The organism is Pseudorhizobium banfieldiae (assembly GCF_000967425.1).
GTDB classification, from domain to species: domain Bacteria; phylum Pseudomonadota; class Alphaproteobacteria; order Rhizobiales; family Rhizobiaceae; genus Neorhizobium; species Neorhizobium banfieldiae.
The window spans coordinates 57,672-113,070 of record NZ_FO082821.1 but is presented as its reverse complement, the minus strand read 5'-3'; the positions used below and the strand labels follow the sequence as shown (position 1 = coordinate 113,070).

Sequence of the window (55,399 nt, the reverse complement as noted above, 5' to 3'; positions counted from 1 at the left end):
TCACGCCGGCGGAGAGTTTTGGCGAGAGCTTTCGAGAACTGAAGGAGATCACTGGGAAGACGACGCGCCGCCTCGTCATCCTCCTTGCTGACCAATACGGGATTTCTCGCCAAGCCTGTGTTCTGCGTTTGGAAGAGCTGGGACTTGTGAAGAAGGGAACGTGGTCCTGGTTCGAAGATAACGGAGGTATCACGGATGAGCACGCACGAGAAGTGCTCGGAAGCGCCGCAGACCGGCGCGACGCCGGTAAGGCCGATGCAGATCGGTTGGTCTCACAACGAATGAGTTTGATGGCACATGCGGCTTGGAAGCGCGAGCTGATGTCTGAGGGGCAACTCGCCGAACTCCTGAAAATCACTAGGCTGCAGCTGCGCGAGATCGTCGACGAAATCGAGCTTGAGGAAAAAGAGACGGATGACCTACTCAAATTCCCTGAGTGACAATAACGTCCCCTTGGTTCTCGATACCAGCGTGCTGATCAACCTGCATGCCACCCGGTGCGGTGTAGATATCCTCACTTCGATTCCCAATCCGATCATCGTCGCGAACGTCGTAGCTGGCGAGCTTGAAAACGAGACGAGCCGTCGCAACGGCGAGGAGGCGTTCCTGGGTGCACTTTCTGCGGCTGGACACGTCTCATTGCTTGATCTCACGGATCAGGAATTTGAGATGTTCTTCGAACTCACTTCAGTTTCGCCTTCGCTCGATGACGGAGAAGCGGCGACGATCGCGCTCGCAAGCGCGAGAGGCCTCTTCCCGGTAATAGACGAGAAACGCGGCCGTACTCGTGCCAATGCGATCATGGGTGTCGAACCGGCATGGTCGCTCGATCTCGTTCTTCATCCGGTTACTGCTGATAGCCTGGGAGCTGAGGGTCACAGGGAGGCCCTATTCCGGGCACTGCGCGACGGTCGAATGCGCATTCCTCCAGAAAGCACGTCCCATGTTGTCAGTATCATAGGCATCGAAAATGCCGAATACTGCACCTGTCTGCCGGGTTACAAGCAGCTTTTCGCACGCCGCGATCAGCGGTAACAGCGTGTGGACCCGCTTGCTCCTTTAGCACAGCGCCGCGCGCAATCGCAGACAGGCTGGCTACATTACTCCCCACGCCCGAAACCTCCCCCTCCCGGTCATCTCCCTCAGCCCCAGCTCCAATACAATCCGCCGCGCCCCTTGCGGCGTCACCTCGAGCGTCTTTGCCACCATCCCGGCCGACACCAATGGCTTCGCCATGACGAGTTCCACTAGCTCGGGTAGTTTTGACGAGGCGCGGCGTCCCGCCAGCTTGCGCTCAAAAAGGGTTCGCGCCAGCGCCAGCCGGTCATGCTCCTTGAGTCCGATCTCGGCGGCCGCCAAAAACCCCTGGGCGATGGCCAGCAGCCGGGTTTCCCGGTTGCGATGGCGACGGCGATCGACGGGAATCGTTTTCAGGCCGAGGTTGATGGCGACTAGATGATTTTGCGTGGTCACACCACCCTGGCGCAGGATGGAGGCGGCCAGGAGCCGGCCCATCCAGGCGGCATGCTGCAGCACGCCGATCTCGTTCCAGGCGTCGAGCGCGACGATTGCCTGCAGCACCGCCGGAAAATCCTGCGCCTGGCGCAGCACGGCGCGCCATTCCTCCAGCCGCGCATCCTCATCCCAGTCGAGATCGTAGACGAGAGGGTCGCGTTCCCGGCCGGCGCCCGAGCCGGGAGCGCTTTTGGCGGGACCTGGCTTCCTGGCCTGTTCGATGGCGGCTTCGGAGCGGGCGAGCAGCGCGTCAATGGCGGCGAGCTCGGCATCCAGCACATCTTCGCCGGCCTCGCCGTTTTCCTCCCTGTCCTCCAGCCCCTCCCCTCCCCCGTCAACCACTTCACCCGCGGTGGGCTGGTCGGCCACGCCGGTGCCTCCCTCTCCCAAAGATGCCCCGGCCCACGGCCGGCGCAGGCCGCGCAGGCCTTCTTCCGACAAAGCCCAGGCGGGTGGGTGGTCGGCGATGCGCCGGCGGGTTCGTAAAACGTCGCGGGCGATCGTGAGTTCGTGGGTTGGGGTACGGATGTCTCGGAGAGCGTCGTGGAGGACGAGGTCTTCGAGATGGACGAGTTCGCCGTCGATCCAGAGGGAGGCGCAGGCGTCGGTGAAGTTTTGCCGTTCTAGGAAGCCTGGGCCGACGGGGGAGCGGGCGATGCGTTCGTCGAGACGGGCAAGGGCGCTGCTGGCGTCGGCGACGGGTTTCAGCAGGGTTGAGATGGGCAATTTGGCGAGGTCGTAAGGCATTGTTTTTATGGTAAACGATGTCTTAAACGAAAGCTACTGTGCGACAAGAGTTCTACACATGACATAAAGAAGCCCCACGCGGCTCGCATGCGATAAGTAATGCTTATCGGAAGTGAACAGACCAACCGGTTGACCAACCCCGCGGATGCGCCTATTTTACGGGAACTCACTCCGAAAGGCGCGCGATGACCACGACGGTAAAAATCTCTGAAGCCAAAACCCATCTATCGGATCTGCTTGTTCGCGCGGAAGCTGGCGAAGATATTGTTATCGCGCGCGGCAACGACCCCATCATTCGCCTGGCGCGTATCGCCAAGGAAACCGATATGCAGTTGCTGCTGGCAGAGGTACGCGCCGCCCGTCAGAAAGCTGCCGCCTCCACCCATGAGGAAATCCTCTCCTGGCGTGACGAGGGCCGTCGCTGATGGCGTTTGTTATTGACGCCTCGATGGCGGCTGCCTGGCTGTTGCCGGAGGAATATTCAGACGCCGCCGAAATCGTCATTGCGTCGATCAACGCCCCCTGCCCGGTGCCGTCGCTGTTCTTCTTCGAAATCCGCAACATTCTAACCATGGCCGAACGCCGCGGTCGCGTCTCTGCCGGCGGCGCGCTGGTCAACATGGAACGGGTTCGTCGCCTGCCGCTCGACGATGCCGGCATTGGCGGCGACAGTTTTGTCCTGCTGCTGGCTGCCAATCACGCACTCAGCGCCTATGACGCCGCCTATCTGGCGCTTGCCCTCAATCGAAACGTCCCGCTGGCAACGCTTGATCGCAAGCTTGCCGCTGCCGCGCGCAAGGAAGGCATGACTGTGCTTGGACCCTTCGCCCATGGCGACTGATCGCCCGGGGAGGAGTGCGGTTGATCTCCGGGCAGAAACCCTGGACACCATTGCCGCCGTGCTGCCGATAGAGCGACGCGACGAGTTCGCCGAACTGCTCAGCGACCACGATGTGGAAACGCTCCGCCACCTCGTAAACCAGGGGATGGGCGAGAACACGCTCCGCGCGCTTGCCTCCGATCTGGCCTATCTGCAGGCCTGGGCGCTGGCGGCCAACGGATCCTCCCTGCCCTGGCCGGCGCCGGAAGCCTTGCTGCTCAAATTCGTCGCTCATCATCTTTGGGATCCGGAACGGCGCGTGATCAACCCGCAGCACGGGATGCCGACGGACGTAGAGGACAGGTTACGCATCCAAGGGTTCCTGAGGTCGACCGGGCCGCATGCGCCTGACACGGTGCGCCGTCGGCTCGCTACCTGGTCGACGCTCACGAAATGGCGCGGACTGGATGGGGCCTTCGCCTCGCCTGCCCTCAAGTCGGCGATCAGACTGGCAGTACGGGCAACACCACGCCCTAAACGGCGCAAGAGCGCCAAAGCGGTGACAGGCGATGTCCTGTCCAAGTTGATTGGCACGTGCCGGACCAACAGCCTGCGTGATGTTAGAGACAAGGCCATCCTGATGCTCGCTTTCGCCTCCGGTGGGAGGCGCCGCAGCGAAGTGGCCGGACTGCGCAAGGAGCAATTGTTCATGGAAGCACCCATCCATGTCGAAGGGTCGCTTCCCCTGCCCTCCTTGTCCATCCATCTCGGTCGCACCAAGACCAGTGGCGCTGACAATCAGGAAATCGTCTATCTCACGGGCCGGCCTGTCGAAGCGCTGAATACATGGCTCGCGCTTGCCAGGATTGAAAGCGGCAGTGTGTTCCGGGCGATCGATCGCTGGGGCAATGTCTCCAAGCGTTCGCTGGACCCGAAAGCAATCAACGACATCGTCAAACAGCGTGCAGACATGGCTGGCCTCGATCCTGCTGAGTATTCAGCGCATGGCCTGCGCTCCGGCTACCTAACCGAAGCGGCCAATCGCGGCATTCCCCTCCCCGAAGCTATGGAACAATCCCGGCATCGATCCGTCCAACAGGCATCCGAATACTACAACAGCGCAACGAGACGGAGTGGCAGAGCGGCCAGGCTTCTCTAGGTCGGTAATGGCTCCCTAAGGGACACGCATCGGACATCTTCGTTGGGTATACCTGGTGAGACATTCTCCCTGAGACACTAAACTGTGTATCAATTGGGTTGCTTTTGCCATTATGAGACGCTACCCAATGAACGTCTAGAACCTAATGAGACGTTTCATGGCAATTTACGGGTATGCTCGGGTCAGCACCATCGACCAGGATCTGGCGATACAAGAGGCGGCTCTGAAGACGGCCGGATGCACGGTCATCCGGGCGGAAAAGAAATCCGGTTCGACCAAGCAGGATCGGAAGGAGCTTAACACGCTTCTGGAATTCATGCGCGACGGCGACAGCCTGGTCGTGACGCGGGTCGATCGGCTGGCGCGGTCAGTTGGGGATCTGCAGGACATCGTACGGCTGCTCAAGCAAAAAGGGGTGACGCTGAAGGCCACGGAACAGCCGATCGACACCAGCTCGGCGGCCGGCAAAGCTTTCCTCGATATGCTCGGCGTGTTTGCTGAGTTCGAGACGAACCTTCGCAGAGAGCGACAGATGGAAGGCATCGCCGCGGCCAAGAGCAGAGGGGTCTATAAAGGAAGGAAGCCCCACGTCGATGTTGCCGAGATCTGCCGTCTTAGATCCGAAGGAATCGGGCCGACAGATATTGCAAAGAGGCTGAGCATAGGGCGGGCGAGCGTGTATCGTGCGCTTAGAGAAGTCGCGTCCTCTTAGTCGAGACGGCGACATCGCCCCAGCAAGGCGTCGCGGCTGCACCGCGTCTTTTATGTGTTATGATATAACATCTTACAAAAGCAGAATTATGGAACAGACTGTTATGATGCTGCAGGCTGCTCGAAAGCAGCCTCGCGAACAGAGCCCTTGCTCCTCAGACGCGCCTCCTTTTTTGCCTATGCTCGGTGCAAACAGGACACGTCTGGGCTATCACAAGCCAGCGTATAGTCCCTTCTGAGGAACATTGAATGCCTCCAACTTTGGTGCCTGGATGCGCCAACGTGTTTTGATGATGACATAGATGGCGACAACAACGATCAAGACGACGATGACGGGATGCCCTTGACGAGACAGAAAACATCCAATATTTCAATATTCATTGAATCATCAAACTAAATTGCGGCTTGACGTGTTCGAGCAGGCGTAGGTGCTTTGTCTCTCGCCATACATTGAACGAGGATCGACCTGATGAACGAAAGGCAAGTCTTGGATGCGTTCGGCGCGCTCTCACAGCAGACCCGGCTCCAGGTCATTCGTAAATTGGTTATCGCCGGCCCGGGCGGATTGGCAGCGGGTACGATTGCCGAAGCCGTAAATGTGTCGCCCTCCAATATTTCCTTTCATCTTAAAGAACTAGAACATGCTGGCCTTATCAGTGCTCAGCGAGAGGCACGCTCCATTATCTACAGCGTGAATTTCGAGAGCCTCAACGGCCTCGCTCGTTTTTTGATGGAGAACTGTTGTTCGGAACAATCTGACGCCGGTTGCCCGGCCCCAGACCTTGCCGGGTCAGGTTCTTAGCCGCCCGTGAATTTCGAACGTTTCAATCCCACACGACGGAGTACCCCGATGGCCGATCTGCCAGCAGCCTCGCTTGATCTCATTCCCCAGCCCGACCTTGATGCGCTTAGTCCCGCTTATTCGCAGCACAAGCCGAGGATCCTGATCCTTTACGGATCGCTTCGTAAGATTTCGTTCAGTCGCCTTTTGGCAGAAGAAGCCGCGCGGCTTCTCGAGCACCTCGGATGCGAGGTGAAGATCTTCAATCCCGAGGGTCTGCCCCTTCCAGATGGCGCACCGGATACCGACCCAAAGGTTCAGGAATTGCGCGCGCTTTCCCTCTGGTCGGAAGGCCATGTCTGGGTCAGCCCCGAGCGGCACGGTGCGATGACGGGCATCCTGAAGGCGCAGATCGACTGGATCCCCCTCACCACCGGTTCCGTGCGACCGACGCAGGGCAAGACGCTGGCCGTCATGCAGGTCTCCGGCGGATCGCAATCCTTCAACGCGGTCAATCAGTTGCGCATTCTCGGCCGTTGGATGCGGATGATCACCATTCCGAACCAGTCGTCGGTCGCCAAAGCTTGGCAGGAGTTCGACACGGATGGCCGCATGAAGCCCTCGGCCTATTATGATCGCGTCGTCGATGTCTGCGAGGAACTGGTCAAGTTCACACTGCTGACCCGCGATGCCTCCGATTACCTGACAGACCGCTATAGCGAGCGCAAGGAAGAGGCTGCAAAGCTCGAACAGCGCGTGGATCTGAAGTCGATATGAGCGAGCGCCCGCCGATCGGTACTATCCTTGCGCTGGGCGTCACCCAGATCATCGGCTATGGATCCCTCTATTACAGCTTCAGCATCCTTGCACCCGATATGGCGCGAGACCTGAACTGGTCGACCGAGTGGATTTTCGCCGCACTTTCCGCGGCGCTTCTTCTGGGCGGCTTGACTGCGCCATGGCTCGGCCGGGCCATAGATCATTTTGGCGCAGGACGGGTGATGACCGCCGGCTCCGCGATTGCCGCGGCGGCGCTGATCGCCTGTGCCTATGCTCCGGGCAAGAGCGGCTTCGTCGCCGCCCTTATCGTGATCGAGATTGCTGCAAATCTCGTGCAATATGGCGCCGCCTTCGCGCTGCTGGTGCAGGCAAGCCCCCGCACCGCCCAGCGCAGCATCACCTATCTGACCCTGATCGCCGGCTTCGCCTCAACGATCTTCTGGCCCATCACCACGGCATTGCACGCCCATCTCTCATGGCAGAATGTCTACCTGGTGTTCGCCGCGCTCAATTTGTTCGTCTGCCTGCCTCTTCACGCCTGGCTGTCCTACGGCCTTGCCGAGGGCAGAGCGCAGAAACAGAACGGCACGGCGCAGATCGTCGAGGGAAGTCTCAGCCCAGACGTCCGGCAGTTCGGGTTCAAGCTGATGGTGGTCGGGTTCTCGCTGCAATCTCTCGTCAGTGCGGCGATCCTGGTGCATATGGTGCCGCTGTTGTCGGGTCTTGGCCTTGGGGCCACCGCCGCCATTGTCGGCACGCTATTTGGTCCGTCGCAGGTGCTGAGCCGGTTCGCCAACATGGTGCTCGGCGGCAGTCTTCCGCCGCTCGCTTTGGCAACGATTGCCGCCACATTGATCCCCGGGGGCGTACTGATCCTGACCCTCACCGCTCCGTCGGTGGCAGGAGCCATGGCTTTTGCCGTTGTCTTCGGTTTGGGCAGCGGTCTTTTCAGCATCGTCACCGGCACTTTGCCGCTGATGCTATTTGGCAGCGATGGCTACGGCAGGCTGCAAGGCAAGGTCATGGCCGCACGGTTGATCCTGTCGGCCACCGCGCCCTTTGCGCTGGCGTTTGCCATGGCTCATATCGGCACGCTGTGGTCGCTCACCATCACAACGGCGCTTGGCGCCTGTGCAATTGCGGCCTTCCTCGCGATTGCGCGATTAGAGCGCCGCCACAAGTCTCGGGATCATCTCGCGGGCCGTCCGGCCTGAACCCAGTAGCGTCGCGGAGGCAGCCCCGGTCCAGTTTCCATACCCGGCAAGCCAAAGGCGTGGCTGTTTGATCGAACGCCCGTCATCCACATCAACCCTGCCGTCCTCCGTGAGGACGCCGAGATCTTGGAGATGATGAAGCGCTGGGCGAAACCCGGTGCACCAGATGACGGCGTCGAGATCGCTTGTCGTCCCGTCCTGCCAGACGACGCCATCCCGATCAAAGCGTGAGAATGGCCGCACGGAACCCAACACGCCGCGATCCCGTGCGTCCCTGACCGGGGGAACCATGACAATATCGCCAAGACTGCCAATTTCTGGGCCACTCTCCCCGCCAAGCACCCGTGCGGTGGCGCGCTGAAATAGCACATGTCCGTCGACATCATCGGGAAGGAAAACCGGCGCTTGAGGCGTGACCCAGATGGTTTCGGCGACCTTTGATACTTCCGCCAATATCTGTGCGCCGGAATTCCCCCCACCAACAATGGCGACCCGCTGGCCGGTAAAGGCATCCGCATCCACATAGTGGGCCGAGTGAAGCTGGCGACCTTCAAATATCTCACGGCCCGGATAGTAAGGTACGAACGGATGGCCCCACGTGCCTGTCGTGCTCAAAACGCTACGGGCGCGCCATGTTTTTTCTTCACCGATTACCTCAAGCCCGTCATCGACGTTTCTGACGGACTGGACCACAACCGGTCTCTCAATCGGGAACTGATACCGCTCTTCGTAGCGCGTCAGATAGTCGATCACCTCATCTCTTGACGGGTAGGCCGCCTCGGTCTTCGCCGGCATCATCCATCCCGGCAGCGAACTGAAGGATGCCGGTGAAAACAGATGCAGCGAATTCCACGCATGCCGCCACGCGCCCCCCGGCCCCTCCCCGGCATCGAGCAGCACGAAGCTGACACCCGCCCGGCGCAGATAGTAGGCGGACGCCAGGCCAGCTTGCCCGGCGCCGATCACAACGACATCGTAGGTTTCGAGAGACACCAGTGTTCCTTTGGGATCGCTAGGCTGCCGGGCTTCCTGCCGATTTGGCAAAATACCTGCGGCCCATCCACAGTGCCATCTGCACCAAAAGGATCAACACAGGAACCTCGACGAGCGGGCCGATGACGGCTGCAAACGCGACCGGGGATGCCAGACCGAAGGCGGCAATGGCAACCGCGATGGCCAGCTCGAAATTGTTGCCGGCAGCCGTAAAGGCAACCGCTGTCGTGCGCGGATAATCCGTACCCACTGACCTCGCCATCCAGAAGCTGACAAGAAACATGATGAGGAAGTAGATCGTCAGCGGAATGGCGATCATCACGACATCACCCGGCAGGCGCACCACATCCCCGCCCTTCAGGCTGAACATGGCGACGATCGTGAACAGAAGGGCGGCCAGCGTCATCGGACCGATCTTCGGCAGAAACACGTTCTCGTACCAGTCCCTGCCCTTGCTCGCGGTCAGCAGGCGGCGCGACAAATATCCGGCGAGGAACGGAATACCGAGATAGATCAAAACCGCTTCCGCAATCGTCCAGAACGATACGTCGATAACGCTGCCTTCAAGGCCAAACAGCGGAGGCAGGAAGGACAGGAAGAACCAGGCATAGACGCTGAAAAACAGGATCTGGAAGATCGAATTGAAGGCAACCAGGCCAGCGACATACTGGTTGTCGCCCCGGGCAAGCTGGTTCCAGACGAGAACCATGGCAATGCAGCGGGCAAGACCGATCAGGATAAGACCGGTCATGTATTCCGGATAATCCCGCAGGAAGATCACCGCCAGCGCGAACATCAGCACCGGACCAATTATCCAGTTCTGCAGGAGAGAAATCGCCAGAACCCGCTTGTCGGCAAACACCTGTGGGAGTTCCTCAAAGCGCACTTTCGCCAGAGGCGGATACATCATCAGGATGAGGCCGATGGCGATCGGAATATTGGTGGTGCCGACGGACAGGCTGTCGAGCGCTGCAGGCAGGCCGGTAAAGACAGTACCGAGCAGCACGCCCAAGGCCATGGCGGCAAAAATCCAGACGGTCAGATAGCGGTCGAGGAACGACAGGCGCAGTGTTGGTTCTTCGGGACGCATTGGCGTTCTCCTTGGCAGATAGATATCGTCCGCAGCCTTGCCATGAAGGCTGCGGTCATACGCGTTCGGCTTCTATTGACTTGCGTCAGACGACGCGACGACCGGTCTGGTCGACGACGACCTCGCCATCCTCTTTGGTAAACGCAGCCTGCTGGCCGGCCGGCAGAATATCCAACACCGCTTCCGATGGGCGGCACAGCTTGACGCCGACAGGTGTGACGACGATCGGGCGGTTGATCAGGATGGGGTGGTCCATCATGGCATCGACCAGTTGCTCATCGGACAAGGATGTGTCGCCCAGACCGAGGTCGGAAAACGGCGTTCCCTTTTCGCGAAGAAGGTCGCGCGCGGAAATTCCCATCCGCTCGATCAACTCCTTAAGCAGCGCGCGCGAAGGCGGGGTTTTCAGATACTCGACCACATGGGGTTCGATGCCGGCGTTGCGGATCATCGCAAGCGTGTTGCGCGAGGTCCCGCAGTCCGGGTTGTGGTAGATGACGATATCGACGGGGTTGGTCATGCGACGTCGGGCCTTTTGTTTGACTGGAGAAAAAGTATGGAGGTCGAGGGCCGACGCGTTAACGGCGCGCGTTTCTTCACGTCGGCCGTTATCCGTCATCTGGCTCTAGTGGCTCGCTTCACGAACACCGGTGGTTCCTTCCATCGCGCCAATCTGCCGGAGCCGTGTTTGCAGCGCCAACCGATCGATCGATTCAAGTGGCAGGCTCAGGAATGCCGTAATACGGTTCTTCAAGAACCGCGCCGCCTGCGCGAATGCCCGCTGAATTTCGACTTCGGATCCGTTGACGGATGCGGGATCCTCGACGCCCCAGTGCGCTGTCATGGGGTGGCCGATCCACACCGGGCAGGCTTCACCCGCGGCACTGTCACAAACGGTGAAGATGAAATCCATCTGCGGCGCCCCCGGCTCGGCGAACACGTCCCAGCTCTTGGACGAGAAGCCTGTTGTAGCGTAGCCGAGCGCCGCGAGTTCTTTGAGCGCTTGCGGGTTGACGTCACCCTTGGGGTGGCTTCCGGCCGAATAGGCCGTGAAACGGCCGCCGCCTTCCTTGTTGAGGATCGCTTCGGCAAGAATGGAGCGTGCGGAATTACCCGTGCACAGGAAGAGCACGTTATAGGTCTTTTCGGTCATGTCAGTGATCCGGAGTTAGGTTGGCAGTCGGATAAGCGTCATGAGGGTTGTCGAGCGCGCATTCATGCCGGACTTTCCTCAACGGTTGGGACACAGCAGGGTGTCAGTTCGGCGATGAGTGGCGCACACAGTTCCGCCGAACCACCGCAGCAGTCCTTCAGGAGAAACAGCGTCATGTCACGCAGCTGTTCAAGCTCCGCACGATACATGATGATCCTGCTATGCCGCTGCGAGGATACAAGCCCTGCCCGCGACAGAATGTTCAAATGCGCCGACATGGTATTTTGCGGCACCACGAGCGTGCGCGCTATATCGCCGGCCGGCAGCCCTTCCGGCGCATGCTTGACAAGCAACCGAAACGTTTCGAGACGGGTTGGTTGAGCGAGCGCTGCAAGAGCGAGAATAGCTTGTTCCTGTTCCATATATCCAGATTACTGGAATTGTGGACGAAGTCAACACGTTTGTTTGATCGAGCCGTGCAATCCGCAACCACACCATCAGGAGTGGGCGCGCCTCAGATCTTCAAAAAGGAACTTTGCGAATTCGCGCACATGTTCTTTTTCTTCGGCCGACTTCTTGGAAGCGTAGTAGAAGAGCGGACGGGTGAGTGGCTGGTAGGTGCCGTCGGTGGCTGTCTTGATGGACGGCGCCACGCATGAACCATCGGCCTGCTTGATCTCAACAGCCTTTACCTTGCCGGCGTTTTCAGTCAGGTAGGCAAGACCGAGAAAGCCGATTGCATTCTTGTCGCCACCGACTCCCTGGATCGTGATGTTGTCGTCTTCGGTCGCGGTATAGTCGCCGCGGCTGGCATGCTCTTTGCCGTTGATGGCGAAGGTGTAGTAGTCATAGGTTCCAGAATCTGTGCCAGCGCCGAAAAGGCCAAGCTTGGCGTCCGGGAATTCACCACGAATCTGGTTCCAGTTCGTAACCTTGCCCTGTGCTTCAGGCTCCCAGATCTTCTTCAGCTCCGCGACCGTCATGCAGGCCGCCCAGTTGTTCGCCGGGTTCACGATCGTGGCGAGAGCATCGATTGCGACAGGCAGTTCGATGAATTCGATTTTGTTCTGCTTGCAGAGCTCGATTTCGTCAGACTTGATCGGGCGCGAAGCACCGGTGATGTCGGTTTCGCCGCGGCAGAATTTCTTGAAGCCGCCACCCGTGCCGGAAGAACCAACCGTCACCAGGGTCTTGCCTGCCTGGGCTTTCTGAAACTCTTCAGCCATGGCTTCGGAAATCGGGAATACGGTGCTCGAGCCATCGATCAGCACGGTCGGTGCCTGCTGCGCGAAGGAAGGCGCGACGAGAACACCAAGTGCCAGGATGCCAGCTGCGGAAGAAGCGAAGGCGGCGCGCGCCGCGCGAAAGTTTTTCGTTTTGTGTGTCATGACGACCCTCTCTGAATTCAGAAAAGCTGAACGCGACATCCGCGAACGCAGGGTGGTCATAGTATTGTTCGATGACAGTTTTATGTCAACCAAGTATAGAATGGCGTATCCGGATAAATTGATATTTGCTTTGGTAATTTATTACTTGGATTATCGTCATTTGTACGCAATTATTGTTTTGAATGTTGTCTCGACGTGGGCGGTCAGCACGGCGCTCGCTGACAGGCGAGATCAGCAGGATACCCGAAAGGCGGCAGCAATGCAATCACAATTCCAGATTTCTGGATATTTAGTGATTGTCACAAAACTGAAGCGCAACTGTAATAAATCGCTCGGCAGCCGCGTAATTGAGGAGCCAAGTCGATGTCCCCAAAGGTCATGATCGTCGAAGATGAAGAAGCGCTGAGCGTTCTCCTCCGCTACAATCTCGAGGCAGAAGGATATCTGGTAGACACTATCGGCCACGGCGAAGAGGCTGACATCGTCTTGCAGGAGAGCGTGCCTGATCTGCTGATCCTGGACTGGATGCTTCCGGGTGTATCCGGGATAGAACTCTGCCGTCGCCTGCGCGCCCGACCGAACACTGAGCGCCTCCCTGTCATTATGTTGACAGCGCGGGGGGAAGAAACCGAGCGAGTGCGCGGATTGGCGACAGGTGCCGATGATTATCTTGTAAAGCCGTTCTCTACCCCTGAACTTATGGCGAGGGTGCGAGCGCTGCTGAGGCGTTCCAGCCCGGCGCTGTTGTCGTCTGTCTTGCGCTATGCAGACATAGAGCTCGACCGGGAGGGCCACCGCGTTCATCGTGAGCGTCGGGAAGCCAAACTCGGGCCGACTGAGTTCCGTCTCCTCGACTTTCTGATGAGATCACCCGGGCGCGTCTTTTCCCGAGCACAACTCCTTGACGGCGTGTGGGGACACGATCTCTATGTTGATGAACGAACGGTCGACGTCCATGTTGGTCGGCTTAGAAAAGCCCTCAACTTCTCCAACAAACCCGATCTGATCCGGACCGTTAGAGGTGCTGGCTACTCCATGGATACGGGTATGACGTAAGATTTCTTTCGCCACCGTCCTTGTAATACGTCTTTCCCAATGTTGGGTCGATGATGTGATAATTTATTTCTCAGATTAAGGGATCGGAGAGAGCGGATTCAAGTTCCGCAGACCGACGTAGCGGTCAGGATACCAGTCTTATTGCAGCTAGAGCATTCCTATCACGTCATATGCAATCTCGGTTCTATTTCACCGTTTGGCGCGAGAATGCTAACCTCTCAAGCACTTCCGTGGTCGAAAGGACGAGGCCCGGGAGCAACATCCTAGCCGACCGATCTCCATGTCACTTGACACTGATCAAGGACACGAAGGGAGAGCGTGTCATCACTGGCCCACTTAAACCCGAATGCCCCCGAATACGGAAGTATGCGGAAAGGTTGATGCGGTTTCACAGGGGTACACTATGTCGAACACCTTCGGTTGGCTGAACGACCAACTTCTTCGGATGCAATGGCTGTCCGATTTGGTCTCTTACCTCTTGCACGATCTGGCGGGCCTCGATCTCAATAGCCGCGTCGGGGCCAGCGTGCATTTCTTTATCTACGATGTGGTCAAGATTTTCATTCTTCTGTCGGTGCTGATCTTTTTGATCTCCTGGGTTCAGAGCCACTTCCCGCCGGAACGGACCCGTCGAATTCTCGGCCGCTACAATGGCTTCGGCGCGAATATCCTTGGCGCGCTGCTGGGCACCATCACGCCATTCTGTTCCTGCTCGTCCATTCCGCTGTTCATTGGCTTCACCGCCGCCGGCCTGCCTCTGGGCGTAACCTTCTCGTTTCTCATCTCGTCGCCGCTGGTCGATCTCGCGTCGGTGATCATGCTCGCCAGCATCTTCAACTGGTCGATCGCGTTGGCCTATGTCGTGGTCGGGCTGGTGCTCGCCGTCGTCGGTGGCACCCTCATCGGCCGTGCTGGCATGGCCAATCAGGTCGAAAGCTTCGTCTATCAGATGCCGAGCATCGAACTCGAAGCCCAGACTATGTCGCGACGGGACCGGGCGATCTTTTCGCGCGACCAGGTTCTCGACATCGTCAAGCGGGTCTGGCCCTACATCCTGATCGGCGTCGGCATCGGCGCGGTGATCCACAACTGGCTGCCGGAGGATGTCATCACCAGCGTGCTCGGGCAGGACAAATGGTGGTCGGTTCCCGCCGCTACAGTGATCGGCATACCCATGTATGCCGACATCTTCGGAACCCTGCCGATCGCCGAAGCCCTGGTCGGCAAGGGCGTCGGCCTCGGCACCGCGCTCGCCTTTATGATGGCGGTCACGGCGCTGTCGCTGCCATCGCTGATCATGCTCAAGCGGGTGATCAAGATGCCGCTGCTGATCTTGTTCACCGCAATCGTCACCGTCGGCATCCTGCTGATCGGCTTTCTGTTCAATAGCATCGCTTACCTGTTCGTTTGAGGGCCTTTCCGCCCTCGGTCATCAACGCAAGGAGACTCGCAATGGAAATCAAGGTTCTCGGACCCGGCTGCGCCAAGTGCAAGGCGACAGTCGACATTCTGGAAAAGGTGGCGAAGGCCAAAGGAGCCAATGTCACTATCTCCAAGGTGGAAGATATCAGGGAGATCGTCAGCTATGGCGTCATGTCTACGCCCGGCGTGGTGGTGGACGGAAAGGTCGTGCATTACGGCTCTGTCCCGACCGGCGACAAGGTGGAGGCCTGGCTGAAATGAACGAGACCGTGAAGAAGGAGCTGGCCGAGGCCAGCGAAGTCTGCCCGACCACGACCCGCGGGCTGTTGGCCAAGGGCGCGCTTCTGGTCGATGTCCGCGAACAGAACGAAGTGGATCAAGTTGCCTTCGCCGATTGCGAGGTCCTGCACATTCCGATGAGCGAGTTCGAGCAGCGTTGGCGTGAAGTGCCCCGCGATCGCGAAGTTATCGTCGCCTGCGCTGTGGGAGCGCGAAGCCTCAAGGCGACCTACTATCTCATGTACCAGGGCTATGGGCATGTGGCGAACATGAAGCATGGCATGGCCCGCTGGCTCGAACGCGGTTTCCCGGTCAGCGGCGATGTGTCCGAGCAGCCGGTAAAGGCTGGCTCCGCATGTGGCTGCGGTGACGAAGGCAGCCAGTCTGCCGGGTCCTGTTGCTCGGACAAACCGACTGATCCGAAGTCAGAATCCGGCTGCGGCGCGAGCAATGCTGCCGGATCATGCTGCTGACAGTTCTTGCCCATGCGAGAAAACTGGTGACGTCGTCGATCGGCGCGTTTGAAGGAAGACCCTCATGCTTGAATACAAGGTGGCGGCGCGCCGCATCGACAGCCATGGGGCGGAAGCCTCGACGAAAGAGGCTCGGATCGTTCTCGATACCGACCTGGCAGGCAGGCCGGATGCCTTCAATCCGGCCGAACTGTTGCTGGCGTCCGTCGCCGCCTGCATGATCAAGGGTATCGAGCGCGTGACGCCGATGCTCGGATTCGATCTTCGGGGCGTCGAGGTCGCGCTGCATGGCATCCGGCAGGACAGTCCGCCCAAGATGGTTTCGATCACCTACGCGTTGATCGTCGACACTGACGAGACCGACCAGCGGCTCGACCTGCTGCACAAGAATGTCCGAAAGTATGGGACGATCTCCAACACCATCGCGGAAGCCACGAATCTTCAAGGAACAATCCGTCGAAAAGCGTGAAGTGGTCTCGTGGCCCCTCTTGGCGAAATGTCCTCTGGAATGAAAGACCTCACGCCAATGGCGACCTTGGATGCAAGCAAACTGCAACTCGACCTCCCGATCCTTCTTCCCAACATACCTGACGAACAGGACGCTTGTGTCGGCCGACTGGTCGCGGACCTGACGGGTCGCGAAGGACTGGCGAAGGTGCATGTTCTGGCTGCTACCGCAGACCAACCCGCCAAACTGTGCATCCATTACGATCCCGCGATCATCAGCCTCGCCAGGATCACAGAGATCGCCCAGAGTTCCGGTGCCCGGCTGACCGAACAGTTTGGCCATGTGCTTTGGGAGGTGAATGGTCTGCAGAATGCAAGCCGCGCCCGCACGGTCACGGAATATCTGCAGCAGATGCCGGGTGTTCTGGAAGCCGTGGCCAATGTTGCCGGTCCGGTGCGCATCGAGTTCGACAGGGGCGTGACGTCTGAAGCTGCCCTCCGCGCGGCCCTCGAAGACCTGGGCGTCATCTTTCCTGCGACCGAGCCGTCAGTGGCTCCTGAGCATGCCGACGGGGGTGAGGAACACGATCACGAGCATGGCGGTATCTTAGGCCGCAACACAGAGCTGATCTTTGCCTTTATCTGCGGCGGGCTTCTGGCGGCGGGTTTTGCGTCATCGTTCCTTTTGTCTATCCCCGCATGGGTTCCCCTTCTCCTCTATGTGGCCGCCTACGGCTTTGGCGGCTATTACCTGCTGCGCGAAGCCATCGAAACATTGCTTCTCGGTCGTTTCGAGATCGATTTCCTGATGCTGGTTGCGGCGGCGGGCGCGGCGGTGCTCGGCGAATGGGCCGAGGGAGCCCTTCTGCTCTTCCTCTTTAGCATCGGACACGGATTGGAGCACTATGCGATGGGTCGTGCGCGGCGTGCCATTGCCGCACTTGCCGACCTCACGCCCCCGACCGCCGAGGTCAGGCGGAACGGCGGTCTCAGCGAAGTGCCCGTGGCCGAACTGGTCGTCGGCGATATCGTCGTCGTCCGACCGAATTCGCGCATCCCGTCCGATGGCTTTGTGACCCTCGGGACAAGCAGCGTCGACCAGGCCCCCGTAACGGGCGAGAGCGTTCCGGTCGACAAGATGGCGGTGAGCGATGCAGCCGCGGCCGCATCGATGGCGAGCGAACTTGCCGCAGAGTTCCGGGTCTATGCCGGCACGATCAATGGCGGCGGGGCCCTCGAAATTCATGTCACAAAGCTGGCCAAGGACAGCACGCTTGCCCGCCTAGTCCAAATGGTCGGCGAGGCCGAGACCCAGAAATCACCGACACAGCATTTTACTGACCGCTTCGAACGCATCTTCGTCCCGGTGGTCTTGATCTCGGTTGGTCTCCTGCTCTTCGCGTGGCTGGTGATCGACGAACCCTTCAGTGCCAGCTTCTACCGCGCGATGGCGGTTCTGGTGGCTGCGAGCCCCTGCGCACTCGCCATTTCCACGCCGAGCGCCGTGCTGGCGGGGGTTGCGAGAGCGGCGCGCGGCGGGGTCTTGGTGAAAGGCGGCGGCCCACTTGAGAACTTGGGCACGCTCGGTGCCATCGCTTTTGACAAGACCGGGACGCTGACCGAGGGCAAGCCGCGGATATCAGACGTTGTTCCGGCTTCAGGCGTTCTCGAAAAGGAACTGCTTGAAGTCGCCGTTGCCGTCGAGGCGCTCAGCGATCATCCCCTAGCAGCGGCTGTGGCCCGCGATGGAACCCAGGGGCTTTTAGACAACGCACCAGTGGCTCCGGCCGAAAACCTTCAAAGCATCACCGGACGTGGCCTTGTTGCCGAGATCGCAGGTGACAAGGTCTATGTCGGCAAGGCTGCCCTCTTTGCCGAGATCGATGGTCCACCCATCCCCGAGCTTGTGGCGGCAAATGTCAAAGACCTCGAGAACCAGGGACGGACCACGATGATTGTTCGGAGAGGCGATCGCTATCTCGGGGTCATCGGCCTAATGGATACGCCGCGTGCCTCGGCATCTGGCGTGATCGCAAGCCTGCGCGCGCTTGGCATCACCCGGATGGTGATGATCTCCGGCGACAATAGCCGCGTCGCCGAAGCCGTCGCAAAGGAGGTCGGACTGGATCAGGCCATGGGTGACCTGATGCCCGAGGACAAGGTAGCGACGATCAAGCAGATGCGGTCCGAACAACCGGTTGCCATGGTCGGCGACGGTGTCAATGATGCACCAGCCATGGCCAACGCCACCGTCGGCATCGCCATGGGTGCCGCGGGCTCCGACGTCGCGCTCGAGACCGCCGACGTGGCGCTGATGGGCGACGCATTGGAGCGGCTGCCGTTCGTCATCGGCCTCAGCCGCAGGACAAGCCGGACGATCAAGCAGAACCTGTGGATCAGCCTTGGCATGGTCGCCATCCTGGTTCCCGCGACACTGCTCGGGCTACAGCTTGGCGCGGCGGTTCTCTTCCACGAAGGCTCCACGGTCCTCGTCGTGATCAATGCCTTGCGGCTGCTCGCCTATCCGGATCGGAGCGAACAACAGGTGCTGGCCCTGACTGCAAGGCAGAACTTGGCAGCGGCATAGCGTTCGAGCGGTCTTCTGGCCGAGGCATGTCCACCAGTGGCCATGCAATCATAGATGCGACCGATGGCATCGCGCCCGGCCGGAAAGGACGACCATGTGCGAACTGCTTGGAATGTCGAGCAACCAGCGTGCGACGACGCGACTCTCACTGACAAAGCTCGCCGCGCATAGCGCACCCCCGACGTCGATCAAGGATGGATGGGGGGTGGGCTACTATGAAGGAGACGATGTCCGGCTGGTCAAGGGCGTGGAACCAGCGAGCGAAAGTGATTGGGTCCGCTTCGTAGAAAACCAGGACATCCGAAGCGCGCTCGTCATGGCGCATATTCGCAAAGCGACGATGGGGGAACTTGCCTACCGAAACGCGCAACCTTTTGTTCGCGAATTGGCTGGACGGGTTCATATGTTCGCACACAATGGCTGGCTACCAGACATCCGTAGTGCGCCGCAATTAAGTTCTGGCCGCTTTACCCCGGTGGGCGAGACAGATTCCGAACAGGCGTTTTGCGCCCTCCTCCAGCGCATGTCGGGCGTGTGGCGAAGCGCTAGCGTGATTCCGCCGCTGGAACAGCGGCTGTCCGTGATCGCGGAATTTGCCGCGGAGTTGCGAACACTGGGTCCCGCGAATTTTCTCTACTCCGATGGCGACACCCTCTTTGCACATGGAGATCGACGGAAACAGGAAGCGTCAGGCAGGGCCATTCCGCCTGGGCTCGTCTTCCTCGAGCGGCGCTGTGGACGCAATGGAATAGCGTTCGAGGCCAGCGGCGTTTCTGTCGCGAACAACGACCAATTCATCACCTTGATCGCAAGCGTCCCGCTATCTGACGACCCCTGGCAGGCCTTGTCAGAGGGAGAAATGATTGCCATTCGAAACGGAAAGGTCACAGCGAGGCATTCAGGTCTGCCAGACCTTTAACCGAGTAGAGATTCGGGCCTTTGCAACATGCGCCAAAGATGAGTATCTCGGGTCATAGACTGGCTTCTGGGCAGTTGCCGGATGGGTTCATCAACCCGCCACATGGAAGGTTCAGATGTGAGCGGTTTGGGCCGAAAGCGGAAGTCCGCCAGCAACACCACCTCTATTCGAGTTACCACTCCGTAAAAGTTGGCAAGATCCAACTAGATGAGAGGGGAGAAAGGCGCTCTGCCCTCTCTCCCCCCCAAGCACTAAACCGGTCTCCCCATGCTTCGGCCTGCGGCCTGCAGCACCGGCCGCATTCCCATGAAATTCGTCTCGACCCTCCGGGTGGGTGATCCCCCTCCGGTTTAGCGCTTGTCCCCCTCTCTCCAGCTGTTCCGCACGAGCTCGGGAGCAGGAGCGAGGCTCCTGCCCTCCCTTCAAATTCGGGAGGTCAAGGAGTGATCGCTTGCGCTTGTGGAGAGGGAAAGATGACAGAAAAGCTTGAGCTGCAACCCAACGAGCCATTGTCCGTGAAGGTCGAACGTCACCGAGCCGTCTACCTGGCGGCCATCAACGGCGAGGGCGGCGCTAACATGGATCAAGAAGCGAAAGCACGTATGGAAATCATCAGGCACGCGCCGTCAGATCCGGATGAGAGAGATCAGAAGATGCTTTACGTAGCGGGGTATCTAATTGCCTCCAAGGGGAGCCTAAACTCTGAGGAAATGGAGCTTCTTCTTTCAGGCTCCATCTGACTGCCGGGGCATTGATGAGCAACAGGCATCTGGCCCTGAAATCAGTAGTTGGTGGCAACCCACTCGCCGGATGCAGACTTGGCAAATCCAATGACACGATCGAGAGGAGCTGCGTTTGGATTCCTCTTGATGGCCGCAACGCATGATACGCCTGGACCGCTGGCGTTCTCGTCACACTCTCCCAAGGCAAGAGTTACATCGGCATCACCGCGGCCGGTCCTCAGAGGGTTGCGGGCATATGCCTTGCGGTATGCGGCCAGGGCTTCCTCTTCTGTCGGTATTTCAAGCACAGGGGCCGGAGGTTCGGGAATTAGGGAGGGATTGGCTGCGATAAGGGCCGCGATCTCCGCATCAGTAGGGGCCCCTAACAACCGGCTCTGGCTCCGGCATGATGAGATAAGTACCTCCAGCACCGGCGAGAATGCCGAGACCTGCGGCTGCTACGATGAGAACGTTGCTGTTCATGTCATCCACTCAGTCATTCAGGTTGAACCAAGTGCGCTGCTTGACGCCCTTATCGTTCGGAATGTCGAAATAATAAGGATCCGCGCGGCGAGGGCGGGGCTGAGTGATCTGCACCATGCAGCCATTGTCTCGGTTGAAAACATCATTGTCGTTGTTCTGGTTGATCTGCCGGATCGTGACACCCTTGCGCTCGTTTTCTCGGGCGTCACCAAATTGGGTACGGAAGGCGGCACGGTTGCTGCACTGGTTGACGGTCTTCGTGCACTGATCCTTGTCGTCTCGGCCCAAGAACGACCGATCCCCATCGGTGCGGGAGGAAACGGCGGTCATACCGGCAGGGCATTCCTCGTAAGGTTCATAGCCGGGCTTTCCGGCTTCTGCTTCATGGCAGATCGGCCAGGAGAAGCCGGGCTTCGCCATAGCTGATATGAGCCTTTTCATCGGGGGAACGCAGTAGGGGACGCCATGCCAAGACGGGCTTTGTGAGGCTGCGCACAAGAGAATCTGGCAACCCCAAGAGGCATCCTCGGCCTTGGCAGATGCTGGAGAGATGGCAAGAGCCGCGAGACCGGCTGCGGCAAAAAACACTGGTTTCATATCAGGTGTCCCTCTTGGTCAATGCTGCTGAAATTGCCGGCTCGGAAAAAAAATCTTTCGAGCGGAGTCCTGTGCTGGATGCGTTCGCCTGCAGCGTAGATGACGGCCGAGATCAGTGCGAAGCACGCAAACCAGGAAATGCCGATACGATAGAGCAGTGGCTGATTGGGAATGTCCCGAGAAAACGCGGCGAAGGCGAAGAGCCCGACCAGGTAGCTGTCGAAGGACAAGTGACGCTTGTCGTGGAAAGCCAGCGACAGGATGAGAAGGAAGGCCGCTAGTAGCGCGTGGATCCACCAGAGTCTCTGCGCCGGGATTATGAGGGCGATCGAGAGGGAGATGGCAAGCAGCAAGCCAGCCAAGGGATCCGTTGCGAGAGAGGTCGCAATATGTGCGAGGTCTGGCAACTATCGGTCTGTCCTCTTCGGCTTGTTTCGCGCATCAGCAAAAGGAGGAGAGATCTCGCTTTTCCTCTCGGCCAATAGATTGAAGTCGGCGATCGGATGCCGATCTAGCGTCTTGTCGACAGCTTTGCGGCGCCATTCGTTCATGTCCAACACGTAGGTTCCCCACATCCCATACCGGGCGGCCATCGCGTTGGTCTGATAAGCGTAATATTGGGCGTTGATGTAAGGGGAATCGAGACGAGCCCAACCGACGCGCAGCATTTCGGCGGCGAGATCCACACCGTTAGTCGTGCATTGTGCGACGGGTATCCCATCGTTCGCGTAGGCCAGACCGACGCAAGTCGTGGGTCTGTTTCCGACAGTCCTTTTCAGCCAGGCCTTGGCGAAGGGACCGCATGGAACGGGGGTAGGAGCCTGTTGCTTGTCCCGGTTGGTCCACTTTGGGTTCAAAGCCCATTGAGGAAGCTCACAGGTGTCGACGCCAGCCAACCTCACTTCATAGCCATTGCCAAGCGCGCCGAACCACAGCGTGCGGCCGTCGAGAACGGTTACCGGGCCTTTGAACGTCGGCAACCGAACAGCAGCGGCAACTGGAGGCGCAGCCTGACCGCGTAGGGCGTGCCAGTTCTGATAGATCGGATCGGCGGCAAACGCCGGCTGGGCCAAAGAGCTTGCGGCGATAAAAAGGATAAGGCGGTTTCTCATGGCTGGGCGCTCCTCGATCGCTGGTTCGCCTCACGACTAAGCAGGATGGAAGGATGCTGAACGTCGGAGAATTGCCAAAGGCCGGCCTTTTTTTGCTGAGCAAGCTGCTCGGCTATGGCGTAGGGGGCATGATAAGGGAGACCATCGGTCTTCAAGGCGGCGAATGCATAGCCGCTTGTCACCATGATCTGCGCGAGGTCGAGCCTTTGACTGCCAACCGTGGCGTAACAAACGACATATGAGATGCCGTTAAGCTTCGCCACGGGGGCACAGATCGGTTTGGTGTCCTTGATGTAGGCAGCCAACATCGCAAGCGATGCCTCGCCGCAATCTTGTCTATTGCCCTGACCATCCGTGTAGGCAGTGCCGCGCAAGCAGGACTGGATGCCATAGAGACGAAACCTTTCTCCGTTCGAGATCCAGGTATCGCCCGTTTCCAGAGTGATGCCGGGCGCAAGATCGAAATACCCTTCAGGTGCGGCATTGGCCGCGAACGGCAACAGGGTCGCGACGAGTGCAGCAGCAAGCTTCATTGCGCCTTCACCCGAGGATCTGCCCACATGCCGTAGGAACCCTTCTGGCCGATTTCCTGAGCCTCCGTGAGATCAGGACGTTCGAATGAACCATCGGCTTTCTTAGTCAGGCGAACCGCTCCCAACGACAGAAGCTGCTCCTCAAGATTATCAACCGTGTCCATTGCGCCGGGATAGTTATAGTAGCCGTAGCAAGTGACATCCTGGACTGGGGCGGCCTGCTCGCTGATGAACGCCCTGCAGAACAGAACCTTGGGGCTTTGCAGCATCGTTTGGAGCTGCTGCGTACCAAACTCCTCGCAAGTCCCGGAATAGTCCTCCGCACGATTGACCAGATCGCCGCTGCAGGGCTGAACGCCGTACAGGTGCAACGTAGTCCCTTCATCGACACGAAAGTCGGTAGCCGAGACGGCCTTGAAGCCATTGGCCGTGGCGAAGCCTTTGCGATCCGCGACTTTGCCGGTCCCGTCATAATACTCAATGACGAGAACCGTCTTGCCCGGCGCTGCCAGCGACCGGATGTAGTCCAAGTTTACGGGAGATGCCGCGAGAGCCTGTGTTGCTATCACGCAACTTGAGAGCGCGGTAATGATGGTCCGTATCATGTTCTAGCCCTAACCATCCGTAGTACAATTGTTGACCCTGCAAAATAGGGTTTAACACCGATCAGAAAACTTGTAAGAGTGCATCAAATCGGTATCATATGTTCATTAACTCTAGTCGGTTTTCGTGGCGATCACAACACCGTTTGACGGGCGGGTGCGATGGATAAAAACACTATCTATGCAGGGTATATAGGCCCGCGAACCCTGACTAGCGCAGCATTATCCATGCTGCTCGCGGCCAATACTGCTGCGTCACAAGACCTAGCCACAACAGGGCGTATTTCCAGCGATTACAACGGTTCTGTGACAATCAACGAGGAATCTCTTGTCACGAACTTCGAAGATCGCTGGAGCGGTGTCGAGACATCAGAGAAGGAATTTGTCCTTGGTGCAAACGGTGTTGTCACGAAGGGCGGAGCTGAAGTATTGGGCGCAACGACGTCGAAAGATGTGGGCGTCAAAGGGAATCAAATTGATGCGTCTGTCAGCGCATATTTTGATGTCTCGGAGCGCGCCACCGGCCGCATAGAGCCTGTCCAAACTCCCACTCTAGATACTACATCTAGTGATGCCCCCGAAAATCTAGGGGAAGGAACTCCCGTTGGAGAGTGCGGGCCGTCGCCCCTGTCACCTGATGAGATTAAAGCGCTGGTTGCATCCACTGCGCGCCGATACAGCGTCGATGAGGGCTTCGCGGTTGCGATTGCCTGGGCCGAAAGTCGCTTCGATGAGATCCGCAATTCACCGAAAGGCGCACGCGGACCTATGCAGCTTATCCCCGAAACGGCGGCTCGCTTCGGTGTTCAGGACATTTGCGATCCCGCTCAAAACATCGAGGGCGGGATGAAGTACCTCCGCTTCCTGCTCGATGAGTTTCAGAACCCGCTTCTGGTCGCAGCCGCTTACAACAGCGGGGAGGAGCGCATCTATGAATATGGCGGCGTTCCGCCATTCCAAGAAACCGTCGGCTATGTCGCAAAGGTCGTGAATTTCCAGCTTGGCCTACCGATGCCAACCGGCAAACGGAAGGCGAGCGGGATCGTCCGAGACATGGCGGCAAAGAACACCAGCGATGCCGGAGTCATCGCTGTGGAGAAGACCGGCAAGTTCGTCGGCGGCGTGATGCATTTTTAAGGAGAGAACTATGAAGAACGTCGTTTCCCGGCATTCCGGGGCATTGAAGGCAGTAGCGGTCATTGGCTTGGTGGCAGCCCTGCAGGTTGCAGGCGCTGATCAAGCGCTTGCACAGGCTAGCGGTGGCGGCGGCGGTGCATTCGCCCCCCTTCAGACAGCCGTGCAGATGATCGTTGACTTCATCACCGGCCCCTTCGGACGTCTGATGGCAATCATCGCCGTGATTGGCCTCGGCTTCCTTGCCTTTGCCGGCAGGCTCTCGTGGTTCACGGCCGGAGCCGTCGTCATTGGCATCGGTCTCGTGTTCGGCGCCCCTGCCATCGTTGACCAGATGATTTCGTCGGTAGGCGGCGGCTGATGAGCGATTTTCAGGACGAGAAGCCAGCTTTGACGCCGTTGGTGATCGGCTTGACCCGTTCTCCGACGCTATGGGGCGTGCCCTACATGGCGGTCGTCCTGATCATCGGCGTGACAATCATTGGGTGGCTGGTGACGAACCATCTGGCGGCACTGCTGATCGCGCCAGCCGCCTACCTTGTCCTTTTCTCGCTTTGTGCCTGGGACAGCAAGATTCTCGACGTCCTGCAGGTCACGTCCCGCAAGACGCCAAGGACCCCCAACAAGCGCTTTTGGGGCACCAACTCATACGGACCATAGTAGATGCTGAAAGTCGTCAAGGAAGAGCTTGGGTTTGGGAAGGTCGCCGGCAACGAGCGGCCTATGTCCGTTCACATCCCCTACATGCGGCATGTGTCTGACACGGTCATCGGGCTCGAGAATGGAACCCTGATCAGCGTCATCAAGCTCGATGGACTGTTCTTCCAGACGGAGGACCAGGCCGAATTGAACATGCGTTCTGTTGTGCAGAACACCATGATCCGAGCACTAGGTTCGAGCCGCTATTCTCTTTGGTCGACCGTAATCCGTCGTGAGGTGGAGACCGAAATCGGCGGTTCGTTCGATTCCTCCTTCTGCGAGATCCTGAACGATCGCTATATGGAGCAACTTCGCAAGAAGCGGATGTTCACGAACGAAATCTACCTGACGATCGCGCGTTCGGGCATGAAAGGGGCGCTTGGCCTCGGCGACTCGCTAAAGCGGATCTTTGAACGCTCGAACAAGGAGGCCAGGGCCCAAGCGACCCGTGAAGACGTGACCGACCTTGAAGAGCTGGTTGGGAACATCGTGAAAGAGTTGCACAAGTACGGCGCAAAGCCGCTTGGCATCACGTATCGCAAGAAATCGGACGATACCGCGAAGAAGGACATCGATGGAGAAGAGGCTAAGGGCGATCCGTATTCGGAGCCCTGCGAGTTCTTCAACACGATCCTGACCTGCGGTGTGCCGCGAAAGATGCGGCTTCCGCGCATGGGAATCCGCAACTACGTCGGCACTTCACGGCTTCACTTTTCAAAGCGGACGATGCAGGCACAAGCGGCGGTGGAAGAAGACAGCCGCTATGCCGCTCTACTCTCGATCAAAGAATATCCTCCATTCACTGGTCCCGGCATGTTGGATGGGTTGCTGCAGGTGAACCACGAGTTCATCCTGACCCAGTCTTTCACCCTTGCAGACAAGCCGATCGCACAAGAGCGGATCAGCCGCCTTCAACGCCAAATCAAGGCCTCCGACGAAGCGGGTAGCTCGGTCGAATCCGACATCGACTATGCATTGAACAGCCTCCTCAATCAGGAGGCTGTATTCGGCTTCCATCACTTTTCGCTTCTGTGCATTTCGCGGGACCTCGACGGATTGAGCCGTTGCGTGTCGGAACTTGGCGCTTGCCTCACCGACATGAACATCAACTGGCTCCGGGAGGATCTTAATCTTGAAGCGGCGTTCTGGGCGCAGCTGCCGGGAAACCGCTCCTACATCTCCCGCATCGCCATGCTGTCGAGCGCCAACTTCTCCGGCCTTTCCTCGATGCATAATTTCGCGACTGGACAAGCGGATCGCACCCATTGGGGCCTGCCGATCACCATTCTGGAAACGACCTCACAAACCCCCTACTGGTTCAACTTCCACCGCCGCGATATCGGGCACTTCACGGTGACTGGTCCGACAGGATCCGGCAAGACCGTTGGTTTGACCTTCCTGCTGGCTCAGGCGATGCGGGTTTCACCCACGCCTCGCGCCGTGTTCTTCGACAAGGACCGCGGGGCCGAGATCTTCGTCAGGGCGATCGGCGGAGCCTACGAGGTTCTGTCTCCGGGAACGCCCACGGGCTTTAACCCGCTGCAATTGGAAAACACCGGCGAGAATCGGGAATTTCTGGTCCGTCTGCTCAAGGCCATGCTGCGCGGCGATCGACGCACCGACTTCACGCAAGAGGACGAGGACACGCTGGAAAAGGCAATCGTCCGGATCATGCAGGAGCCTGCAGCTCAGCGAAACCTCCCGAATCTTGCCGGCCTCTTGATGGGGCGGTCCAAGGCCGATGCCAACGATCTATACTCGCGGCTTCGTCCTTGGATCGAAGGCGAAAAAGCCTGGCTGTTCAACGCGCCCCATGACGTCCTGTCCTTCTCGGGTCACAGCGTATTTGGCTTTGACATGACCAACATCCTCGGAAACGAGGAGCTAAGAACCCCTGCGCTGATGTATCTTTATCATCGGCTGGACGAGCTGCTGGACGGTAACCCCGTCATGTTCTTCATGGATGAAGGCTGGCAGCTGCTAATGGATGACACTTTCAGCGCCTTCATCGTCGACAAGATGAAGACGATCCGAAAGCTCAACGGCATCGTGGGCTTTGGTACGCAGTCGGCCGCTGACATCACCAAATCCAAAGCGTCGCACACGCTCATTGAGCAATCGGCGACCAACATCCACTTCCCGAACCCACGGGCTGACGAAGAGAGCTACATCAAGCGCTTCGGCCTGACGGTGAAGGAGTTCAAGTTCATCAAGAACACGCCTCCTGAAAAGAGAACCTTCCTGATTAAGCATGGCAACGACTCTGTCATTGCGCGTCTCGATCTGTCGACAATGCCGGATCTCGTGAAGGTGCTTTCAGGACGCAAGGAGACGATCGAGGAGTGCGCGGCACTTCGCGAGCAGTACGGAGACGAACCCGAAAACTGGTTGGCGAAATTCTGCGGATGGGAGAAGGCCGAATGAGGAACAGTCGGACTCTAACGCTGCTGGTTGCAGCCTTGGCTTGGGGAACGGCGCCCCCCGCCTTCTCGCAGGTTCCTGTTACGGATGGCGCCCTCACTTCAACCGATGCAGTGCGCAATGAAACGACGAAGCAGATCGAGGAAACAGACAGTCGCCGGCACTCCGTGAGCAAGAGCGTCACCTGCTCGATGTACCGGCCGGGGCGCGGAGGTGATGCCCCCTCGGCAGCACAAGCCAATCCGGAGATTGTCGGGCTCGTGAAGCGAGTGGCGCGTGAGGAAGGGGTAGACGAAACCCTCTTCATGTCTCTCGTCTACCAGGAGAGCCGGTTCAATCCCTGCGCAAAGTCGCCTGTCGGCGCTATGGGCTTGTCGCAGCTGATGCCGGGCACAGCCAAGGATCTTGGCGTGAATCCTCACGATATCGAGGATAACCTTCGTGGCGGCGCACGCTACCTGAAGCAGCAGCTCCGGACCTTCAACGGCAATACCAACCTTGCGCTCGCCGCGTACAACGCGGGGCCAGGCAACGTTCGGAAGTATGGCGGCATTCCTCCGTTCAAGGAGACGCAGGGATACGTAGCCGCGATCAAGGGCAAGTGGATGCCTCAGTTTGGAGGCTCTGATGTGTCGAACATCCCCGAAAACTTCGGCGGAGGCACGTCGGGCTTTTCAGGTGCGAGAGACGCAACGATCAACTCAATGGCAACCAGCCAGTCGATTTCCGAAAACAGCGGGAACGTCGCGTCATGGCTTCAGCAACTCGGCCAGATGGAAAGCGGCACGATCCAAGACAGCTGGGACCACAATTCCGGCGCACGCAATGCGAACCTCGAGATGATGAACCAGGTCATCCGCCTCGGAACAACGATGGCGGAGCTTATGAATTCTCAAAATGCACTCGATCTGGGCGGGCTCTCGGGGTCTTCGCGGTCCAGCGACTACAAGCGAGACGAGAAGGAAGACGATCGCGAGGTAGCTGACCTCTGCGACAAGGAACTGCAGCTTGAGTGGAATCCGGAGGAACAGGCCTGCGTTCGAAAACTCGAACCAGAGGCTGACATGAAGCTGATGTTGAGCGCCGAATGACAAGGAGAACGGCCATGAAAAGAGCATTTCTGACTGCGTTTTCGCTAGCGATGGCGTCTACCGCACTTGCACAGGTTCCCGTGATCGACAGCGCCAACCTGAAGATTGCAACGGAAACCTCTCAGACGACGGATCAGATCCTGGATACGAACAAAGAGGTTCTGAAGACGGTTGAAGAGACGCTTAAAGCCGTCACGGGGGATCGAGGGAGCGTTTCAAATCCCATGCAGAACCTCGCCGTTGGTCAAGGGTTCAGCGTTTCTCAGATGCCGTCACTCGACAGCCTCATGCAGGGCGGAGTCCCGAACTTCGGCAGCATGGGCGGTGACATCGGCCAGATTGCCACCACCTTCATCAACGGTCTTCAGCTAGTAAAGAACTTGTCTGGCAAGGCGGACAGCACGTTCTCCGGCGACAAGTCCTACGAAGAGATGATGAAGACCGTCCTTGGAGTCGCTGCCCTAGTCACCGGCTCGCAACAGGCCGTTCAGTCGCGAACACAGGCATTCCAGCAGGCAGGTCAGCAGATCGGCCAGGCCGAAGACATCAAAGGGTCCATCGATCAGAACACGCAGCTGCAGGTTCAAACCGGCCTGACGATCAACGAAATGATTGGCGTGATGAATGGGGCGGTCGGCTCCCTGCAGGCTCAAAACCAGCGCCGCCTTGTCGACATCTCCAATACCAAGAAGGCGCTGACCTACGGTGACTAAGACATTTCGAGTGAAAGGCTTTGTGCTCCTCTCCGTTCTGGTTGCTGCCGGCGTAACTGGCTGCGCCGGTGCTCCGAAAGAGAAGACTGCACCATGCAAAAGGCCGGCAAACCTCACATCCTACGCCGAGGATCCGCGACAGGAATGTGGCCCAATGACCAGCGTGAATGGCAACCCATCGGAAGCGCTGGCGGCGATCGACGCTTTCGCTGCAAGCGGAGAGCAGTGACCCCATGAACTTTCTAGGCGGCCTGCTTGAGGCTCTTGAAGATGCAGGGCGGAATTTCTCCCAACGGGCTTATGAGGTCGTTGGCGACGAAATCATGCCCTTGCTGACGATCATGCTTATTGCCTACGTCGCCTATTACGGACTTCAACTCGTCATGGGGACCGCGCGAGTGACCGTCGGCGAGATCGTCGGCCGGGTCGTGCGGATGATGCTTATCGTCGCCTTCATTGATCAGTGGGGCAACTTCCAACTCTTCTTTTACGACTGGCTGAACAACACGCCGGAAGACGTGGGGCGGGCGCTCCTGACGGCTAGCAGTACCGGGATAACTGAGCCGACAGACGGCCTCTCCATGATTTGGGAGACGGCGAATGAGGCAGCAGCAGCATTCGCGGAGCAGTCAGGCTACTTCGCCATTCTACCGGGCCTCGTAGGGTTCCTGATCATGCTGGCGGTTGGGCTGTTCATTGCCGTTGCGCTTGCCATCCTCGTGCTTGCAAAAGTGATGATGTGGGTGCTGCTTGGCACTGCACCGATCTTTATCGCCTGCCTATTGTTTGATTCCACACGCCAGTACGGAATGGCTTGGTTCCAGCAGGTTTTGACGTACGCGATCATTCCGCTCTTCGTTTACGTCGTCGCCGCCTTTCTCATCACGACCATGGACGCTGAACTGCAGAAGGTCGCAGCGGCAGCATCCGCGAACGAGATCCAGCTAGACGATATCTCGGCTTTCGTCCTGATCTGTGCGGCTGGCGCTTTTGTCCTCTTCAACATTCAAACTCTCGCCCAGGGAATTACCGGGGGCGTGGCAACGGGCGTTGGGCAGATCGCTCGATCGGTTGGCTACGCTACCGGTGTTGCGCTGCCGGCACGAGCTTTGACCGCGACACGTTCTGTAGCCGGGAGGGCTGGAGAATTAGGAATGGCCGCACGCGCCAGAACCCATGCCGGCATGAGGGAAAACATCCAAAACGCCGGTGCAGCAGAAGCGATGCAAAACAGAATTACCAACAACAGTCTGCCCAACTAGGCAACTGGTGGCGGGAATTAAGGGCTAGGATACATGGCAGAGAATAACGATGCTCTCCGGAGCTATTTTCAGGATGGGGACCGTTGGGAACAAGAGATCGTCAAAAAGGCCAAACGGTCCAAGGCGTTCGCTTGGCTGATTACGCTGATCTTCGGCGGCATCACGATCCTGTCGCTCTCCGCATTGGTGATGCTCGTGCCCCTCAAGAGCTTCGAGCCGTACATTGTCGAGGTCGACAAGAACACTGGCTACATTGAGGTCAAGACAGGGCTGACCCGAACATCGAACATCACCGATCAGCAGGCGGTCACTCAGGCGAATGTCGTCCGTTACATTCGATCCCGCGAGGGCTATGATCCTTTTGCCATCGAGCAGAACTTTGGAATTGCAGCTTTGCTCTCCACCGGCGACGCAGCGCGCGACCTCCAGGCCCAATGGAGTGCCGCGAACCCTGACAATCCAGCTCGCCGGCTCGGCAAAAACAAGTCGATCACCGTCGACATAAAGTCTGTCACCTTCCCCAACACGACAACGGCGCTCGTCCGGTTCTCGACGCATGAGCGCTCTGATTCAGACGTCATCACGCGCCATTTCATCTCTATCGTTCGCTATCGCTACACGGATACGCCTGAGCGCAACGAATGGCGCTTCGAAAACCCGTTGGGCTTCCAGGTTTATGACTACCGCCGTGATCAGGAAACGGTGACCTCGGGAGGCCAGCAGTGAAATATGGCTTCCTACTGGCGGCGTCGATCGCCGCTCTCACGATGACTCACGCCTATGCGGCGCAACAGCCCCGCCCTGGCAGTCTGGATGCGCGTGTGACCAGTGTCGTCTATCAGCCGAACAACGTCGTAAAGGTGTCTGCGACCTACGGCATCTCGACGATGATCATCTTCGACGAAGATGAGAAGTTTGAGACGATCTCGCTTGGCGACACCGACAGTTGGCAGGTTGCCCCGTCCGAAAAGGGCAACATCCTTTTCGTCAAGCCTATAGCCAAGGACGTTTCCACAAACATGAACGTGGTGACCTCAAAGAGGATCTACTTCCTTGAGCTCAACGACTATGCACCGGAAGCAGGGAAAAAGGTCTTCGGAATTCGCTTCGTTTATCCGGAGAAGAACCTGAACGAGTCTCTGCGGAAGGAGGCTGAGTTTCGGGCAGCTAACCCGAACATTTCGAGCATCGACAAAGCGAACGTCAATATTGACTACTCTTTCTCGGGCGACGCGGCGCTGAAGCCGACAATGGTCTTCGATGACGGAAAGAAGACCTTTTTCAAGTTCGGCCGAGGGACCGTGCCGGCCATTTTTGCCGTTCAATCCGACTTCTCCGAGACCCTGCGAAACTTCCGCAAGGAAGGCGAATACATCGTCGTTGACGGCGTAGCCACGCAATACACGCTCCGGGACGGAAACCAGTGGACGTGCATTTTCAACCTCCGCAAGCCGGACTTTGCAGCACCTGATCCTGACATCATGGCTCCGAAACCGGATCCTGATGCCAGCAAACGCAGGAGGAGCGGCAACTAATGAAGCGCAGCCCTGAACTCGACGCAATGGCGGCGGCCGATGAGGCCGAAATCAGCAATCGAAACGTGAAGCGCAATCAAACGGTCGGCATGGCCGCCCTTTTGCTGGCTGGCGTCTTCGCCGCGTACCTGGTGCTCGCGACGTCCGGAGAAAGCCCGCCTGAAACCCCGCAAAGTGAGGAGGAGTTCCGTACCACGACCTTCCGGCCGCCCGGTTTCGTGCGCGATAGAGAACCCACTCCCCCACCGCCCGAACAGCCTGTCTTGGAACTTCCACCTCCGCCTCCTCCGCCGCCAGCTCCGCCGGTGGACGTCACTGAATTCAACGTGCCTCCCCCGCCCGAAGTCGTTCAACCGGCGAGCGCCCCCCCGCCCGCCGAAGAGGTGTTTCCGGAGCGATTTCGGTCAAAGCTAATCACGCTTGACCAGAACCTGGGAGGATCCGCGAATGGTTCGCTCGATGGCTCGAACAGCGGCACGCCTTTGACCGTCGCTGGCGAGGATCGCAACAGCCAGTACCTGTCCTCAGCGAGTGCGATCGGTGACCGTTCCGCCAAGGCCCGACAGATCGAGCGCATCGACGCCATGATCCCAGAGGGCACGCTGATCCCCGGCATCTTGGAAACGGCGATCGTCAGCGACCTTCCGGGCCAGGTGCGGGCCATCACATCCAAGGATGTCTACTCCTTCGATGGGCGGCGTGTCCTGATCCCAACAGGAACACGCCTGATCGGGGAATATCAGTCCGAAGTTACGCGGGGGCAGAAGCGGGTCTTTGTCGTGTGGACGAGGCTGATCCGGGATGACGGCGTGTCGGTGCGTTTGAACTCCATCGGCACGGACAGCCTCGGCCGATCGGGCCTGACGGGACATGTCGACAACAAGTTCCGTGAGCGCTTTGGCGCATCAATCTTGCTGTCGATCGTCGGAGGCGGTGCAAGCTATCTAACCGGATACGGTAGCGACTCCAGCTCCGGAAACGATGATGCCGAAAGAGGTGCTGAATTGGCGCGAGAAACGATCGCGCAGACCTTCAGCGACATGGCGAACACGGTCCTTGCCGAAAACCTGAGGATCCCGCCAACGATCAGCGTACCGCAAGGCGAGCGGATCTTTGTCTACGTTCGCCAGGACCTCGATTTCAGCGCCATGTACGACGATCCTGTCACGGAAGCGATGAAGGAGATCAAACGTGAACGTTATGGTAGGTAACACGACCGCTCATGATCCTCATTATTTCCTGAACCGGTCTCTGGAGCCCATCAGGAAATTTCTCGATGACCCGAAGGTGGTTGAGATTGCGGTGAACCGCCCAGGCCAAGTCTATGTTGAGCGCTTCGGCGCTGATCACATGGAGCATCATGAAATCGATGCTCTGACGGCAAGGGAGATCGAGAACATTGGCGAGCGGGTTGCCGCAGCGACAAAGCAGTTCCTGAACGCCGCTAATCCGATCCTTAGCGCAGCACTGCCGACCGGCGAACGTATCCAGGTCGTCTTGCCGCCCGCGGCACCCGACGGTGGGTCGATCACGATCCGTAAGCAGGTTGTGCAGAATTTCTCTCTGCAGGACTATCGAGACAACGGTTCTCTCGACAAAGTCTCGGTTGCTGTCGGGGGCCTAAGCGACGTGGATCGGGAGCTGATCGCCTATCTGCGCGCAGAGAAGATCTACGACTTCATCCATACGGCCATCACGAAGCGAGTTTCGATCCTGATCAGTGGCGGCACATCGTCGGGAAAAACCACCTTTCTGAACGCTTGCCTTAACTCTGTAGACGTGAATGAGCGGATCCTGACGCTTGAAGATACTCGTGAGCTATTGCCACCACAGAAGAACGCGGTCCACCTGATCGCGTCCAAGGGTGGGCAAGGTACCGCAAACGTGATCATTCAGAACCTCCTTGAATCGGCGCTTCGAATGCGGCCGGATCGCCTCTTTGTTGGCGAAATTCGTGGAGCTGAGGCCTTTTCATTCCTTCGCGCCATCAACACAGGCCACCCGGGCAGCATGTCGACAGTACACGCCGATACGCCGCTCGGCGCCTATGAACAGCTCGCCATGATGATGCAGCAGTCCGGCATGTCCGCCGGCTACTCCAAGCAGGATCTGATGTCCTACATCCAAATGGTCATTCCGATCGTGATCCAGCTCAGGCGGGAAGGCGGCAAGCGCGGGGTTTCCGAAATCTACTTCGCACGGGATGCATCATGAGTAAGGGGCTACAGGCCTTCTATCTGTTCTTCTGCCTGTTGATCGCATTTGCAGTCTGGATGCTGGCGTACGGGGCGGGGCTTCAGCTCTTCTACGGTGACGGTAGGATCCTCGAGGCGACAATCACCTCAAACCCATTCGCGCCAATTCAGCAGTTCTGGGCCTATAGCTCCTCCCCTTCCCTTCAAAAAGTCGCGCTCGGCTCCGTAGTGCCCGCGCTGCTCGTATCAGGCCTCATTGCTTATCTTGGGCTCAAACCTACCAGCAATCCATTAGGGGATGCAGCCTTTCAGGATCTCGCAACCCTTCGGCGCGGGAAGTGGTTTGGCAAGAAAGGTCACATATTCGGCCGCATCGGGAGCAACGTCCTCCGCGCGTATGACGATCGCCACCACCTCATTATTGGCCCGACGCGATCCGGTAAGGGCGCGGGCTACGTCATCCCCAACGCTCTCATGCACGAAGGCTCGATGATCGTCACGGATCTGAAGGGCGAGGTCTACAAGGCAACCGCCGGCTATCGCAAGCGCAACGGCAGCCAGGTCTTCCTGTTCGCGCCGGGTTCCGAGACGACCAACAGCTATAATCCCTTGGATTTCGTTCGTCCGGAGCGAGGCAATCGCACGACTGACATTCAAAATATCGCCAGCATTCTTGTACCGGAAAACACCGAATCCGAGAATTCAGTTTGGCAGGCCACAGCTCAACAGGTTCTCTCCGGCGCCATCAGCTACGTTCTCGAAAGCCCCTTCTACAAAGGGCGCAGGAACCTCGGCGAGATCAACTCCTTCTTCAACAGCGGGACCGATCTGCAGGCCTTGATGAAGTACATCAAGGAGAAGGAGCCATACCTGTCGAAGTTCACGATGGAGAGCTTCAATTCCTACCTGTCTCTCTCGGATCGGGCCGCGGCCTCGGCACTGCTTGACATCCAGAAGGCGATGAGGCCGTTCAAGAACGAACGCGTTGTGGCCGCAACGAACATGACCGACATGGACCTTCGATCCATGAAGCGTCGCCCCATCACAATCTACCTTGCCCCGAACATCACCGACATCACGCTTCTTAGGCCGCTGCTGACGCTATTCGTTCAACAGGTGATGGACATACTCACACTTGAGCATGATCCCAACTCCGTGCCGGTCTATTTTCTGCTGGATGAGTTTCGCCAGCTGAAGCGCATGGACGAGATCATGACGAAGCTGCCCTATGTGGCCGGCTATAAGATCAAGCTCGCCTTCATCATCCAGGACCTGAAGAACCTGGATGAGATCTATGGTGAGACGTCCCGACATTCGCTCCTTGGCAACTGCGGCTATCAGCTCATCCTTGGTGCCAATGATCAGGCCACGGCAGAGTATGCTTCCCGCGCGCTTGGCAAGAGAACCATCCGATATCAGTCTGAATCGCGCACTATCGAGCTTATGGGCCTCCCGCGCCGAACGAAGGTTGAGCAAATTCGTGATCGGGACCTGATGATGCCGCAGGAAGTGCGCCAGATGCCCGAGAACAAGATGATCTTGCTGGTGGAGGGTCAGCGGCCAATCTTTGGAGACAAGCTGCGCTTCTTTAAGACGCAGCCCTTCAAGGAGGCGGAGGCCTATTCTCAAACACACATACCGACCGTTCCAACTGTCGATTACCTGCCACCTAAACCTGTTCCAGCGACCACGCCAGCCTATGCCAATGCAGGCCAGGAACAAGCTGAACAAGCGGAAGCGATAAAGCCTGCGACTGAGGCGAAAGCGGAGGAGCCGCGGGCGCCTGTCCAGGAGGAGGCTCCGAAAGAGCCAGCGCCCTCCACCTCGCCCGCTCGTGTTGTGAATCCATCCGCCCTGGCCAACAAGAAGGCCAGCGCCGGGAGCACTCCGGAACCTGCTAAGGCAGCTGTGCCCGCTCCCAAAAAGCGCACAACACCTGTCTCAGAGAACGACATCGAAAAAGCGCACAATGATCGGGTTAGTCGTCTAAGGGAGGTCGTCGAACGGGAAGCCGAAGGCAAATCACCGCGCAAGAGGAAGAGCTTGGAAGAGCTATTCGCAGCGACCGTTCCTGATCCAATCATGGAACAGGCCGGCCGCTAATTCAGGTTCAGAAGGGCCAGAAGCTGGCTGCGTACTGACCCGCCTCTGTTAGCCAAGCCACAGAAGCATGATACCAGCCGATCACGGTCCCGTAGACCTTGATCAGGATCGCGAGGATCCCAACGGAGACCATACCCCACACCATCATCTTGCCGACGATGTCGGCAGACTTGGGGTCGTTTACTTCCACCAGGTAGGTGTTCTGATTACCGTCCTGCATGACACTTTAGCGATCACGGTCGTCCCGATTACGCTCCCTCTGTTCAACCTGTTCACGCTCCAACTCCTCGAGACGAGGAATGTGCTGTTGCGCGGGATCAGTCCGAGTGGTCTCGCCGCCCCGCTGGGCCGCTTCCCTGTCTCTGTTTACACGATCTTGCTGCCTCTGAGTAGCGTCCACCGTCTCAGCGAGCTGGTGAGCCTCACGCTCCGCTTGCCCAATCGGACGTTCCTCTTCCAGATCCACCCTGAGATCGCGTTGGCGATCGTCGGCAGTATCCTCAAGTTTCGGCTGCTTGTTTGACTTGTTTTCGTCCCCACGCTCTTCATTGCGCTCAATGGTCTCGATCTCCGCGCGCAGTTCCGGATCTTCGTTGGCAACATCCCGGAGATAACCGTTTCCGGTAGCGGCGAGTTGAGCTGCATGATGAAGCGAAGCCTCAAGGCCCTTCTCATACTGCTCCCGGTTTTCGTCTCCGAGCTCGCCGGCTCCGATATGGGCGAGGCCGGAGCGATAGTGTTCCACATTTGCCATCGCATCGTTACCAGCCTCAACGACAGCCTCTCCATGCTTGGCAACAGCCGCCTCCCACTGAAGGTTAGCATTCGTCTGCTCTTGCACCTCAGATGCCGTTCTTTCCGGCGCGACGCCACTTTCTCTGGAGACGTCACCAGCAGCGTTGCGTCCATCCTGCTCATCAAGCCCACGCTCCTTCATTTCGAGCATCTGCCTGCGCAGATCGACGATCTCGCGAGCGAGGGAGGAAACTTCTTCGAAGCCTGACCGGTCCTCTGGACCAGTGCTGCGCTGAAGGTTGAATAGAGCCGTTTCAACAGTCTTTTCGTACGCTTCGAACTCTGGGCGTGTCTGCTCGCGCATGTCCTTGGCCTCCGACAACATGTCTTTGATTGCTACCATATTGGAGCGGTAATCACCGCCGAAATCTGCATGAATGACTGCACCAGCAGGCGATTGATGGGTTTGGGCAAGGCCGTTTTCCAGATAGGAGCGATGCTGAGCGGCGTAGGCCGCAACCACTGTGTCGCCGGCGTTGACTGCAATCTTCTGCCAGGTCTCCTGCGCTTTTAGGATGTACTGGCGGCTTCTCTGGCTCGTCGCTACCACGCGCCGACCAGCTCGCTTTGCGTCATATCGCGCCTGCGCCGGATCGCTGGTGCCTACATGCTCGGTTCGACCGTCATGCTTGACGGCGCGAACCTGATTTCGCGTGAAGGCTGGCGGCGTGGCGAACTCTCGCCGATCGGTCATTTCCATGTTGATGCCGTGGTCACGAGCCTTCTCGGCCATGACCTCACGCCATTGCCTGAAGGTGGCCGGAGTCGTCTCGATCCGGTCGCCCGATTCCGAACGCATGGTAACGATGGCATGAGCATGAACATGCGGCCGCTTGCCCCCCTCCCCTGCTTCTTTCGGATCGCTCTCCGGATCGTGCATAGCGAAAACGTACCGATGGCCCGCAAACTGCTCAGCCAGGAAGTCGCGAACAGCTCCTTCGAAAGCGACAGCATCCGTGCCGGCACGCGCCGACATGATCACGTGCATCACGTCACGGCTCTTGCGGCTGTGCAGCTCATCCCGCCATTCCTTTTGCACCAGGTCGCCCGCAGCCTTGTCATCGGCAATCGAGCGTCCCTGATCGTCTCGAACGTCGTTCCGCTGCGCGATCAGGTCTCGCAACTTGGCAGCGCCATATTCCACGCCATTGCCATAGCCTGTGAACGAGAAAGCCGCGGGGGCCTCTTTAGCAACGGCGCTGGCGTCGAAACGCTCCTGAACGATGGCGGCCGCCTTCGCGTCAGCCGTCAGCCGCTCGCCCTGCCCGCTGCGCAACACAACATAGCCCTCGACCTTCAGCGATCCGTCGTTTCGGGTTTCGACAGAGTAAGCGTAGCGTCGATCACCAAAGCCACTGCTGAGAATGTCCCGCACCTGCTCATGCGGGTTCGAGCCGCCGGAAACGCTGACCTCGACGCTAAACGCGCCGATATCGCGGCTCTCGGTCCTGTTTTGGAAAAGGTGATCCCAATCGCCACGGAGACGCGCCAGCTCCTCACGGCCACGCAACGTCTCGCCGTTCTCGTTCTCAACCTTCAGCTCCCCCCCTCTGGAAACATAGTTGAGCATCGAGCCGACGCGGGCGCCACCACCGTAGGAAGCCAGTTTGACAACTGCTGGCTGGCTCCCTTTGGCAACGCTCGCAAGACGAACGTCCATTGATCGCATAGCACCCGAACCGGCAGCCATCGTCCTCGAAGGCGATGACACGTTGAATGCCGAAGTCCTCACCTCTCCCCTAGATCCCGACCCGCCTTTAGACATCCCAACCTGGTGCTGCAGATTCTTCAGTCTCTTCTCAAGCTCTTCCTCGACAGCCCTCCCACGGCCGCCGAGCGTCATTTCGTGCAATAGCGCCGCGCGCCTTTGCTCCCATTCGCTTGTGAAAGTGCCGAAAAAGAACTCCACGGCCTACACCTCGCCTCGGCGCTCATGCCCGGCACGGCGCGAGAGTGTCCGCAGCTCACTCATTACAGCCGCCTGAATCCGCTGGACATTGCCAAGGTTGATGTCCAGCTCTGAGGGATGGACACCCTTTCCTGCATTCAGGGAGCGGGCTACCTGATTTAAATTGATGCCGATCATCCGCATGTCTTCGAGCAACGCGGCCATGATCAACCTGTCTTCCGCAGTCAGAATGGGTCGAACGCCAGCACCCTCGAGGAGCAGCGAACGGAAAAAAGCAGACACACTCATACCGGCCGACTCGGCCGCTTCTTCGATGGCCGAATGCTCTGCATCGCTGACGCGCACGTTGATTAGACGCCCCTTGCGTTGCTTGGCTGTCGGCACTTCGACTGTGTCCTCACTCATCAATCAACTAGGCCTTCCCGGAGCTTTGCGACCCTCATCGTGGGCTTGTCCCACGATCGCAATGCAAAATGTAAAACATTTTTGCGTATCCTGCCACGCCTAACCTAAAGCACTACCCCATAATTTCAACCAAATTCCACCTCTTGATTGGCTCCGCTTCGCTTCGCACTCTTTCCGTTGGAACGCTCACCAGGATTCACCGCCAAAACCGCTTCTGAAGGCCTTTGTCTGTCCCTCGTACTCAGGCGAAAGGGACGCTTCGCTCTTCGCCCTTGCGCCCTCCGTGCGAGCGCCAAAGACGGCCTCACGCGGCTCCGGGGTTCACCATTCGACCTAAGCACTCGATTAAACCACACGACTAACTCGTGTGGTTTTATTGATGTCCAGTAGCGTGCGGTCACACGCACGTTCTGATCTTAACCTGCGTGTTGTCACATGGTAGATTCCCTTTGATGTGAAGATCTTGACGACGATACTTATGTTCCGATCGAACACACGTCAGACCGCTAGGGACGGGGTGAAGTCTTAGACAGGAAGTGGATCGTGAAATGGCAATTTGCATGTCGCTGGTAAGCGGCAAGGGCGGCGCGGGGAAGACGACCGCCGTAATCCTGATCGCCGGGGAATATGCGCTTCAAGGTAAGCAAGTGCTTTTGGTTGATGCAGACGGACGACAAAACCTGAATGAGTGGTGGTCCCGTTCAGAGGCGAAGGACAACAGGCCAGACGGCATTGAGCTTCGAACGGCAGTAACTAACGCATCACTTCAGCATATTCTGGAGAACGAAACCGCCGGGTTTGACGTCGTGTTAATAGACTCCCCCGGGCAAGACACCGTGCTACGGGACACGATCATCGCCGGCTCGGACATCGTTATGACCCCGATCCAGCCAAACCAAGACGAGATCCTTGCTGCCGGCCAGGCAGCAATGGACGTGGCTGACACCTGCGATCGTACCGGGCGAAACATTCAACATCTCAACTTCAGAACCCGGATCACTCTCCCCGGCCGCTCACTGGAAGCTTACCGCCTGATCCGCCCCTTCATCGCAAACCTGCAAGAGCAGGGATATGATTCACACCTCCTTGATACCGAGCTGTATGAGCGAAACCCCTATCGGGACATCAGACTGGGATATGGGACACTGCAAATGCTTGAGCTCAGCGACTCGGTCAGAAAGGCCCGGAGTGAGGTTATGGGCATGATGCAAGAAATTGAACGTTTCCTAACAAACGAGGAAAAGAGGGCGTAAGATGGCTAAAGGGACTTCCAGTATATCTGATTTTCCCGTTGCACCGCGACGGTCACGGGGGAATGTGCCCAATTCAATGTCGCAGCCGGCTATAGACAACGAAGCAGAAAACTTGGTGGCCAGCGATCATCCAGACCAGGTTGCTATCGAAGAAGCTCCCGCGAAGGTCCCTGACGTTCAAGTGCCACAACGGTCGAGCTTGATTCTGCCATCACCGGAGGCTCGCCGGGAGAGAGCGACGAGCAGATCGTTAGAGCGTGAGGCATCCAGAATACGACTGCAGGAGCTGAAGCAGAATAAAGCGCGGGAGAGCAAACACTTCGTCAACTGCCCCCTTGATTACGATACTAAGAAACGTCTGGAGCGAGCAGCCTCTGAAAACGACTTGAAAATGACGGTGATCGTCAAGGCCGCGATCGACCAGTTTCTGAAGGATAATGGTTATTGATCCTCGACCTTCGATTCCTGGGCGGGGTGGCGCTAGGCGCAACCCTTGGATTTTTGATCAACCCTGAAGCGACGGAGAAGGTCGGGATCGATATTCGCGCCATAAAGAGAACTTTACTCAGTGTCGGCGCCGCTCCACCGGAGCCTTTTAAGCAAACCGACTGGCCAACGGACGATCGCGCCAAACGCGAGCTGTTCCGGTTTGCAATGTGGGACTTCGAGGAACACGGACCGAAGTCTGAGATCCGGATCACAAGATGCATCAGCATCGACCAGTTCTCCCTAGCTTGCGAAATGCGCGTGAAGTTGAGTTGGGTCAGCGAGGAGAGGATCCTCGAAGGCATTTTTCAACCCAATGCCCGAAGCTGGAATCTGATTGCTGCGAAGGCGGTGAACAGGAATGCTCGCAGTCAAACTTGACTCGAGGCACAACGCGCCTCTGAGTTGCGCATTTCGATCCCAAGAGAGCAATGTTACAGATCATTCCCCCCAATATTGTTAGGTTTGTGTGACTGGCGCGCAGGATGACAGTGCCTTAATGGCACGTTATGGTGCGTGATATCTGCCACTGGCGGATTTGGGGACTGAGGGAATACCGACGGTGCGGAATCTATCCGACTATATCAATTCAAGGGAACTGGTTGAGACCACAGATCCAGATTTCCAGAGACCCTTGTACCGCCAGGAGGGCTTCGACGGCATTGTCAGCTTCGGGGAGATCGACGCAAAGCTTTCCGCATTCCTCTTAGACGAACGTGCGAAAACTGGTTTGACCCAGAGTGATTTCGCGACCTTGGCTGGTCTCGCACGAGTGGTTTATAGCCGCTATGAACTGAACATTTCGCGCCTTACCGTATCACGAATGATCCACCTTTCCGAGCTCCTTGGTTTCCTGCCAATGCAGATGATTCATGCTGCGGCACCTCATCTTTACGGCAAAGATCCTCAAGAGGCCGATGATCGGGTTGAATTGTTCAGACTTATTCATGACCTCCCCCACGACACCATACGCAGTTTGATTGGCATAGTTGGCCAATTGACGCCAAGCGATGTTCTTGAGGCTCGACAGAAAGCGGAAGCGGAGGCTGACGCGCAAGCTGAGGCTGAACGCCAACGATTGAACCGAAAAGCTGCGAGAGCCAGCAGGAGAGGCCGTCCGCCTGGTCGCCCACCAGGTCGCAAGTCATCTACAACCGAAACACCTACAGACGAATGAGAGCTGAAACCGATCGTAAGTGCTGTCAATGTAGGAAGGCTGACTTCAGGCCTTTTCCATCGAGACCTCACCCTAGTGCGTCAGCACAGCCCCTCACCCTGCTTTCCGGCCTCCGTTCGTATTGGCACGCATCAACGACATCAGCATTGGTCCGAGCCCGAACTCCCCTGCCCTCGCTCGACGCGTGAGATCGCGGAGATATCCACCTGCCGAATTGATATGCCCTGCCCTCTCCAGGATTGCAGCCATAGCAACCGCCGCGTTCTCCGGCCCCATCACCTCACACGCTTCCTGGTAAGCCGACGGGCTAACACCAAGCATTGATCGAACCACCACCGCGGCCCCCATCAGCTCGCGCCAATGGTAGATCGTCCCCCCGGGCCCGTAATCCAAAATCTGCGGGCAGGCTTTCAGGACCATCGACAGCGGGAACGACTTCATCTGTTCCGGCTTTGCCAACGGCTGAGCAACCGCTTTGGGTGCTACTTCCAGCTCGACGGCTCCGCCCTGCTCTTTTCCAGAGCTAGGTTCAAGTTCATAGATGGATTCGGGTTTTGAATTCTGTATGTGACAGCCATTTTGAACAGCATTGCCGTCCATATTTTGAGAATCTAACTGATTTTCCAGAAGGTTGAGGATTTCGGTGCGCAAAAGCTGCATCTCGTCGAGGATTGCCTCCACCTGGCGACGGTCAGGATTGCGGGGGAGTCGGCTGACAATGCCGACATACATGTCTTCGATGGCTTCCCAGTCGCCGTCGGCCCCCTCCTCCATCGCGGCGGAAATTAGCTTGCGTACATCACGCCGGCAGATAGTCAGCGCCTCTTTGGCTCGTCTGAACTGCAGGCGCTCGGCAGCGACTTCCTGTGCCAGACCTGCAAGTTCCGCAGCGCGAGCCAAAAGTGGAGAAAGATCGAATCCAAAAGCCTGCTCGATATCGCCACCCTTGTCCCGGTGAGCGTAGCGCTTGCCGTTCGGACTATCCTTGCGCTGGATGAGCCCGGCCTCGACCAAGGCAGCCAAATGCCGCCGCAAGGTCGTTCCGGTTATGCCGTGCGCTCTGACAGACAGCTGAGCATTGGATGGAAAGACCACCAATCCACTATCGCAGTTGAGCTCGCTCTCTGGATAAAACGTCAGCAATGCGTCCAGCACAGTCAGCGCCCTGTCCTGGAGGCCAAGGCGTTCACGGGCCTCACAAGCGTCGCGAAACACTCTCCATTTTTCGACCGGGCGGCTTGGTTTCGTCTCGGACGTCTGGAGCTGCCTCTTTACAAGAGCAAGCACAGCCGGCCGCCGCCCAAAGGGCGTCGTCACATTTCCCGTCTGCATATTCCTTCACCTTTCTTCAGGCAAAAGAAATCCGCTCACCAAAACGATGCCAAAGACTCTTGACTGGGATTCATGGAAATGCGATTCTCGATCTTGCTAGGAATTGAGAGAGGCTTCCATGACGGAAACGTTTTGGGGGCCTTTTTCTTTTGTCGCGGTCTCTCCTCTTGACCAATTAACGAGTGTCTCGATCACACCTCTTGGTGAGTTCGATCTGAACGATTGTTGTATTCGCTTAGAAGATCAGGCATTCGGTCCGCGAGCCAGCGCGCGAAAGCGCGTTCCTGCTTCGGGATTGAGACCGTAGTTCCAGCCGAATTACTCTTCATGCGGCCAAAAACTCGGTCACCCACGGCGAAGTCAACAATCTCTTCAGCTGGCTCCGTAGTCACTTTGTCGGCCGCTGAACTTGCAGCTCGTATCGCTTGGGCAATACGGCTGGAGCTGTCAGCGCCTCGAAACTCGACCGTGTCGATTATTTTACGAACACGTGCTGCGCTGCTCGGATCTTTCAGCAACTCGGCAAATGCGGTCCATTTCGGTCGACCAACTCCCTTTGCTCTTCCGATCGCAAGAATGATGTCTTCGGGAACCGCCTCCGTCACTCGAAAAAGATGCGATATTGCCGCTTCTGAAGCTCCCAAGATTGGGCACATGGCGCGATGGGAAAGGCCAGCACTTTTCAGCTGTACGGCCCACATTGCCTGCTCAATCCAGGTCAGGTTTTCCCGAACACCATTCTCGAGTGATTGCTCTTCAATCAACTGCCGATCGGAAAGTTCTCGAACATAGGCTCGGATCTTTATGGTCTCTGGGCGATCCGATTCTGCCATTATGGCCTTGATCGCTGCCCATCGACGGTAACCGTAGGCAAGCTGGTAATGATCCGCTCTCGTCGGATGCGGCCGAACAAGAACTGGAATTTTTTGGCCTTCACTTGCGATTGAAATCTTAAGCGCCTCGAGCTCTTTGGCCGCGTCCTCGTCGTTGCCAAAGCGATCTCTATAGGGGGAGCGGTCGATACGGTCAGGATCGAGTGAAATGACACTATCTTCTGTGAGCTGTGTCAGTGCCCGACCCACATTGGAAATGACAGGTGAAGAGTGCCGCCGCGCCAGGGAGGGCTTGTCGGACGCGTCCGAACACACAGGAGATTCCGTCCGGCTTTCGGCGGCCGCCATTCGCTGAAGGATGCTTTTCTTCATGTGCTACGTCCCCAAACTTTGTGAACGAGGTCGAGGATCTCGGAGTTAACTCGGTCAGCGCTCTCAATTGCGCGCTTCAACGCTTCACGACCGACCTCACCCGACTCAAGCTCGTATAGGGTCTTCTTCGCTACCGCTGCACCGGCGATTGCCGTCGATTCGAGCGCCTCCGCAACGAGTACATCATCACCAAACAATCGGCGCATGACTCCGGACATGTACTTCTGCGGCCCGTCATTCGGGTTCACGCGCGTGAGCAGGAAGCGGAAAAAGTCATGCTCGAATTTAGCTCCAAACTGCCCCAGCACCTCCGATAGATCGGAGATCATGATCAGGAACTGATTGCACGATGCAACGTCGAGCATCGCCGGGTGAACGGTAATGATTAAGGACGTGGCTGCATAAAGAGCAGCGAGTGTCGAGTATCCAAGGGACGGTGGGGTGTCGATGATAACGATATCGTATCGATCATCGACGCGGGCCAGGGCACTGCTTAACCGCTCGAAAAACAAACCCAGGTCATCTCTTGTTTTCGAGGTCAGATAGGACGGGGTATCAAACTCAAAGTCCATTAGCTCCAGATTGCCAGGAACTAGATCGACACCTGGGAAATAGGTTGGCCGGATCACTTCAGCGAGCGGCCGCCTCTCATTGTCATATCGAATGGCTGCATAGGCTGTCTGGTTCTCGCCGAGATCGAACTCGGGCTGAATACCAAATAGCGCAGTCATCGATGCTTGCGGATCAAGATCCAGACACAAGACCCGATAACCCTGAAGCCCTAGAAAATGTGCGAGATGGATAGAAGTGGTTGTCTTGGAACTACCACCTTTAAAATTCGCCGTAGCAATTACCTGAAGCTTTTCCCCTTTGCGACGATGCGGAAGCAGCTCGCCAGCTTCGTCAGGACGAAGTTCGGCCAGGAATCGCCTCAGTTCCTTGACCTGCTCTATCGTGTACGTTCGCCTATTGTTTTCTGCGCGCTCGGGCAAAGGCCCCTTCCCTTCCAGCGTCAACTGGCGAAGAGTACTTTCCGGAACCTTGAGTAGCCTCACTAGGTCAAGGGTTGAGAATGTCCGGCCAAATGTTTTCTGCGCAGAGGGTGGATAGACAGCTTCACGCATATCGTTCAGCTCCGCAGAGAGTTTCGAGGTGTAGACCTCGATCTTCGACGCAGTGTCTCTGACGCTCTGAGAAGCTGGCTGCAACATTCAAACCTCTTGACGGTTCTGATCACTTTACGAGATCATTTCCGTCAGGGATGCCAGACTGACTCCGATTCTTCAAGGCGTTTTTCGTTAACAAGAAGTTAACGCATCCAGGATGCCCGACTTTACAGTTGTAAAGTTTTGGATCGATGCGCATGAGGCCCGACAGTTTTGCTAGGGCCCCTACCCTGTAGAAGAGCTGAATTGTCGGAGATAGTCAGCGACTGCCTGAGCCTTCGCGGCGGCAGTGATGACTGCACGTGAATCCTGCTTCAGCACCTTGAGCCAGTTTTCAACGTAAGTCGCGGTGTTGTCTCGCGGATCATGCTCAATGCCAAGATCGGCGCAGACAAACGCGGCTGAGATTTCGGCAATAAGCTCCTCCATTGCGTAGGTCTCGCTCCCGAACCGCCCGCTAAGGTCACGATCAAGGCGTGATTTTGCGCCGCTCCAGTGCCCGAGCTCATGAAAAATCGTGCTGTAAAGATGAACCTCGCTGAGGAACCGACCGCGCTCCGGCATTTGAATGTCATCGGGGCCAGGGCGATAGCAGGCTTGCTTTCCGCCGTAGGCTATCTTTGCGCCTGTGGCCCGAATGAAGGTTTCGACATGGTCGATAACCGGAACCGGCTCGATCGGCGCCGCCTCGGCCGGGCTCTTGAAGCGGTCAGGCAGGTTGTCGATCTGCTCGACGTTGAAGACGGTGTAGCCCTTGAGATAAGGGATTGCACGATCGTCCGCCTCCTGCTCCTTCGGCGTGAAGGTGCCGTACTTGACGACGAGGGTTCCTTGTTCGCCCTTGCGGACCTGAGCACCAAGCTCCTGAGCCTGCCGGTAAGTCATCCATGTGTTTTCGTCGTAGCCGGCGAGTTGCCCGGAGAGCCACAGCATGACCACGTTGATGCCGCGATAGGCTTCGCCGGAGGCGCGGAGCGGCGTAGCCGACCTGCGGCTGTTTCCGCGCCATGGCCAGATCCAAGGCTTGGTGCCGGCCTCGAGCTGCTGAATGATGGTGTCGGTGATCCGCTGGTAGGTGTCCTTTACGCTCTGCATCGCCGTCTCCTGTTCGTTGGTTGACGGCAAAGATCCGAAGATAGCGAAACGACCCCATGCACCCGTAGGGCCGCAACGGAGTGTAGGACCGCGCAAGCGGTTGAATGGGGGAGGGGCTATCGTAGTTTGTCCGTCAAATCATCCAACGGACAGGGGAGAGCGCAGAGCTCCGGCACCCCGGCCAATGACACAGGCCCTCACTGCAGCGACCGGGTCGCAGGTCAGCGCTCTCGGTCGTCTTGGTCGCGGTTTCGCTGGCGATCGACAAACTGCTGCGCTTCGATAGCCTTAAGCTCGGCGTTGATGTGCTGCGACTGAGGCTCTTGGGCCTTTTGCTGACCTGGCTGCGATTGGGCATCTTGGACCTGTTCCGGCCGCCCCAGAGTCTTGAAATCAGATCGAGCGGTGAACTTCACCTCCTCGTCGTCGGGAGGCATCCGCTCGGGAAGGTCAGCGCGGTCAACGGCCACAATCCCCCTGTCGGTCACGAGGCTCGCCACGCGATTGTCATGCCCGAGAACCTGTCCTTCGATCACTTCGCCCGGGCGGGCCGTGCGGATGTTGTGCTCGAACGGTTTCTCGCCAGCCTGCTCAAGATCTGACATGGCACTGCGGATAGCCTCGCGGCGGTTAGGATCCATCGCATCCTGGATGAGATGCTTCATCGCCGGACTGGACGGATCATTGGTGGTCTCAATGGATGCCTCGATCATGCGAGGCTTGGTGATGACGGTAAGATCGATGTCATGACCGTAGGTGCGGCCCAACGAGACCACTAGCGCCTCGTTTGCCCTTCCATTGCCTTCCCGAAAAGCGTGAACGTAATTCAGCTCAGAAAGGACGTGCGCGGCTTTCTCAGCAAATTGCTCAGGTGTCGCAGCTCTTAGGCCCTGATCGTCTCTGGCGGGCCTCAGCGCCTCGTTGAGGCCCATTTCAATCCGCGAACCGTGCAGGAAGGTCGTGTCGCCCTTCGAAAGCCCACCTACCGGCTCTACCCGCTGCCCATCGACGACAGGACTTTCATTGCGCGTATGTCCTGCCCATTCATAGACATCCTGAAAGATGTAGCCGTGCAGAGCCTTCAGATGCGCTGCGTCGTGATTACCGGTAGGGCCTTTTCCCTCGGCGAGCTCCGTTTGTCTCAAAGCCGTAAAAGCGTATTCGGCTTCACGCAGCGCTGAATGGCTCCTGATATCCAGTTTGTTCTTCAGAACATCCTTGAAATCCTTATCCTCTGAAGTGTTGGGATAGGTGTAGGAGCCTTTGGCTTCATCATCGCGGACCACGCGAAACCTCATGCAAAAAGGCCGCCTGAGATCACAGGCGGCCGCGACAAATCTCTAGGTGATGATCAAGCCCGCTTGAAGCGGGACAGCAGCTCTTGGCGCATTTCCTCGGAAGTGATGTCTCCCGCAACGTAACGGCCGTTTGCTTCTTCCAAAACCGGATCGCCGGTGTAACCCTGCCGCATGTTGGCGGCGCGAGCCTGATCGACGGCCTTCTTCCGGGAAGCAACAGCTTCCGGAGAGCGATCGGGGCGGGGGGCATGAACGTTCATCGGCAAAGCCTCCAGTTACTGCTCAACTTAGCATGAAACGCGCCGAATATCCAGCGAAAGCGAGGAAATCCGGCTCTTTGAGGGTGGAAACCCGATCAGAGATCGGGCCTCCAAGAGCAATCAATCGCGCGGTTCCCACTCGATGATGGCCTGCAGTGCCAGGTCATCTTGGCCGGGATAGCGACCCAGGTTGGCATTGAAGCCGAGGCGCTTGATGGAGAGCGTGTAGTAGGGCTTCCCTTCGCCGCTGGTCTTCTTCCAGATGCCGCCAACTTCGATGTCGTGGCCGCGAGGTGACTTGGCATAGACGCGATGCGTCGGAGCCTTTTCGTTTGTGGAGTCGAACGGTGTAACCTTGATGTCCAGGTCCCGGTCGATGGTGGAGATGAGGCCGGTTCCCTTGGCGTTGTCGATGTCGTCTTTGTCGAACTGGATGAAGTTGGTCATGCTCATGTTAATCACTCCTCTATGGTGGTTGCGATGATCGTTCATAAGGCACGGCGAAAAGCGGTGCGCACCGTAGGCCGGAGCGCAGCGAAGGAGGCTGGGCGGCGGAAAATTTTGTTTCGCGAGGAAGCCAAAGGCGGGGAAAATTTGGAGACGAACAGCTTTGCGCTAACCGCGTCGCCGTGCGAACGGGCATCAAGAGCAACCACTTTGGAGGTGTGGGGCCTGAGCGCTTGCAGCAATACGTCACCTCGACAAATGGGACATCTACACTGGTAGCGGGCGGGATTGAGCTGAATGCAGCCGAACCAGCAGCCTGAAACAAGAGGCTGGGGTAACCGATGGTTTCGCCATAACATGAGATCTCGCCATCTGTTGCCCATATGAGCGCCCCAGTCGTTCAGTTGCCGGAATGGCTGCGGCGATAGGAGGAGGGCGGTTCAACCTGGGCGCCCCACAAGCCTTGGCCTCGCTGTCGGGCACGATCCTCGGCGTGGCGGTACTGGCTCAGGTCGATCGGGTGGGATCTTGGCAGATAGCGCAACAGGAGGCTGGCTTGGCCCGCCTTCACCATTTCAAGGCCAATATCCGAGCCATCGACGAAGCACTGGCCGACAAGGCGTTTGTACTGGTCTCGATCGACTTCAATGCAGCGGACATGCTTGCCATCGATCAAGCTGGCGAGGAACCGTCGTGCCTCGATGCCGCACCTCCATATCGCGCCATTCCTGAAGCCGGTTTGATCGCGCTCACAAGCATCAATAGCCGCAATGCGGATCCTCTGCTGACGAATGCTGAAGGTGTCTCCATCAATCACCCGCGCCTGGCCTGAAAAATCGGCCGACGCAGCGGAGGCAGTGAACAGAAGCGCAGCCAGCGCGGCTCCCACCAAGCGAATATTCATCAAGTGCGCGCCTCCATTGAATTGCGGGCTGCCAGCCCAAATACCGAGCGGTTCAGGTGAAGCTCTCCGCTCGCGGCGCGGTCTGTCATGGCCCGCAAATACCCGCCCGGCGAGCTGATTTCTGCGCGCGTGTATTTCTCAAAGGTGAGAGCGATCGCAACGGCAGCCGCCTGCTGGCCCATTCGGTCCACGGCCCGCTGGCGCGCATCCTCGGACACGCCGGCGATGCGGCAAAGTTTGGGAGCGATCCGGTCCAGGTCCGCCCAACTACGCGGGGGCTGGTAGCCATATTCGGCAAGGCTTGGCGTAGCCCGCCACACATCTTCCAGCGCCACAAGTGAAGGCCGCACTTGCAGTTGCCTATTGCTTTGGCGCGAACGGCTCCCCAGGCTTTCCTCAAAAGCCCTCTTGCTGGCGGAGCCAGCCCTTAACGAACTGATTTGTTCGCCGTTAGGCGAACGCCGTTCATCATTACGAGCTTCAAAAGGTCTTGGGGTTGTAATCTGTATGTGCATGTCGTTTTCGACATCCGCGCATGTCAGATTTGCATCTATGTCGGGCGCTTGCGGGGACCGATTCACGTTGCGCAATCGGTCGGCAAGCCACTCCAAAAGCATTGTTGCCTTCCGGCGGACATGGGCCGGTGCGTGCTTGGCCGATCCTATGAAGGCCGCGATCTTCTCAACACGGGACCCGATCCGCCCGAGAATGGCTTCCCCTCGCTCGGTTGAGGACGCCAGAGCATATCTCGCGGCACGCAGAGCGTCCCGGAAGCGACGCGCCGCGCTGTCGCGCACTCGAATCTCTTCCCGTTTCTGGCGCACCAGCTGATCAAGTTCATGGTGCCGAGCGATCAGGACACGCAGATCAATGCCGCAGGCGTCGGCAATATCACCTTCGCCGTCACGGATCGGGTAGCGCTTGAAATTCGCACTGTCCTGCATGGTGACAAGGCCGAGGTCGTACAATCGGGAGAGAATCCGGCTTACGCGCCCTGGCGACTTGTTGATGTCATAGCCGAGCTGTCGGTTCGACTTGTAGACGATCGGCCGCCCTCCTTTGTCGAAGGCGTCTGCCTTGGCGGTCGTTATGATGGCTTCCAGCAACGCATATTCTGCGGTCGTAACCATCCCGATTGTCATCAGGTTTCTTGCAAGTACCGCCAGCTGGCCGCGCGTCACCGTTCCGATTTCCGTTGACTGCGCCAGTCGCCGGAATTCGGCTCGCTCCTTCGTCATTCTGCGACCTGTCGGCCGCTTGTGTTGTGTGGGTTCCCCCATCGTCCGTCTCCTGTCAGAGGCCAGACAAAGCTCCGCCGTTCACCGAAAAGGTGTTTTGATTATTGACATCGGAGGGGAGGTCTGCGAGAACGGTTTTGGCTTATTATTACCGAACTGCAGACCGCTTCCGGATTCTTCGGGAGCGGTTTTTCTTTTCTGGGCCGGGTGTGATCTCCAAAAAGCTGTTAGAATGTGTGAGTCGGAATCGGTTACGGTTCCGCTCGTTACGATTTGTAGCCTGAGATACCGGATTGATGCAAGTTGACACATTTCCGCGCTGCTGCGCCGGTTCAGCCGACATCTGAAATAGCGCTTACGTTTCAATTTGTTAGCATGCTTTTCCGCGTCTTCGCTCTCTTCACACTGAAATCTGGAACGTTTCCAGAGTAGGATTTACCCCCCGTTATTGTTGGGGAAATTCAACCGGGTGGGGAGGAGAGTTTGAGAGGAGGGGGCGCGGGCCTCCTCTCAACAAGCGGCCTGATGTGCCGTCCCCCGATACGTTTCTGCCTCCCAGGCACCTGCGAAAGCGCCCGCATTGGCTCGATGCCAAAGCGGGCGCTAAGGTGCGATCTTGCAGTAAACTCAGCCGCGCTGAATAGCCTCCTCAAAGTGGGTCGGTGGCAGATCGAAGGCCTTTAGCGCTGTATCGAGTGCCTTTTGCACGTCATCCCAATCAACATGCTCCGGATCGTTCAGGTAGGCGTTGATTAGCTGGCAGCAGCTTTCGGCGGCAAGGGTCGGATCAGGTACGGAATCAAGCATGGCTTGTCCTCTGGAATAGGGTAGCCGGTCACGCTGGAGGACGTGACCGGCGGAAAGCAGCGGCGGGATTATTCCGCTGCCATCGGGAACGAGTGTTCGTTCTTGTCCTCTGAGGTTTCAGCCTCACCCTCTGCGTCGGGGTCAGACGCGATCCGAACGTGAGGCGGAAGCCAACCGCTGTCCTTGATGGACTTGGCGGCATACTCCGCAGCCTCACCCTTCTTCATGTTGCCGACACCCGCGGCGAAATCCTCGCCGCGCACCTCGGCAACAACGGCTTGAATGGTCGGCCTGTTGACGTGGCTGAAATAGCTTTCCGCCGTAGTCTCAAACCAGTCATGCATGTCCACGTTCAATGCGCGGCCCATCTGGTCGGCATGGGCCAGCGCTTGGCTGCGACTGCTGAACTTCTTCTCAACCGCATTGACGGAATGGGCGGCGGCATAGGCCAGAAGCTGCAACAATTCGCTTTGTGATTGATCCATCAGCCATTCCCAAAGGTCAGCAGGATCGCCGGGAAGCCGATGCCCATAGTTTTCCTCAAGGCTTCCCCACGCCTCAAGGGCCTTGTTCTCGGCGGGACGCTTCATCGAACCGTCCAGCACTTCATGGGTGACAGAGATTTCAAGCGCGCTCTGGTGGCCGGGAATGCCCCATGCCGTACGGTACTGCACCTTGAGCAGTATCGCGTGGACGACCGCCACAAGCGCAATGTCGGGATTGTTCGCCAGCTCGACACGAAGTGCCGCCGTCTTCTGAGCGGTCAGGTCTTCAATCAATGCGGCTGAATGGGTCAGCCCCGTAGATTTCGAAGCGCCGTCAGCCTCCTCGGTCGCCCCGCCTTGCTTCCCTTCCGTGGCCTCGGCCTTCTTCTTGTCCTCGTCGCGGACAAGGCCTCTCAGCACCGACAACTTGCGCCAATGGTCGATTGTGACGATTGCCCCTGCCATTGCGAGGTCTTCGCTGCGATAGGCTTCTTCGCGCTTCTGCAGGACGGCGATTTCCTGCTCGACGGCGGACAAGGCGGCCTCTGCACCTTCATCCTCCTGATCCGCATCGATCTGCGCCGCCAGTTCGTCATAACGCTCAGTCAATGCGTCAAGCTTGGCTTGATCCTCGTCGCTGAGGTCCACGCGCTGCGGGTAAACCCGGGCCATCTGATAGATGTTATCCGGCTGCTGAGCGCACCACTCGACCCATTTCCAGCCTTCGGCCTTCACAGCTTCCGCCTCGACCTCCAACTTCTCGGCAACCAGCTTTTCAAGCAAGCCGCTATCGCATGCAAAGCCTCCTCCCTGCTCGGCAAACAGGTCGCGGCGCACTGGACCGCCAGCCGCCTCATAAACCTCTAACCCGCCGATCAGCGCGAGCCGCTTGTCGCTTGCGGGGACTTCATCCACGGCGAGACGGCGCTTGATTGTGTTGGCGCTGCGATCCCATGAGGGGAGGGCATTCCACACCTCTTCCTGTCGAGCGTGATCGTCGGTGATGGTGAAGGCGGCAAGCTGCTCAAAGGTCATATCCTCGGCGCGGAACGCCGCGAACAAGACAGGGGAAACCTTCGCCAGCGCAAGACGGCGGTTGACGATGATTTCGGTTGTCCCGAACCGGGCGGCGATGTCCTTGATTGACTTGCCCTCATTGAACAACGCTCTGAATGCCTCGAACTGGTCGGCGGGGTGCATCGCCTCCCGCATCACGTTCTCGGTCAGGCTTAATTCCGTGGCGTCACCCGCCTCCCGGACAATGACATTCACAGCGTAGTCAGCCGTGATCTCGCCCCGTTCGGCCAGAAGATTGAGGGCTGCAAGGCGGCGACCGCCAGCGGTTACGAGGTATCTTCCCTTGGATGCCTTGCGCACCACAAGGTTTTGGATGACGCCATTGGCGAGGATCGAGGCCGACAGGCTCTCGATGCTCTCCTTGGTGTAAGTCTTGCGGACGTTCTTCGGGTCTGCGTCCAGCTTGTTCAATGCTATCGCGATGATGTTGCTCATGGTCTCTTGCTCCAGTTTTTCCCGTTTCCCTTGGGAGCAAGCCCCGCTAGTGGGCGAAGCCTCTGCCTTCGTTTTCGAAGGATGTGCCCCCACATCCGGCGGAACGAAGGGGGAGGGCGCAGCCCGCTCCCGTTAGGACGCGGATCGGGTCATGGGGCGGGAGGAAGGAAAAACGGAAGGTTTGCCGGCTTGACGGCGAAAGCCGTTTTTCCTGACGAGCGACAGCGCCTGCGCGCTTGCCCATTGGCGCGATTGGCGACCTATCGTAAGAGCGGTACAGGGTAGGATCCATGGGCGGCCGATCCCGGCCGCTCCTTGCGGATGCGAACCGGCGACGCCGGTTCTCCGTCTTCACCAGGTTATAAAACGATGGATCTGCCCGCTGCGCTCCGAGTGATGAGCGCTCCGCTCCTCGGGCAGCTCTCCATTTCAACTTGATTCAATGTGTCGATAGCGGCGGTTAGCCGCTCGGCTCGGATCGATCGGCGCCAGTCCGAGATCCGAGAAGGGCAATGAAGAACATCGGAGCTTTCAGCATAGCGCCGCCCCTCCTTCAGGGGCGGGAAAGCGGGGATTCTCGACACGGTTTTGACGAAGAAGGGAAGCCGCAGGAGGCTTAGCATAGCGCCGCGAAGCGGAAGCCGGGACCGACTTCCCCCGGCAAAACCGTTCCTTGCCTCTACAGCCTGGGCGTTGCGTTCATGATGTAGTGGGCGATCTGAAACAGCTGTTCAACAGTCGCAGCCAGGTCAGCAGAGGCTTGCTGGATCTCTGGCGGTTGGGACGGATCGCCGGCGAGATCGCCAGCCTTGGCGATGATATCCTCGCAAGGATCTGCGATACTGGGGTCGGTTCCGGCTGGGGGCGGAATGACACCCTAAGCGTTTGC

At 58.1% G+C, this 55,399-nt stretch carries 61 protein-coding genes (2 of these 61 only partly in view); 34 read left to right on the top strand and 27 right to left on the bottom strand.

The annotated features are described in order from the left end of the window. Both NT26_RS21025 and NT26_RS21020 read left to right on the top strand, forming a co-directional pair. A protein-coding gene (locus NT26_RS21025) for an XRE family transcriptional regulator (RefSeq protein ID WP_052642623.1) crosses the window boundary here: on the top strand, positions 1-440 show its 3' portion. Its footprint begins 751 nt before the window's first position; 440 of the gene's 1,191 nt are visible here — the last part of the coding sequence; the start codon falls outside the window, past its left edge; the stop codon is at positions 438-440. Beyond that, positions 415-1,035: a PIN domain-containing protein gene (locus NT26_RS21020; protein ID WP_052642622.1), complete on the top strand. Its 621-nt coding sequence runs from the start codon at positions 415-417 to the stop codon at positions 1,033-1,035. Before NT26_RS21025 ends, NT26_RS21020 begins: the two co-directional genes overlap by 26 nt. A gap of 60 nt (positions 1,036-1,095) precedes the next feature. On the opposite strand, the gene NT26_RS21015 is transcribed toward NT26_RS21020, so the two are convergent. Beyond that, positions 1,096-2,262, bottom strand: coding sequence for an RHE_PE00001 family protein (locus NT26_RS21015; RefSeq protein WP_052642620.1), 1,167 nt, complete (start codon positions 2,260-2,262; stop codon positions 1,096-1,098). Positions 2,263-2,447: 185 nt separating this feature from the next. Here NT26_RS21015 and NT26_RS21010 point away from each other — a divergent pair, with 185 nt between their 5' ends. The 7 genes from NT26_RS21010 to arsK all read left to right on the top strand — a co-directional run bounded on the left by NT26_RS21010 (position 2,448) and on the right by arsK (position 7,727). After that, positions 2,448-2,687, top strand: a complete 240-nt coding sequence (locus tag NT26_RS21010; protein ID WP_052642618.1) for a type II toxin-antitoxin system Phd/YefM family antitoxin — start codon at positions 2,448-2,450, stop codon at positions 2,685-2,687. Next, a complete protein-coding gene (locus tag NT26_RS21005) occupies positions 2,687-3,103 on the top strand; it encodes a type II toxin-antitoxin system VapC family toxin (protein WP_052642616.1) in 417 nt (138 codons plus the stop codon). The genes NT26_RS21010 and NT26_RS21005 overlap by 1 nt, the downstream gene beginning before the upstream one ends. After that, positions 3,093-4,241, top strand: a complete 1,149-nt coding sequence (locus NT26_RS21000; protein ID WP_052642614.1) for a site-specific integrase — start codon at positions 3,093-3,095, stop codon at positions 4,239-4,241. The genes NT26_RS21005 and NT26_RS21000 overlap by 11 nt, the downstream gene beginning before the upstream one ends. 157 nt (positions 4,242-4,398) lie before the next feature. After that, the gene (locus NT26_RS20995) at positions 4,399-4,953 is read left to right on the top strand and encodes a recombinase family protein (RefSeq protein WP_052642613.1); all 555 of its coding nucleotides are present in this window, start codon (positions 4,399-4,401) and stop codon (positions 4,951-4,953) included. A 468-nt stretch (positions 4,954-5,421) separates the two neighbouring features. Next, positions 5,422-5,754, top strand: a complete 333-nt coding sequence (locus tag NT26_RS20990; protein WP_052642611.1) for an ArsR/SmtB family transcription factor — start codon at positions 5,422-5,424, stop codon at positions 5,752-5,754. A gap of 48 nt (positions 5,755-5,802) precedes the next feature. After that, the gene (gene arsH / locus NT26_RS20985; RefSeq protein ID WP_052642609.1) at positions 5,803-6,510 is read left to right on the top strand and encodes an arsenical resistance protein ArsH; all 708 of its coding nucleotides are present in this window, start codon (positions 5,803-5,805) and stop codon (positions 6,508-6,510) included. Then, positions 6,507-7,727 (top strand): arsenite efflux MFS transporter ArsK, encoded by a 1,221-nt coding sequence (gene arsK / locus NT26_RS20980; protein WP_052642607.1) that lies wholly within the window; start codon positions 6,507-6,509, stop codon positions 7,725-7,727. The genes arsH and arsK overlap by 4 nt, the downstream gene beginning before the upstream one ends. Here the strand turns inward: arsK and NT26_RS20975 are convergent. From NT26_RS20975 to NT26_RS20950, 6 genes are all read right to left on the bottom strand, one after another. Continuing rightward, entirely contained in the window at positions 7,677-8,720 is a 1,044-nt protein-coding gene (locus NT26_RS20975) for an ArsO family NAD(P)H-dependent flavin-containing monooxygenase (protein ID WP_052642605.1), read from the bottom strand. The genes arsK and NT26_RS20975 overlap by 51 nt on opposite strands. A gap of 19 nt (positions 8,721-8,739) precedes the next feature. Beyond that, the gene (arsB, locus tag NT26_RS20970; RefSeq protein WP_052642603.1) at positions 8,740-9,810 is read right to left on the bottom strand and encodes an ACR3 family arsenite efflux transporter; all 1,071 of its coding nucleotides are present in this window, start codon (positions 9,808-9,810) and stop codon (positions 8,740-8,742) included. 85 nt (positions 9,811-9,895) lie between these two features. Further along, the gene (gene arsC, locus NT26_RS20965) at positions 9,896-10,330 is read right to left on the bottom strand and encodes an arsenate reductase (glutaredoxin) (protein WP_052642602.1); all 435 of its coding nucleotides are present in this window, start codon (positions 10,328-10,330) and stop codon (positions 9,896-9,898) included. A gap of 105 nt (positions 10,331-10,435) precedes the next feature. After that, positions 10,436-10,963, bottom strand: coding sequence for an arsenate reductase ArsC (locus NT26_RS20960; protein ID WP_052642600.1), 528 nt, complete (start codon positions 10,961-10,963; stop codon positions 10,436-10,438). A 62-nt stretch (positions 10,964-11,025) separates the two neighbouring features. Beyond that, positions 11,026-11,385 (bottom strand): ArsR/SmtB family transcription factor, encoded by a 360-nt coding sequence (locus tag NT26_RS20955; RefSeq protein ID WP_052642598.1) that lies wholly within the window; start codon positions 11,383-11,385, stop codon positions 11,026-11,028. 75 nt (positions 11,386-11,460) lie between these two features. Beyond that, on the bottom strand, positions 11,461-12,411 hold the full coding sequence (locus NT26_RS20950; protein ID WP_425287750.1) for a PstS family phosphate ABC transporter substrate-binding protein: 951 nt from the start codon (positions 12,409-12,411) through the stop codon (positions 11,461-11,463). A gap of 303 nt (positions 12,412-12,714) precedes the next feature. On the opposite strand from NT26_RS20950, the gene phoB reads away from it, so the two are divergent. The 8 genes from phoB (at position 12,715) to NT26_RS20910 (ending at position 20,274) form a co-directional block, all read left to right on the top strand. Beyond that, on the top strand, positions 12,715-13,407 hold the full coding sequence (phoB, locus tag NT26_RS20945) for a phosphate regulon transcriptional regulator PhoB (protein WP_052642596.1): 693 nt from the start codon (positions 12,715-12,717) through the stop codon (positions 13,405-13,407). 403 nt (positions 13,408-13,810) lie between these two features. Further along, positions 13,811-14,818 carry a permease gene (locus NT26_RS20940; protein ID WP_052642594.1) on the top strand — a complete coding sequence of 336 codons (1,008 nt, stop codon included), beginning with the start codon at positions 13,811-13,813 and terminating at the stop codon, positions 14,816-14,818. Between the two features lie 41 nt (positions 14,819-14,859). Continuing rightward, complete coding sequence (locus tag NT26_RS20935) at positions 14,860-15,090, top strand: thioredoxin family protein (protein WP_052642593.1); 231 nt, start codon at positions 14,860-14,862, stop codon at positions 15,088-15,090. Continuing rightward, positions 15,087-15,581, top strand: coding sequence for a rhodanese-like domain-containing protein (locus tag NT26_RS20930; protein WP_152338816.1), 495 nt, complete (start codon positions 15,087-15,089; stop codon positions 15,579-15,581). Before NT26_RS20935 ends, NT26_RS20930 begins: the two co-directional genes overlap by 4 nt. 64 nt (positions 15,582-15,645) lie before the next feature. After that, the gene (locus tag NT26_RS20925) at positions 15,646-16,050 is read left to right on the top strand and encodes an OsmC family protein (protein WP_052642591.1); all 405 of its coding nucleotides are present in this window, start codon (positions 15,646-15,648) and stop codon (positions 16,048-16,050) included. 57 nt (positions 16,051-16,107) lie between these two features. Then, positions 16,108-18,615 carry a heavy metal translocating P-type ATPase gene (locus tag NT26_RS20920; protein ID WP_052642589.1) on the top strand — a complete coding sequence of 836 codons (2,508 nt, stop codon included), beginning with the start codon at positions 16,108-16,110 and terminating at the stop codon, positions 18,613-18,615. Positions 18,616-18,709: 94 nt separating this feature from the next. After that, positions 18,710-19,534 carry a class II glutamine amidotransferase gene (locus tag NT26_RS20915; RefSeq protein WP_052642587.1) on the top strand — a complete coding sequence of 275 codons (825 nt, stop codon included), beginning with the start codon at positions 18,710-18,712 and terminating at the stop codon, positions 19,532-19,534. A 473-nt stretch (positions 19,535-20,007) separates the two neighbouring features. Further along, positions 20,008-20,274 carry a hypothetical protein gene (locus tag NT26_RS20910; protein WP_052642585.1) on the top strand — a complete coding sequence of 89 codons (267 nt, stop codon included), beginning with the start codon at positions 20,008-20,010 and terminating at the stop codon, positions 20,272-20,274. A 474-nt stretch (positions 20,275-20,748) separates the two neighbouring features. On the opposite strand, the gene NT26_RS20905 is transcribed toward NT26_RS20910, so the two are convergent. The 5 genes from NT26_RS20905 to NT26_RS20885 form a co-directional block, all read right to left on the bottom strand. Then, on the bottom strand, positions 20,749-21,159 hold the full coding sequence (locus NT26_RS20905; protein WP_342025680.1) for a hypothetical protein: 411 nt from the start codon (positions 21,157-21,159) through the stop codon (positions 20,749-20,751). A gap of 173 nt (positions 21,160-21,332) precedes the next feature. Next, positions 21,333-21,743, bottom strand: a complete 411-nt coding sequence (locus NT26_RS20900) for a hypothetical protein (protein WP_052642581.1) — start codon at positions 21,741-21,743, stop codon at positions 21,333-21,335. Then, a complete protein-coding gene (locus NT26_RS20895) occupies positions 21,744-22,448 on the bottom strand; it encodes a thermonuclease family protein (RefSeq protein WP_052642579.1) in 705 nt (234 codons plus the stop codon). Further along, on the bottom strand, positions 22,445-22,981 hold the full coding sequence (locus tag NT26_RS20890) for a thermonuclease family protein (protein ID WP_052642577.1): 537 nt from the start codon (positions 22,979-22,981) through the stop codon (positions 22,445-22,447). Before NT26_RS20890 ends, NT26_RS20895 begins: the two co-directional genes overlap by 4 nt. Next, positions 22,978-23,586 carry a hypothetical protein gene (locus NT26_RS20885; protein ID WP_052642575.1) on the bottom strand — a complete coding sequence of 203 codons (609 nt, stop codon included), beginning with the start codon at positions 23,584-23,586 and terminating at the stop codon, positions 22,978-22,980. The genes NT26_RS20890 and NT26_RS20885 overlap by 4 nt, the downstream gene beginning before the upstream one ends. Before the next feature lie 159 nt (positions 23,587-23,745). On the opposite strand from NT26_RS20885, the gene NT26_RS20880 reads away from it, so the two are divergent. From NT26_RS20880 to NT26_RS20820, 13 genes are read left to right on the top strand one after another with little or no spacing between them, the layout of a single operon-like run. Further along, a complete protein-coding gene (locus tag NT26_RS20880; RefSeq protein WP_052642574.1) occupies positions 23,746-24,720 on the top strand; it encodes a lytic transglycosylase domain-containing protein in 975 nt (324 codons plus the stop codon). 10 nt (positions 24,721-24,730) lie between these two features. Beyond that, complete coding sequence (locus tag NT26_RS20875; RefSeq protein WP_052642572.1) at positions 24,731-25,078, top strand: TrbC/VirB2 family type IV secretion system protein; 348 nt, start codon at positions 24,731-24,733, stop codon at positions 25,076-25,078. Next, positions 25,078-25,377, top strand: a complete 300-nt coding sequence (locus NT26_RS20870) for a VirB3 family type IV secretion system protein (protein WP_081950740.1) — start codon at positions 25,078-25,080, stop codon at positions 25,375-25,377. Before NT26_RS20875 ends, NT26_RS20870 begins: the two co-directional genes overlap by 1 nt. Before the next feature lie 3 nt (positions 25,378-25,380). Beyond that, positions 25,381-27,840 (top strand): VirB4 family type IV secretion/conjugal transfer ATPase, encoded by a 2,460-nt coding sequence (locus tag NT26_RS20865; protein ID WP_052642570.1) that lies wholly within the window; start codon positions 25,381-25,383, stop codon positions 27,838-27,840. Beyond that, entirely contained in the window at positions 27,837-28,928 is a 1,092-nt protein-coding gene (locus tag NT26_RS20860) for a lytic transglycosylase domain-containing protein (protein WP_052642568.1), read from the top strand. Before NT26_RS20865 ends, NT26_RS20860 begins: the two co-directional genes overlap by 4 nt. Positions 28,929-28,942: 14 nt before the next feature. Next, positions 28,943-29,641 carry a type IV secretion system protein gene (locus NT26_RS20855; protein ID WP_037093749.1) on the top strand — a complete coding sequence of 233 codons (699 nt, stop codon included), beginning with the start codon at positions 28,943-28,945 and terminating at the stop codon, positions 29,639-29,641. Further along, the gene (locus NT26_RS23190; RefSeq protein WP_037093750.1) at positions 29,634-29,870 is read left to right on the top strand and encodes a hypothetical protein; all 237 of its coding nucleotides are present in this window, start codon (positions 29,634-29,636) and stop codon (positions 29,868-29,870) included. The genes NT26_RS20855 and NT26_RS23190 overlap by 8 nt, the downstream gene beginning before the upstream one ends. A 4-nt stretch (positions 29,871-29,874) precedes the next feature. Further along, entirely contained in the window at positions 29,875-30,903 is a 1,029-nt protein-coding gene (locus NT26_RS20845; RefSeq protein WP_052642566.1) for a TrbL/VirB6 family protein, read from the top strand. A 33-nt stretch (positions 30,904-30,936) separates the two neighbouring features. Continuing rightward, on the top strand, positions 30,937-31,629 hold the full coding sequence (locus NT26_RS20840) for a VirB8 family type IV secretion system protein (protein WP_037093755.1): 693 nt from the start codon (positions 30,937-30,939) through the stop codon (positions 31,627-31,629). Beyond that, the gene (gene virB9, locus NT26_RS20835) at positions 31,626-32,438 is read left to right on the top strand and encodes a P-type conjugative transfer protein VirB9 (protein ID WP_037093757.1); all 813 of its coding nucleotides are present in this window, start codon (positions 31,626-31,628) and stop codon (positions 32,436-32,438) included. Before NT26_RS20840 ends, virB9 begins: the two co-directional genes overlap by 4 nt. Then, positions 32,438-33,649, top strand: coding sequence for a type IV secretion system protein VirB10 (virB10, locus tag NT26_RS20830; RefSeq protein WP_052642564.1), 1,212 nt, complete (start codon positions 32,438-32,440; stop codon positions 33,647-33,649). The genes virB9 and virB10 overlap by 1 nt, the downstream gene beginning before the upstream one ends. Next, entirely contained in the window at positions 33,630-34,652 is a 1,023-nt protein-coding gene (virB11, locus tag NT26_RS20825; protein ID WP_052642562.1) for a P-type DNA transfer ATPase VirB11, read from the top strand. Before virB10 ends, virB11 begins: the two co-directional genes overlap by 20 nt. Beyond that, positions 34,649-36,736, top strand: a complete 2,088-nt coding sequence (locus tag NT26_RS20820) for a type IV secretory system conjugative DNA transfer family protein (RefSeq protein ID WP_052642560.1) — start codon at positions 34,649-34,651, stop codon at positions 36,734-36,736. The genes virB11 and NT26_RS20820 overlap by 4 nt, the downstream gene beginning before the upstream one ends. Positions 36,737-36,743: 7 nt before the next feature. Here the strand turns inward: NT26_RS20820 and NT26_RS20815 are convergent, their stop codons facing one another. The 3 genes from NT26_RS20815 to NT26_RS20805 are packed head-to-tail and all read right to left on the bottom strand — an operon-like array spanning position 36,744 to position 39,845. Next, on the bottom strand, positions 36,744-36,956 hold the full coding sequence (locus tag NT26_RS20815; RefSeq protein ID WP_052642558.1) for a hypothetical protein: 213 nt from the start codon (positions 36,954-36,956) through the stop codon (positions 36,744-36,746). 6 nt (positions 36,957-36,962) lie between these two features. Next, a complete protein-coding gene (locus tag NT26_RS20810) occupies positions 36,963-39,440 on the bottom strand; it encodes a relaxase/mobilization nuclease domain-containing protein (RefSeq protein WP_052642556.1) in 2,478 nt (825 codons plus the stop codon). Positions 39,441-39,443: 3 nt separating this feature from the next. Continuing rightward, the gene (locus tag NT26_RS20805; protein ID WP_052642554.1) at positions 39,444-39,845 is read right to left on the bottom strand and encodes a DUF6290 family protein; all 402 of its coding nucleotides are present in this window, start codon (positions 39,843-39,845) and stop codon (positions 39,444-39,446) included. A 560-nt stretch (positions 39,846-40,405) separates the two neighbouring features. On the opposite strand from NT26_RS20805, the gene NT26_RS20800 reads away from it, so the two are divergent. From NT26_RS20800 to NT26_RS22525, 4 genes are all read left to right on the top strand, one after another. Next, on the top strand, positions 40,406-41,098 hold the full coding sequence (locus NT26_RS20800; RefSeq protein WP_425287749.1) for a ParA family protein: 693 nt from the start codon (positions 40,406-40,408) through the stop codon (positions 41,096-41,098). 1 nt (position 41,099) lies between these two features. Continuing rightward, a complete protein-coding gene (locus NT26_RS20795) occupies positions 41,100-41,546 on the top strand; it encodes a hypothetical protein (protein ID WP_037093775.1) in 447 nt (148 codons plus the stop codon). Next, positions 41,543-41,965: a hypothetical protein gene (locus tag NT26_RS20790; protein WP_052642549.1), complete on the top strand. Its 423-nt coding sequence runs from the start codon at positions 41,543-41,545 to the stop codon at positions 41,963-41,965. Before NT26_RS20795 ends, NT26_RS20790 begins: the two co-directional genes overlap by 4 nt. Before the next feature lie 253 nt (positions 41,966-42,218). Then, positions 42,219-42,761 carry a helix-turn-helix domain-containing protein gene (locus tag NT26_RS22525; RefSeq protein WP_244467750.1) on the top strand — a complete coding sequence of 181 codons (543 nt, stop codon included), beginning with the start codon at positions 42,219-42,221 and terminating at the stop codon, positions 42,759-42,761. Positions 42,762-42,854: 93 nt separating this feature from the next. On the opposite strand, the gene repC (NT26_RS20780) is transcribed toward NT26_RS22525, so the two are convergent. From repC (NT26_RS20780) to NT26_RS20725, 12 genes are all read right to left on the bottom strand, one after another. After that, complete coding sequence (gene repC, locus NT26_RS20780) at positions 42,855-44,093, bottom strand: plasmid replication protein RepC (RefSeq protein ID WP_052642545.1); 1,239 nt, start codon at positions 44,091-44,093, stop codon at positions 42,855-42,857. A 191-nt stretch (positions 44,094-44,284) separates the two neighbouring features. After that, positions 44,285-45,298 (bottom strand): plasmid partitioning protein RepB, encoded by a 1,014-nt coding sequence (repB, locus tag NT26_RS20775; RefSeq protein ID WP_052642543.1) that lies wholly within the window; start codon positions 45,296-45,298, stop codon positions 44,285-44,287. Further along, positions 45,295-46,509, bottom strand: coding sequence for a plasmid partitioning protein RepA (gene repA / locus NT26_RS20770; protein ID WP_052642541.1), 1,215 nt, complete (start codon positions 46,507-46,509; stop codon positions 45,295-45,297). Before repA ends, repB begins: the two co-directional genes overlap by 4 nt. A 180-nt stretch (positions 46,510-46,689) precedes the next feature. Next, complete coding sequence (locus tag NT26_RS20765) at positions 46,690-47,559, bottom strand: ArdC family protein (RefSeq protein WP_052642539.1); 870 nt, start codon at positions 47,557-47,559, stop codon at positions 46,690-46,692. Positions 47,560-47,780: 221 nt separating this feature from the next. After that, complete coding sequence (locus NT26_RS20760) at positions 47,781-48,845, bottom strand: Fic/DOC family protein (protein WP_244467749.1); 1,065 nt, start codon at positions 48,843-48,845, stop codon at positions 47,781-47,783. 65 nt (positions 48,846-48,910) lie between these two features. Continuing rightward, positions 48,911-49,117, bottom strand: coding sequence for an antitoxin VbhA family protein (locus NT26_RS20755; RefSeq protein ID WP_052642535.1), 207 nt, complete (start codon positions 49,115-49,117; stop codon positions 48,911-48,913). Between the two features lie 120 nt (positions 49,118-49,237). Continuing rightward, complete coding sequence (locus tag NT26_RS20750) at positions 49,238-49,570, bottom strand: DUF736 family protein (RefSeq protein WP_052642533.1); 333 nt, start codon at positions 49,568-49,570, stop codon at positions 49,238-49,240. Positions 49,571-49,964: 394 nt separating this feature from the next. Then, positions 49,965-50,468 (bottom strand): thermonuclease family protein, encoded by a 504-nt coding sequence (locus NT26_RS22520; RefSeq protein ID WP_152338803.1) that lies wholly within the window; start codon positions 50,466-50,468, stop codon positions 49,965-49,967. Then, positions 50,468-51,706 (bottom strand): plasmid replication protein RepC, encoded by a 1,239-nt coding sequence (gene repC, locus NT26_RS20740; protein ID WP_342025675.1) that lies wholly within the window; start codon positions 51,704-51,706, stop codon positions 50,468-50,470. The genes NT26_RS22520 and repC (NT26_RS20740) overlap by 1 nt, the downstream gene beginning before the upstream one ends. Before the next feature lie 627 nt (positions 51,707-52,333). Next, positions 52,334-52,513, bottom strand: coding sequence for a hypothetical protein (locus tag NT26_RS20735; RefSeq protein WP_052642527.1), 180 nt, complete (start codon positions 52,511-52,513; stop codon positions 52,334-52,336). 68 nt (positions 52,514-52,581) lie between these two features. Continuing rightward, entirely contained in the window at positions 52,582-54,510 is a 1,929-nt protein-coding gene (locus tag NT26_RS20730) for a ParB/RepB/Spo0J family partition protein (RefSeq protein WP_052642525.1), read from the bottom strand. An 877-nt stretch (positions 54,511-55,387) separates the two neighbouring features. After that, positions 55,388-55,399, bottom strand: partial view of a Tn3 family transposase gene (locus tag NT26_RS20725; RefSeq protein WP_052642523.1) — the final stretch only. It continues 2,886 nt past the right edge of the window; the window shows 12 of its 2,898 coding nt (coding positions 2,887-2,898); its start codon lies off the right edge, out of view; the stop codon is at positions 55,388-55,390.

What these genes read in the sequence shown, in the direction of transcription:
- NT26_RS21020 (WP_052642622.1), top strand. Translation starts at nt 415, where the DNA reads ATGACCTACTCAAATTCCCTGAGTGACAATAACGTCCCCTTGGTTCTC.
- NT26_RS21015 (WP_052642620.1), bottom strand. Translation starts at nt 2,262, where the DNA reads ATGCCTTACGACCTCGCCAAATTGCCCATCTCAACCCTGCTGAAACCC.
- NT26_RS21010 (WP_052642618.1), top strand. Translation starts at nt 2,448, where the DNA reads ATGACCACGACGGTAAAAATCTCTGAAGCCAAAACCCATCTATCGGAT.
- NT26_RS21005 (WP_052642616.1), top strand. Translation starts at nt 2,687, where the DNA reads ATGGCGTTTGTTATTGACGCCTCGATGGCGGCTGCCTGGCTGTTGCCG.
- NT26_RS21000 (WP_052642614.1), top strand. Translation starts at nt 3,093, where the DNA reads ATGGCGACTGATCGCCCGGGGAGGAGTGCGGTTGATCTCCGGGCAGAA.
- NT26_RS20995 (WP_052642613.1), top strand. Translation starts at nt 4,399, where the DNA reads ATGGCAATTTACGGGTATGCTCGGGTCAGCACCATCGACCAGGATCTG.
- NT26_RS20990 (WP_052642611.1), top strand. Translation starts at nt 5,422, where the DNA reads ATGAACGAAAGGCAAGTCTTGGATGCGTTCGGCGCGCTCTCACAGCAG.
- arsH (WP_052642609.1), top strand. Translation starts at nt 5,803, where the DNA reads ATGGCCGATCTGCCAGCAGCCTCGCTTGATCTCATTCCCCAGCCCGAC.
- arsK (WP_052642607.1), top strand. Translation starts at nt 6,507, where the DNA reads ATGAGCGAGCGCCCGCCGATCGGTACTATCCTTGCGCTGGGCGTCACC.
- arsB (WP_052642603.1), bottom strand. Translation starts at nt 9,810, where the DNA reads ATGCGTCCCGAAGAACCAACACTGCGCCTGTCGTTCCTCGACCGCTAT.
- arsC (WP_052642602.1), bottom strand. Translation starts at nt 10,330, where the DNA reads ATGACCAACCCCGTCGATATCGTCATCTACCACAACCCGGACTGCGGG.
- NT26_RS20960 (WP_052642600.1), bottom strand. Translation starts at nt 10,963, where the DNA reads ATGACCGAAAAGACCTATAACGTGCTCTTCCTGTGCACGGGTAATTCC.
- NT26_RS20955 (WP_052642598.1), bottom strand. Translation starts at nt 11,385, where the DNA reads ATGGAACAGGAACAAGCTATTCTCGCTCTTGCAGCGCTCGCTCAACCA.
- NT26_RS20950 (WP_425287750.1), bottom strand. Translation starts at nt 12,411, where the DNA reads ATGACCACCCTGCGTTCGCGGATGTCGCGTTCAGCTTTTCTGAATTCA.
- phoB (WP_052642596.1), top strand. Translation starts at nt 12,715, where the DNA reads ATGTCCCCAAAGGTCATGATCGTCGAAGATGAAGAAGCGCTGAGCGTT.
- NT26_RS20940 (WP_052642594.1), top strand. Translation starts at nt 13,811, where the DNA reads ATGTCGAACACCTTCGGTTGGCTGAACGACCAACTTCTTCGGATGCAA.
- NT26_RS20935 (WP_052642593.1), top strand. Translation starts at nt 14,860, where the DNA reads ATGGAAATCAAGGTTCTCGGACCCGGCTGCGCCAAGTGCAAGGCGACA.
- NT26_RS20930 (WP_152338816.1), top strand. Translation starts at nt 15,087, where the DNA reads ATGAACGAGACCGTGAAGAAGGAGCTGGCCGAGGCCAGCGAAGTCTGC.
- NT26_RS20925 (WP_052642591.1), top strand. Translation starts at nt 15,646, where the DNA reads ATGCTTGAATACAAGGTGGCGGCGCGCCGCATCGACAGCCATGGGGCG.
- NT26_RS20920 (WP_052642589.1), top strand. Translation starts at nt 16,108, where the DNA reads ATGGCGACCTTGGATGCAAGCAAACTGCAACTCGACCTCCCGATCCTT.
- NT26_RS20915 (WP_052642587.1), top strand. Translation starts at nt 18,710, where the DNA reads ATGTGCGAACTGCTTGGAATGTCGAGCAACCAGCGTGCGACGACGCGA.
- NT26_RS20910 (WP_052642585.1), top strand. Translation starts at nt 20,008, where the DNA reads ATGACAGAAAAGCTTGAGCTGCAACCCAACGAGCCATTGTCCGTGAAG.
- NT26_RS20905 (WP_342025680.1), bottom strand. Translation starts at nt 21,159, where the DNA reads ATGGCGAAGCCCGGCTTCTCCTGGCCGATCTGCCATGAAGCAGAAGCC.
- NT26_RS20895 (WP_052642579.1), bottom strand. Translation starts at nt 22,448, where the DNA reads ATGAGAAACCGCCTTATCCTTTTTATCGCCGCAAGCTCTTTGGCCCAG.
- NT26_RS20890 (WP_052642577.1), bottom strand. Translation starts at nt 22,981, where the DNA reads ATGAAGCTTGCTGCTGCACTCGTCGCGACCCTGTTGCCGTTCGCGGCC.
- NT26_RS20885 (WP_052642575.1), bottom strand. Translation starts at nt 23,586, where the DNA reads ATGATACGGACCATCATTACCGCGCTCTCAAGTTGCGTGATAGCAACA.
- NT26_RS20880 (WP_052642574.1), top strand. Translation starts at nt 23,746, where the DNA reads ATGGATAAAAACACTATCTATGCAGGGTATATAGGCCCGCGAACCCTG.
- NT26_RS20875 (WP_052642572.1), top strand. Translation starts at nt 24,731, where the DNA reads ATGAAGAACGTCGTTTCCCGGCATTCCGGGGCATTGAAGGCAGTAGCG.
- NT26_RS20870 (WP_081950740.1), top strand. Translation starts at nt 25,078, where the DNA reads ATGAGCGATTTTCAGGACGAGAAGCCAGCTTTGACGCCGTTGGTGATC.
- NT26_RS20865 (WP_052642570.1), top strand. Translation starts at nt 25,381, where the DNA reads ATGCTGAAAGTCGTCAAGGAAGAGCTTGGGTTTGGGAAGGTCGCCGGC.
- NT26_RS20860 (WP_052642568.1), top strand. Translation starts at nt 27,837, where the DNA reads ATGAGGAACAGTCGGACTCTAACGCTGCTGGTTGCAGCCTTGGCTTGG.
- NT26_RS20855 (WP_037093749.1), top strand. Translation starts at nt 28,943, where the DNA reads ATGAAAAGAGCATTTCTGACTGCGTTTTCGCTAGCGATGGCGTCTACC.
- NT26_RS20845 (WP_052642566.1), top strand. Translation starts at nt 29,875, where the DNA reads ATGAACTTTCTAGGCGGCCTGCTTGAGGCTCTTGAAGATGCAGGGCGG.
- NT26_RS20840 (WP_037093755.1), top strand. Translation starts at nt 30,937, where the DNA reads ATGGCAGAGAATAACGATGCTCTCCGGAGCTATTTTCAGGATGGGGAC.
- virB10 (WP_052642564.1), top strand. Translation starts at nt 32,438, where the DNA reads ATGAAGCGCAGCCCTGAACTCGACGCAATGGCGGCGGCCGATGAGGCC.
- NT26_RS20820 (WP_052642560.1), top strand. Translation starts at nt 34,649, where the DNA reads ATGAGTAAGGGGCTACAGGCCTTCTATCTGTTCTTCTGCCTGTTGATC.
- NT26_RS20815 (WP_052642558.1), bottom strand. Translation starts at nt 36,956, where the DNA reads ATGCAGGACGGTAATCAGAACACCTACCTGGTGGAAGTAAACGACCCC.
- NT26_RS20805 (WP_052642554.1), bottom strand. Translation starts at nt 39,845, where the DNA reads ATGAGTGAGGACACAGTCGAAGTGCCGACAGCCAAGCAACGCAAGGGG.
- NT26_RS20800 (WP_425287749.1), top strand. Translation starts at nt 40,406, where the DNA reads ATGTCGCTGGTAAGCGGCAAGGGCGGCGCGGGGAAGACGACCGCCGTA.
- NT26_RS20795 (WP_037093775.1), top strand. Translation starts at nt 41,100, where the DNA reads ATGGCTAAAGGGACTTCCAGTATATCTGATTTTCCCGTTGCACCGCGA.
- repC (WP_052642545.1), bottom strand. Translation starts at nt 44,093, where the DNA reads ATGCAGACGGGAAATGTGACGACGCCCTTTGGGCGGCGGCCGGCTGTG.
- repB (WP_052642543.1), bottom strand. Translation starts at nt 45,298, where the DNA reads ATGAAGAAAAGCATCCTTCAGCGAATGGCGGCCGCCGAAAGCCGGACG.
- repA (WP_052642541.1), bottom strand. Translation starts at nt 46,509, where the DNA reads ATGTTGCAGCCAGCTTCTCAGAGCGTCAGAGACACTGCGTCGAAGATC.
- NT26_RS20765 (WP_052642539.1), bottom strand. Translation starts at nt 47,559, where the DNA reads ATGCAGAGCGTAAAGGACACCTACCAGCGGATCACCGACACCATCATT.
- NT26_RS20755 (WP_052642535.1), bottom strand. Translation starts at nt 49,117, where the DNA reads ATGAACGTTCATGCCCCCCGCCCCGATCGCTCTCCGGAAGCTGTTGCT.
- NT26_RS20750 (WP_052642533.1), bottom strand. Translation starts at nt 49,570, where the DNA reads ATGAGCATGACCAACTTCATCCAGTTCGACAAAGACGACATCGACAAC.
- NT26_RS22520 (WP_152338803.1), bottom strand. Translation starts at nt 50,468, where the DNA reads ATGAATATTCGCTTGGTGGGAGCCGCGCTGGCTGCGCTTCTGTTCACT.
- repC (WP_342025675.1), bottom strand. Translation starts at nt 51,706, where the DNA reads ATGACGAAGGAGCGAGCCGAATTCCGGCGACTGGCGCAGTCAACGGAA.
- NT26_RS20735 (WP_052642527.1), bottom strand. Translation starts at nt 52,513, where the DNA reads ATGCTTGATTCCGTACCTGATCCGACCCTTGCCGCCGAAAGCTGCTGC.
- NT26_RS20730 (WP_052642525.1), bottom strand. Translation starts at nt 54,510, where the DNA reads ATGAGCAACATCATCGCGATAGCATTGAACAAGCTGGACGCAGACCCG.